44 protein-coding genes (1 of these 44 cut by a window edge) are annotated in these 57,671 nt (G+C 68.4%); 14 read left to right on the forward strand and 30 right to left on the reverse strand.

Annotated elements, in window-relative coordinates; translation table 11 throughout:
- The 3 genes in view from HGB51_RS06110 to mtgA are tightly spaced (at most 6 nt apart) and all read right to left on the reverse strand, a layout consistent with a single transcriptional unit that may run on beyond the window.
- Positions 1-245, reverse strand: partial view of a CBS domain-containing protein gene (locus tag HGB51_RS06110; protein WP_070209209.1) — the 5' portion only. The gene continues 187 nt to the left of window position 1, outside the view; 245 of the gene's 432 nt are visible here — the first part of the coding sequence; its start codon is at positions 243-245; its stop codon lies beyond the left edge, outside the window.
- On the reverse strand, positions 205-1,224 hold the full coding sequence (locus HGB51_RS06115; protein ID WP_070209210.1) for a glycosyltransferase family 2 protein: 1,020 nt from the start codon (positions 1,222-1,224) through the stop codon (positions 205-207). Before HGB51_RS06115 ends, HGB51_RS06110 begins: the two co-directional genes overlap by 41 nt.
- A gap of 6 nt (positions 1,225-1,230) precedes the next feature.
- Positions 1,231-1,980 carry a monofunctional biosynthetic peptidoglycan transglycosylase gene (mtgA, locus tag HGB51_RS06120; protein WP_070209211.1) on the reverse strand — a complete coding sequence of 250 codons (750 nt, stop codon included), beginning with the start codon at positions 1,978-1,980 and terminating at the stop codon, positions 1,231-1,233.
- A gap of 83 nt (positions 1,981-2,063) precedes the next feature.
- On the opposite strand from mtgA, the gene hslO reads away from it, so the two are divergent.
- The 3 genes from hslO (at position 2,064) to HGB51_RS06135 (ending at position 7,073) form a co-directional block, all read left to right on the forward strand.
- Positions 2,064-2,957, forward strand: coding sequence for an Hsp33 family molecular chaperone HslO (gene hslO, locus HGB51_RS06125; protein WP_070209212.1), 894 nt, complete (start codon positions 2,064-2,066; stop codon positions 2,955-2,957).
- Between the two features lie 167 nt (positions 2,958-3,124).
- On the forward strand, positions 3,125-3,949 hold the full coding sequence (locus HGB51_RS06130; protein WP_171966817.1) for an XOO1806 family protein: 825 nt from the start codon (positions 3,125-3,127) through the stop codon (positions 3,947-3,949).
- 355 nt (positions 3,950-4,304) lie between these two features.
- Positions 4,305-7,073: a TonB-dependent receptor gene (locus HGB51_RS06135; RefSeq protein ID WP_171966758.1), complete on the forward strand. Its 2,769-nt coding sequence runs from the start codon at positions 4,305-4,307 to the stop codon at positions 7,071-7,073.
- A gap of 137 nt (positions 7,074-7,210) precedes the next feature.
- Here HGB51_RS06135 and HGB51_RS06140 read toward each other — a convergent pair whose 3' ends face one another.
- On the reverse strand, positions 7,211-7,813 hold the full coding sequence (locus HGB51_RS06140; protein ID WP_070209681.1) for a TetR/AcrR family transcriptional regulator: 603 nt from the start codon (positions 7,811-7,813) through the stop codon (positions 7,211-7,213).
- Positions 7,814-7,916: 103 nt separating this feature from the next.
- Here HGB51_RS06140 and HGB51_RS06145 point away from each other — a divergent pair, with 103 nt between their 5' ends.
- The 3 genes from HGB51_RS06145 to HGB51_RS06155 all read left to right on the forward strand — a co-directional run bounded on the left by HGB51_RS06145 (position 7,917) and on the right by HGB51_RS06155 (position 11,823).
- Complete coding sequence (locus HGB51_RS06145; protein WP_171966759.1) at positions 7,917-8,813, forward strand: alpha/beta fold hydrolase; 897 nt, start codon at positions 7,917-7,919, stop codon at positions 8,811-8,813.
- Entirely contained in the window at positions 8,810-11,287 is a 2,478-nt protein-coding gene (locus HGB51_RS06150; RefSeq protein ID WP_070209453.1) for an acyl-CoA dehydrogenase, read from the forward strand. Before HGB51_RS06145 ends, HGB51_RS06150 begins: the two co-directional genes overlap by 4 nt.
- 62 nt (positions 11,288-11,349) lie before the next feature.
- Positions 11,350-11,823: a hotdog fold domain-containing protein gene (locus HGB51_RS06155; RefSeq protein WP_070209452.1), complete on the forward strand. Its 474-nt coding sequence runs from the start codon at positions 11,350-11,352 to the stop codon at positions 11,821-11,823.
- A 257-nt stretch (positions 11,824-12,080) separates the two neighbouring features.
- Here the strand turns inward: HGB51_RS06155 and HGB51_RS06160 are convergent, their stop codons facing one another.
- Both HGB51_RS06160 and HGB51_RS06165 read right to left on the reverse strand, forming a co-directional pair.
- Entirely contained in the window at positions 12,081-12,437 is a 357-nt protein-coding gene (locus HGB51_RS06160) for a DUF1304 domain-containing protein (RefSeq protein WP_070209451.1), read from the reverse strand.
- A gap of 29 nt (positions 12,438-12,466) precedes the next feature.
- Complete coding sequence (locus HGB51_RS06165; protein WP_070209450.1) at positions 12,467-13,798, reverse strand: NTP/NDP exchange transporter; 1,332 nt, start codon at positions 13,796-13,798, stop codon at positions 12,467-12,469.
- Positions 13,799-13,900: 102 nt separating this feature from the next.
- Between HGB51_RS06165 and HGB51_RS06170 the strand changes: the two genes are divergently transcribed.
- A complete protein-coding gene (locus HGB51_RS06170; RefSeq protein WP_070209449.1) occupies positions 13,901-15,481 on the forward strand; it encodes a GMC family oxidoreductase in 1,581 nt (526 codons plus the stop codon).
- Between the two features lie 141 nt (positions 15,482-15,622).
- Complete coding sequence (locus HGB51_RS06175; RefSeq protein WP_070209448.1) at positions 15,623-17,026, forward strand: serine hydrolase domain-containing protein; 1,404 nt, start codon at positions 15,623-15,625, stop codon at positions 17,024-17,026.
- Between the two features lie 248 nt (positions 17,027-17,274).
- Here the strand turns inward: HGB51_RS06175 and HGB51_RS06180 are convergent, their stop codons facing one another.
- The 9 genes from HGB51_RS06180 to nudE form a co-directional block, all read right to left on the reverse strand.
- Positions 17,275-17,826, reverse strand: a complete 552-nt coding sequence (locus HGB51_RS06180) for a histone (protein ID WP_171966760.1) — start codon at positions 17,824-17,826, stop codon at positions 17,275-17,277.
- Positions 17,827-18,557: 731 nt separating this feature from the next.
- Entirely contained in the window at positions 18,558-18,953 is a 396-nt protein-coding gene (gene gcvH, locus HGB51_RS06185) for a glycine cleavage system protein GcvH (RefSeq protein WP_070208779.1), read from the reverse strand.
- A 66-nt stretch (positions 18,954-19,019) separates the two neighbouring features.
- On the reverse strand, positions 19,020-20,132 hold the full coding sequence (gcvT, locus tag HGB51_RS06190) for a glycine cleavage system aminomethyltransferase GcvT (protein WP_070208780.1): 1,113 nt from the start codon (positions 20,130-20,132) through the stop codon (positions 19,020-19,022).
- 134 nt (positions 20,133-20,266) lie between these two features.
- A complete protein-coding gene (locus HGB51_RS06195) occupies positions 20,267-20,698 on the reverse strand; it encodes an NfeD family protein (RefSeq protein ID WP_070208781.1) in 432 nt (143 codons plus the stop codon).
- Position 20,699: 1 nt separating this feature from the next.
- A complete protein-coding gene (locus HGB51_RS06200; RefSeq protein WP_070208782.1) occupies positions 20,700-21,662 on the reverse strand; it encodes an SPFH domain-containing protein in 963 nt (320 codons plus the stop codon).
- A 60-nt stretch (positions 21,663-21,722) separates the two neighbouring features.
- Positions 21,723-22,046, reverse strand: a complete 324-nt coding sequence (locus HGB51_RS06205) for a YnfA family protein (RefSeq protein WP_070208783.1) — start codon at positions 22,044-22,046, stop codon at positions 21,723-21,725.
- Entirely contained in the window at positions 22,043-22,855 is an 813-nt protein-coding gene (mazG, locus tag HGB51_RS06210) for a nucleoside triphosphate pyrophosphohydrolase (protein ID WP_070208784.1), read from the reverse strand. The genes HGB51_RS06205 and mazG overlap by 4 nt, the downstream gene beginning before the upstream one ends.
- An 11-nt stretch (positions 22,856-22,866) precedes the next feature.
- Positions 22,867-23,670, reverse strand: coding sequence for a 3'(2'),5'-bisphosphate nucleotidase CysQ (cysQ, locus tag HGB51_RS06215; RefSeq protein ID WP_070208785.1), 804 nt, complete (start codon positions 23,668-23,670; stop codon positions 22,867-22,869).
- On the reverse strand, positions 23,667-24,215 hold the full coding sequence (gene nudE, locus HGB51_RS06220) for an ADP compounds hydrolase NudE (RefSeq protein ID WP_070208786.1): 549 nt from the start codon (positions 24,213-24,215) through the stop codon (positions 23,667-23,669). The genes cysQ and nudE overlap by 4 nt, the downstream gene beginning before the upstream one ends.
- Positions 24,216-24,277: 62 nt before the next feature.
- Here nudE and bioA point away from each other — a divergent pair, with 62 nt between their 5' ends.
- Together bioA and HGB51_RS06230 are read left to right on the forward strand one after the other, a co-directional pair.
- On the forward strand, positions 24,278-25,669 hold the full coding sequence (gene bioA, locus HGB51_RS06225; RefSeq protein WP_070208787.1) for an adenosylmethionine--8-amino-7-oxononanoate transaminase: 1,392 nt from the start codon (positions 24,278-24,280) through the stop codon (positions 25,667-25,669).
- On the forward strand, positions 25,660-26,394 hold the full coding sequence (locus HGB51_RS06230; protein WP_070208788.1) for a 16S rRNA (uracil(1498)-N(3))-methyltransferase: 735 nt from the start codon (positions 25,660-25,662) through the stop codon (positions 26,392-26,394). Before bioA ends, HGB51_RS06230 begins: the two co-directional genes overlap by 10 nt.
- A 32-nt stretch (positions 26,395-26,426) precedes the next feature.
- Here the strand turns inward: HGB51_RS06230 and HGB51_RS06235 are convergent, their stop codons facing one another.
- From HGB51_RS06235 to pilG, 7 genes are all read right to left on the reverse strand, one after another.
- Positions 26,427-26,894, reverse strand: coding sequence for a chemotaxis protein CheW (locus HGB51_RS06235; RefSeq protein ID WP_070208789.1), 468 nt, complete (start codon positions 26,892-26,894; stop codon positions 26,427-26,429).
- A gap of 33 nt (positions 26,895-26,927) precedes the next feature.
- Entirely contained in the window at positions 26,928-28,250 is a 1,323-nt protein-coding gene (locus HGB51_RS06240; RefSeq protein ID WP_425505360.1) for a chemotaxis protein CheB, read from the reverse strand.
- Positions 28,237-34,641 carry a hybrid sensor histidine kinase/response regulator gene (locus HGB51_RS06245; RefSeq protein ID WP_070208791.1) on the reverse strand — a complete coding sequence of 2,135 codons (6,405 nt, stop codon included), beginning with the start codon at positions 34,639-34,641 and terminating at the stop codon, positions 28,237-28,239. The genes HGB51_RS06240 and HGB51_RS06245 overlap by 14 nt, the downstream gene beginning before the upstream one ends.
- Before the next feature lie 94 nt (positions 34,642-34,735).
- A complete protein-coding gene (locus HGB51_RS06250) occupies positions 34,736-36,772 on the reverse strand; it encodes a methyl-accepting chemotaxis protein (RefSeq protein WP_070208792.1) in 2,037 nt (678 codons plus the stop codon).
- 43 nt (positions 36,773-36,815) lie between these two features.
- Positions 36,816-37,346, reverse strand: coding sequence for a chemotaxis protein CheW (locus HGB51_RS06255; protein WP_070208793.1), 531 nt, complete (start codon positions 37,344-37,346; stop codon positions 36,816-36,818).
- Positions 37,346-37,708, reverse strand: a complete 363-nt coding sequence (locus HGB51_RS06260) for a response regulator (protein ID WP_070208794.1) — start codon at positions 37,706-37,708, stop codon at positions 37,346-37,348. The genes HGB51_RS06255 and HGB51_RS06260 overlap by 1 nt, the downstream gene beginning before the upstream one ends.
- Before the next feature lie 18 nt (positions 37,709-37,726).
- Positions 37,727-38,128, reverse strand: a complete 402-nt coding sequence (pilG, locus tag HGB51_RS06265) for a twitching motility response regulator PilG (protein ID WP_070208795.1) — start codon at positions 38,126-38,128, stop codon at positions 37,727-37,729.
- 249 nt (positions 38,129-38,377) lie between these two features.
- Here pilG and gshB point away from each other — a divergent pair, with 249 nt between their 5' ends.
- Together gshB and HGB51_RS06275 are read left to right on the forward strand one after the other, a co-directional pair.
- Positions 38,378-39,328 carry a glutathione synthase gene (gshB, locus tag HGB51_RS06270; protein ID WP_070208796.1) on the forward strand — a complete coding sequence of 317 codons (951 nt, stop codon included), beginning with the start codon at positions 38,378-38,380 and terminating at the stop codon, positions 39,326-39,328.
- Between the two features lie 17 nt (positions 39,329-39,345).
- Positions 39,346-40,212, forward strand: a complete 867-nt coding sequence (locus tag HGB51_RS06275; RefSeq protein ID WP_102945464.1) for an energy transducer TonB family protein — start codon at positions 39,346-39,348, stop codon at positions 40,210-40,212.
- Between the two features lie 63 nt (positions 40,213-40,275).
- Here the strand turns inward: HGB51_RS06275 and tsaB are convergent, their stop codons facing one another.
- Genes tsaB through mrcB form a run of 4 tightly spaced genes read right to left on the reverse strand, consistent with a single transcriptional unit; the run spans position 40,276 to position 46,019 of the window.
- Entirely contained in the window at positions 40,276-40,980 is a 705-nt protein-coding gene (gene tsaB, locus HGB51_RS06280) for a tRNA (adenosine(37)-N6)-threonylcarbamoyltransferase complex dimerization subunit type 1 TsaB (RefSeq protein ID WP_070206962.1), read from the reverse strand.
- A gap of 6 nt (positions 40,981-40,986) precedes the next feature.
- Complete coding sequence (gene yoaA, locus HGB51_RS06285; protein ID WP_070206963.1) at positions 40,987-43,005, reverse strand: DNA repair helicase YoaA; 2,019 nt, start codon at positions 43,003-43,005, stop codon at positions 40,987-40,989.
- A 21-nt stretch (positions 43,006-43,026) separates the two neighbouring features.
- Positions 43,027-43,557 (reverse strand): hypothetical protein, encoded by a 531-nt coding sequence (locus HGB51_RS06290; RefSeq protein ID WP_141739057.1) that lies wholly within the window; start codon positions 43,555-43,557, stop codon positions 43,027-43,029.
- Between the two features lie 23 nt (positions 43,558-43,580).
- On the reverse strand, positions 43,581-46,019 hold the full coding sequence (gene mrcB / locus HGB51_RS06295; RefSeq protein WP_070207008.1) for a penicillin-binding protein 1B: 2,439 nt from the start codon (positions 46,017-46,019) through the stop codon (positions 43,581-43,583).
- A gap of 95 nt (positions 46,020-46,114) precedes the next feature.
- Here mrcB and HGB51_RS06300 point away from each other — a divergent pair, with 95 nt between their 5' ends.
- On the forward strand, positions 46,115-48,211 hold the full coding sequence (locus tag HGB51_RS06300) for a glycosyltransferase (protein WP_070206965.1): 2,097 nt from the start codon (positions 46,115-46,117) through the stop codon (positions 48,209-48,211).
- On the opposite strand, the gene HGB51_RS06305 is transcribed toward HGB51_RS06300, so the two are convergent.
- The 3 genes from HGB51_RS06305 to HGB51_RS06315 are packed head-to-tail and all read right to left on the reverse strand — an operon-like array spanning position 48,204 to position 52,819.
- On the reverse strand, positions 48,204-49,040 hold the full coding sequence (locus HGB51_RS06305; RefSeq protein ID WP_070207009.1) for an SDR family oxidoreductase: 837 nt from the start codon (positions 49,038-49,040) through the stop codon (positions 48,204-48,206). The two genes, HGB51_RS06300 and HGB51_RS06305, sit on opposite strands and share 8 nt — an antisense overlap.
- 36 nt (positions 49,041-49,076) lie before the next feature.
- A complete protein-coding gene (locus HGB51_RS06310) occupies positions 49,077-50,636 on the reverse strand; it encodes a hypothetical protein (RefSeq protein ID WP_070206966.1) in 1,560 nt (519 codons plus the stop codon).
- A gap of 29 nt (positions 50,637-50,665) precedes the next feature.
- Entirely contained in the window at positions 50,666-52,819 is a 2,154-nt protein-coding gene (locus HGB51_RS06315) for a RelA/SpoT family protein (protein ID WP_070206967.1), read from the reverse strand.
- A gap of 107 nt (positions 52,820-52,926) precedes the next feature.
- On the opposite strand from HGB51_RS06315, the gene HGB51_RS06320 reads away from it, so the two are divergent.
- Positions 52,927-53,463 carry a hypothetical protein gene (locus HGB51_RS06320; protein WP_070206968.1) on the forward strand — a complete coding sequence of 179 codons (537 nt, stop codon included), beginning with the start codon at positions 52,927-52,929 and terminating at the stop codon, positions 53,461-53,463.
- Between the two features lie 42 nt (positions 53,464-53,505).
- Here the strand turns inward: HGB51_RS06320 and hrpA are convergent, their stop codons facing one another.
- Positions 53,506-57,606 (reverse strand): ATP-dependent RNA helicase HrpA, encoded by a 4,101-nt coding sequence (gene hrpA, locus HGB51_RS06325; protein WP_070206969.1) that lies wholly within the window; start codon positions 57,604-57,606, stop codon positions 53,506-53,508.
- Positions 57,607-57,671: the final 65 nt, after the last annotated feature.

The following is a 57,671-nucleotide window of genomic DNA, read 5'->3' on the forward strand; positions in this document are numbered from 1 at the left end:
GTGACTACCTTCGCCGTCATGATCTCACTGACCTTCGTCGACTTCGACGAACGATCATGCAGCACGATCTTCCGCGCGTAATCGCGCTCGGAAAGGATGCCGACCAGCTGGCGGCCGTCCATCACCACGACCGCGCCGATTCCTTTTTCGGCCATCAGCCGGATCGCGTCGATTACCGCCGACTCCGGACCTACCGCGAATACCTCAGGGGACTTGCCTTCCAACAGCTGTCGTACCGTGGTCATCTCGCTGCCCTCCACCGATGGGATGCACCGCCGAGTCTGCCACGAACGGTGCATGCCAGGTGTCAACCAGGTACAGCGGCCGCTGCTTGGATTCCTCATACAGCCGGCCCAGGTATTCACCGATCAGGCCCAGCGCGATCAGCTGTACCCCGCCCAGGAACAGGATCACCGCCATCATCGTCGGATAGCCCGCCACGCGGTCGCCATACAGCGCCGCCTTCACCACCACCCACGCGCCGAACACGAACGCCGCGCTCGCCGTCAGCAGGCCCAGATAGGTCGCCGCCCGCAGCGGCGCGGTCGAAAAGCTGGTGATGCCCTCCAGCGCGAAATTCCACAGCTTCCAGAACCCGAACTTGGTGTCGCCCACCATCCGCGCGTGCCGGTGGTACGGCAGTGCCTTGCGCCGGAACCCGACCCAGCCGAACAGGCCCTTCATGAACCGGTGGCGTTCACGCAGCTGACCCAGCGCCTGCAGCGCGCGCGGCGACAGCAGCCGGAAATCGCCCGTGTCGGCCGGAATCGGCGTTTTCGACAAACGCCCGATCACCCGGTAGAACGCCGACGACGTGCCCCGCTTGAGCCAGGTCTCGCCATCGCGTTCCTGCCGCGTGCCGTAGATGTTGTCGTAGCCCTGCCGCCACAGCGCCACGAACTGCGGAATCAGTTCCGGCGGATCCTGGCCGTCGGCATCCAGGATCATCGCCGCGCCGCCATCGACGAAATCCAGCCCCGCGGTAAGCGCTGCCTCCTTGCCGAAATTGCGCGACAACCGCAGCAGCCCCACGCTGTCGTCGGCCGCTGCCAGCGCCTGCATTACCTGCCAGGTCGCATCGGTGCTGCCGTCGTCCACGTACACGATGCGGCATTCGATACCGTCCAGCCCATCCAGCACCGCGCGCAGCCGCGGGTGCAGCAGCGGCAGCGCCATCGCCTCGTTGTGCGCGGCAATCACCAGGGTCAGGCGTTCGTTGCACATGGCCGCTCAGTCCTCCTGCAGGTAGGCATCGCCGCCCAGCTGCCGTGCCTGGCGCTGGATCCAGTTCGCCCGGCGCTGCACGTAGGGCCCCGGTCGCGCCGCATTGTAGCGGCGCGGCGCCGGCAGTACCGCCGCCAGCTTCGCGCTTTCGGCCGGGGTCAGCTTGGCGGCGTCCTTGTTCCAGAACTGCCGCGACGCCGCCTGCGCACCGTAGATGCCATCGCCGAACTCGGCGATGTTGGCGTACATCTCCAGGATCCGCGACTTCGGCCACAGCGCCTCGATCAGCACCGTGTACCAGACCTCCAGCCCCTTGCGCACCCAGCTGCGGCCCTGCCAGAGGAACAGGTTCTTGGCCACCTGCTGGCTGATCGTGCTGGCCCCGCGCAGGCGCCCGCCGCGCGCGTTATGGTCGCGCGCCTTCTCGATCGCCTTCAGGTCGAAACCATTGTGCTCCGGGAAACGCTGGTCCTCGGCCGCCACCAGCGAAATCGGCAGGCTCGGTGCCATCTGGTCCAGGTCGCGCCATTGGTAATGCAGGCGGAAGCCCCAGTCGCGCTGGCCCAGCGCCTCCCCATAGCGCCACAGCATCACCGTCGACAGCGGCGGGTCGATGAAGCGCAGCACGGCCACCTGCAGCACGCTCCCGGCCACGAACAGCACCGGCAGCCACAACAGGTACTTCCAGCGCCAGCGGCGCCGACGCGACGGTTCCAGGCCCGGTTCGGCCTTGTGGTTGCTGCGCTCTGCCCCCATTACTGGTGCATCCTCTGCTTGCACGGTTGTCGGCGCATTATCCGGCAACACGCCCCCATTACTTAAGCGCAGCCACCGACCCGATGACCGCCCAGACCGATTCCCTGCTCCGATTCCTGCTCCCCGCTGCCGGTGTGCGCGGCGTGCACGTCCATCTTGACGCCAGCTGGCAGGAGATCCTGTCGCACGGCAGCTACCCGCCGGCCGCCGCCGAACTGCTGGGCGAGGCCTGCGTGGCCTCGGCGCTGTTCACCGGCCACACCAAGGTCGACGGCCGCCTCTCGATCCAGCTGCGCAGCAGCTCCCCCCTGCGCGCCCTGTTCGCCGAATGCACCGCCGCCGGCACCCTGCGCGGGATCGTCCAGCTCGCCGACGAAGGCGACGCCCCGCGCGACCTGACCACGCTGGGCGACGACGCCGTGCTGGCCGTCACCATCGAGAACCCGGGCCTGGACCCGCGCGAACCGCAGCGCTACCAGAGCCTGGTCGGGCTGGGTGCGGCCGCCCTGGACGAAGCCTTCGAGGACTACTTCCGCCAGTCCGAGCAGCTGCCGACCCGGCTGCTGCTGGCCAGCGACGGCACCCGCGCGGCCGGCCTGCTGCTGCAGAAGCTGCCCGGCGACGAAGGCGACAGCGACGGTTGGACCCGCGCCAGCGCCCTGTTCGAAACCCTGGGCAAGCAGGAACTGCTCGACGTGGCCGGGGACACCCTGCTGCTCCGTCTGTTCCATGAGGAGCAGGTGGAACTGCTGGGCGAGCGCGAGCTGCGTTTCGCCTGCTCCTGCTCGCGCGAGCGGGTCGAGGCCATGCTGCAGTCGCTGGGCGAGGAAGAAGCCCGTGCCGCCGCCGAGCCCACCGGCGCGGTTGAAATCCGTTGCGAATTTTGCGGACGGGAGTATCACTTTCCGTTGACGGAATTCGACATACTGTTCCACGACGCCGCCGTCTCCGTACCGGCTCCTGAACGGCTTCAGTAATCGTCACGCGAGTTTTGTTCTGGGGAGAACCAAGACTTGTTAAGCCACTACTTGTTAAGAAATCATAAACGCCCTAGGATCAGTGTCCCGCTTCGGCGGGAACTTGTGCTCATCGCTGCTGTCTGAGAGTTCCCATGCGTTCCCTTCTGCGTCTACCGCTGGCCCTGATGATCGCCCTCGCCGCGATCCCGGGCGCGCATGCGCAGTCCAAGGCCCGCCAGGACAGCACCGTGATTCCGGTCTGGAACAAGGGCAGCGGCAAGGTCGAAGCACTGCTCTACCTGGAGCCCACCGGCGAACAGGCGGCTGGCGCACGTTGGCATTTCGGGCGCAGCTCGCTGGACGCGGCCTTTGGCCTGTCCTCGGGCGACTCGCTTGGCCTGCTCTGCAACAGCAGCCGGGGCACCAGCATCAGCGGCCTGGCCAGTCATTGCATGCTGGCCAGCCTAGGCGACGATGACGACAACGGCCTGAGCCGTCGGGTCACCGGCACCGCCGCGTTCAACCGTCCCGGCGGTCGCCTCGGCATCACCGCGGGGACCGGCAAGGACACCCTTCCGGCCTGGCTGGCCGGCCCGAACAAGTCGCCGGCGCTGCGCGCCGAACAGAACGACCTCACCGTGTTCGGCCAGAAGAACATCGGCCGCGAAGGGTTCGTCTCCATCGGCGGTACCTACGCCAAGGCGCGCCTGGTGCCACTGTCGGACATGTCGCCCGCGCTGGTCGACCGCTGGGACAGCAAGAGCCTCACCCTGGGCGCCGGCTACGGCAACTTCAGCGGCAACATCATCGGCCGCGTGGTCGATGTGCCCGGACAGCCCGGCAAGTGGGAAGGCCTCGGCGTCGGCCTGACCTGGCGTACCCCCTGGAGCGGCCAGCTCACGGTGGGCGCGGAAAATGTGATCACCCGCGGCAAGAACCCGTTCGCGCCGCGAAACGAGAGCACCGACGAGGGCACCGTGCCCTACGTCCGCTACGAACAGGACCTTTAACCGCCTGCGCATGTCGCAGGTCGGACCCGAAAAGGCGCGCCCATGGCGCGCCTTTGTCGTTGTGGGGAACGCTGAACACGCCAACCTGATACAGAGCGTGACAAATCAACTGCAACTATTTTGCTAACATTTTATTAACAATTGGCCGACCTGACGCTTGCGACCTCTCCAGGCTGTTGATCCACAAGGACTTTGCCGAATTTCACACAGATCACAGACTTCATTAACGCTACTTTAATTCTTTCGAAGTGGCAGTTACTATCGAGTCAGCCTTGTGGTCTTTGGTGCTCTTCTTGGCACCGCCCCGGGCAAACACCCCAGTGAATACCCAAGATTCCCTTGGAGAGAGAGAGCAATGAACGTTAAGTCCAACAAGCTGCGTGATGCAGTGGTCGTTGCACTGGTCGTCGCGGCGGCCGGCAGTGCCACCGCGCAGGCGCAGGAAGCCGCCAATACGACCAACCTGGACCGTATCTCGGTCACCGGTTCGCGCATCAAGAGCACCGACATCGAAACCTCGCAGCCGGTGCTGAGCCTGAGCCGCGCGGACATCGACAAGCAGGGCGTGACCTCGGTCGCCGACGTGCTGCAGCGCGTTGCCGCCAACGGCGCTGCTCTGAACCGCACCTTCAACAACGGTGGCGACGGTTCGGCCGGCATCAGCCTGCGTAACCTCGGCAGCCAGCGCACCCTGGTGCTGGTCAACGGCCGCCGCTGGACCACCGGTCTGGACGGCAGCGTCGACCTGAACACCATCCCGGTGGCCATGGTCGAGCGCATCGACGTCCTGAAGGACGGCGCTTCCACCATCTACGGCTCGGATGCCATCGCCGGCGTGGTCAACATCGTGACCAAGCGCGACTTCGACGGCGCCGAGGCCAACTTCTACAAGGGCCAGTACAGTGCGGGCGACGGCGAGCGTGAAGCCGCCGACTTCGTGCTGGGCACCACCACCGACCGCGCGTCGGTGACCATTGGCGCCTCCTACGTCGACGAACGCGAAGTCATGGCCGGTGATCGCAAGATCTCCGCCGGTGGCCCGCCGTTCTTCAGCGGCCAGAGCGGCACCGGTATCCCGGGTTCGTACCTGCGCAACGGCACCCGCTACATCCTGCTCAACGGCGTTGAAACCCGTTTCAACACCAACCTGCACGGTTACAACACCGCGCCGGACAACTACCTGCTGACCCCGAACGAGCGTACCTCGCTGTTCGCCACCGGCTCGTTCAACATCACCGACAACGTCACCTTCCGCACGGAAGCGATGTACAACGAGCGCAAGTCCGAGCAGCTGCTGGCGGCCATGCCGGTCACCGGCCAGCGCCTCAGCGCGGACAGCATGTACAACCCGTTCGGCGTCGACCTGACCGGCGTGAATCGTCGTTTCAATGAAACCGGCGGCCGCTCGTTCAACCAGAACGTCAAGAACTGGCACTTCTACGGTGGCTTCGAAGGCTTCTTCGAATTCGCCGACCGTACCTTCGACTGGGACGTCGGCTACCGCTACGACAAGACCGACCAGAACGACCTGACCTACGGTCTGTTCAACGTCCAGAACCTGGCTGCGGCCTACGGCCCGTCGCGGATCGACCCGGTCACCGGCAACCCGGTCTGCGTCACCAGCCTGGGTGCCACCGGCACGATCATCCCGGGCTGCGCCCCGGTCAACCCGCTCGGCCCGGAAGGCTCGATCTCGCAGGCGGCGCTGGATTACACCTCGTTCACCGCGCATGACTCGTCCTCGCAGGTCTCGAAGGGCTACTACGCCAACATCTCCGGCACGATCGTTCCGCTGCCGGCCGGTGACCTGGCCTTCGCAGCCGGTTACGAGTACCGCAAGGAAAGCGGCCAGTTCGATCCGGACGCCTTCATCGCGGCCGGCCTGAGCACCGGCAACGGCGCCAGCCCGACCAAGGGTGGCTACGATCTGGACGAAGTGTTCCTGGAATTGTCGATCCCGGTCCTGGCTGACCTGCCGGGCGCCCAGCTGCTGGACTTCAGCGTGGCTACGCGCTACTCGAAGTACAGCAACTTCGGCAACACCACCAACAACAAGTTCGGGTTCCGCTGGAAGCCGATCGACGACCTGATGATCCGCGGTAACTACTCGGAAGGCTTCCGCGCGCCGAGCATCAACGATCTGTACCGCGGCGACACCGATTCGTTCGAAACCTACGCCGATCCCTGCGCCGCGGCCAACAACCCGACCGGCCAGGTCCTGGCGATCTGCCAGGCCCAGGGCGTTCCGGCTGGCCTGGTCCAGCCGAACACCGACGGCGAGCCGGGTCCGCTGCAGACTGCCGAGCCGTTCACCTGGCAGTCCAACCCGAACCTGAAGCCGGAAACCTCGACCAGCAAGACGCTGGGCCTGGTGTGGAGCCCGAGCTTCGTGACCGGCCTGAACGTCACGCTGGACTGGTGGCAGATCGAAATCGAAGACTCGATCACCCGTCCGTCGATCGACGACATCATGCAGCGCTGCTACAGCGGCACCGCGCAGGAACAGGCACAGTACTGCGGCCTGATCTTCCGTGATCCGAACTACGGTGCGACCAACGAGCATTACGCGATCACCAACGTCAACATGCCGCTGCTGAACCTGTCCTCGTACAACGTGGAAGGTTGGGATCTGGGCCTGGCGTACCGCATGCCGGAAACCTCGTTCGGTCAGTTCGCCATCACCTGGGACAGCACCTACCTGAGCAAGTGGGAAACCAAGGCAACGGCAGACTCGCTGGTTGATGGCCGTCAGGGTCGTTACCTGAACCAGGATCCGTACTGGCGCATCCGTTCCAACCTGTATGTCGACTGGTCCTTCAGCGACTTCGGTGTCAACTACGGCCTGCGTTACAAGTCCGGCATGACCGAAGACTGCTTCCTGGGCGGTGCTCTGAGCGGTTACTGCTCGGATCCGGAAGGCCAGAAGAACCACATCGGCGCGACCACCTACCACGACGTCCAGTTCCGCTACAACACCCCGTGGAACGGCACCATCATGGTGGGTCTGAACAACGTGTGGGACAAGCAGCCGCCGACCTCCTACTCGGTGTCGTACAACATGTTCGACCCGCAGTACGACCTGCCGGGCCGCTACTACTACATGCAGTACAAGCAGAAGTTCTGATCGATCCACTGATCGGTACGTAATGCAGCAACGGCCCCGCAAGGGGCCGTTGTTTTTTGTGCAGCGTTGCCGACGCAGCCAGTGCGCAGACACAAAAAAAGCCGCTTTCGCGGCTTTTTTCGCATATGCACCGTGCTTCACCCGATCGGGATCAGCGTCTCGATCACATGCTCCACGTACGCTTCGAAATCCTCGCGCGCCGGCTTGGGCTGCTGCAGCTGCAGCGACAGCTGCAGGAAGCCGACGTAAGCCGCATAGGCCAGGCGTGCACGGTGCTGCGCATCAGTGCGGCTCAACCCGGCCTGGCGGAACGAAGCGACCAGATATTCCAGGCGACGGTGCGATACGCGGTCGATCACCGGGCGCACCATCGGGTGGTCCAGTGCCTTGAGCAGTTCGCTGTAGATGATGTGCGGCTGCACTTCGTGCGCCACCACCTGGAACAGCTGGCGCAGGCGTGCGCGCGGATCGGGCACGTCTTCCAGGCTGCCGAACACCTGTTCCTGCTCGAACAGCTCCCAGCGCTCGAGCGCGGCCTGCAGCAGCGCATCACGCGAAGGGAAATGCCAGTAGAAACTGCCCTTGGTCACCCCGAGGCGACGCGCCAGCGGCTCCACCGCTACGGCGCCGACACCTTGTTCAGCGATGAGGTCAAGGGCGGCCTGCGCCCAGTCTTCCGCGCTCAGGCGGCTGTTGCGTCCGGCACGGGGCTCGCCGGCGGTAGCTTCAGGTTCATTCATGCTGATGATTTAACCATACGCCGGGGTCGGTTTGTGTGGAATTCACACTTCAACCATACCCACCGGTATTGACAGGCCCGAAGGCAGGTCCATACTAGCCGGTATGGTAACGCCCACCCTCCGCCTGACTGCCGCCCACGACACCGTGCTGGCCGCCACCCGCAGCGCCCCCGGGCGTCGCGGCACCGTGCTGTTCGCGCATGGCTTCGGCCAGACCCGGCACGCCTGGACCGCCACTGCGCAATCGCTGGAAGTCGCCGGCTACCAGACCCTGGCCTACGACGCGCGCGGCCACGGCGATTCGGACTGGAACCCGGCCGAGCTGCCCTATCACGGCGAACAGTTCGCCGATGACCTGATCGTGCTGGCCGGCGAACAGCCGCAGCCGCCGGTGCTGGTGGCCGCCTCGATGGGCGGCCTGTTCGGCCTGCTCGCCGAAGCGCGCTGGCCGGGCCTGTTCTCGGCGATGGTGCTGGTCGACATCACCCCGCGCTGGGATACCGCCGGGGTCGAAAAGATCCTGATGTTCATGACCGCGCACCCGGACGGGTTCGCGTCACTGGAACAGGCCGCCGACGTGATCTCGGCCTACATGCCGCACCGCCCGCGCAAGTCGGAAGACTCGCTGCGAGCGCTGCTGCGCGCGGACGGCCATGGCCGCTGGCGCTGGCATTGGGACCCGCGCCTGGTCGCCGAACTGGCGCGCGACAGCGAACAGCACCAGGACGCGCTCGCCGAGGCGGCGCGCCAGGTGAAATGCCCGGTGCTGCTGGTCAGCGGCGGGCGCAGCACCCTGGTCACCCCGCAAACGGTGGCCGAATTCCTGGCGTTGGTACCGCACGCCCGCCACGTGCAGTTGCCGGAGGCCACCCACATGGTCGCCGGTGACGACAACAACGCCTTTACCGCTACTGTGTTGGACTATCTGGACGTGTTGCCCTCGGCCTCCGCCGTGGCACTGTCCGCCACAACCGAGCACGTCACCGGAGCACGCTCATGAGCTATGTCGTCCCCTTCCTTGCCATCCTGCTGGCAGGCGCCGTCGTCGCCTACCATCGCGGCCGGCTGATCACCTGGACGCTGGCCAGCCTGGCGCTGCTGGCGGCCTGCTGGTTCATTCCCTGGGTCAACCAGACCGCCACGATCGTGGCCGCGGCCATCGTCGCCGTCATCGCCGTGCCGCTGCTGCTGCCGTTCATCCGCAAGCCGCTGCTGACCGCGCCGATGATGAAGGTGTTCCGCAAGGTGCTGCCGCCGCTGTCGCAGACCGAGCGCATCGCCCTGGAAACCGGTTCGGTCGGTTTCGAAGGCGAGCTGTTCACCGGCGACCCGGACTGGAACAAGCTGCTCAACTACCCCAAGCCGCAGCTCACCGCTGAAGAACAGGCCTTCCTGGACGGCCCGGTGGAAGAACTGTGCGCGATGGTCAACGACTGGGAAATCACCCACGTCTACGCCGACCTGCCGCCGGAACTGTGGGCCTTCATCAAGAAGAACAAGTTCTTCGGCATGATCATTCCGAAGGAATACGGCGGCCTCGGCTTCAGCGCGCTGGCCCACCACAAGGTGATCCAGAAGCTGGCCTCGGTGTCGAGCGTGGTCAGCTCCACCGTCGGCGTGCCGAACTCGCTGGGCCCGGGCGAACTGCTGGTGCATTACGGCACCCAGGCGCAGAAGGACCAGTACCTGCCGCGCCTGGCCGACGGCCGCGAAGTGCCCTGCTTCGGCCTGACCGGCCCGTTCGCCGGTTCGGACGCCACCTCGATTCCCGACTACGGCATCGTCTGCCGTGGCGAGTGGAACGGCGAGCAGGTGCTCGGCGTCAAGCTGACCTTCGACAAGCGCTACATCACCCTGGCCCCGGTCGCGACCCTGATCGGCATGGCCTTCCGCATGTACGACCCGGACGGCCTGATCGGCCCGACCCGCGACATCGGCATCACCCTCGGCCTGCTGCCGCGCGACACCGCCGGCGTTGAAATCGGCCGCCGCCACTTCCCGCTGAACTCGACCTTCCAGAACGGTCCGATCCGCGGCAAGGAGGTCTTCATTCCGCTGACCCAGCTGATCGGTGGCGCGGAAATGGCCGGCAAGGGCTGGAACATGCTCAACGAGTGCCTGGCCGTTGGCCGCTCGATCACCCTGCCCTCCACCGCCAGCGGCGGTGCCAAGGCCGGCGCGGTGGTCACCGGCGCCTATGCACGCATCCGCAAGCAGTTCGGCCTTTCGGTCGGCCGTTTCGAAGGCGTGGAAGAAGCGCTCGCGCGCATCGGCGGCAAGGCCTACGCGATCAGCGCCCTGTGCCAGGCCACCGCGGCCGCGGTAGATCGCGGCGACGTACCCTCGGTGCCGTCGGCCATCGCCAAGTACCACTGCACCACCATGAGCCGTGAAGTGATCTCCGACGTCATGGACGTGATCGGCGGCAAGGGCATCATCCTCGGGCCGCGCAACTTCGCCGGCCGCAGCTGGCAGGCCGCGCCGATCGCGATCACCGTGGAAGGCGCCAACATCATGACCCGCAGCCTGCTGATCTTCGGCCAGGGTGCGATCCTCTGCCACCCGTGGGTGCTGAAGGAAATGAAGGCAGCGCAGGATCCGGACACCCGCGCCGGCGTGGAAGCGTTCGACCACAGCCTGTTCGGCCACATCCGCTTCGGCATTTCCAACGCCGTCCGCTCGTTCTGGCTCGGCCTGACCGGTGCCCGCTTCGGCGCGGCCCCGGGCGACGCCTACACCCGCCGTTACTTCCGCAAGCTGGACCGCTACTCGGCCAACCTCGCGCTGATGGCCGACATCTCGATGATGACCCTGGGCGGCAAGCTCAAGTTCAAGGAATCGCTGTCCGGCCGCCTGGGCGACGTGCTGAGCCACGTGTACATGACCAGCGCCATGCTCAAGCGTTACCACGACGAAGGCGCACCGGCGGCCGACCAGCCGCTGCTGGCCTGGGCGTTCCATGACAGCGTGCACAAGATCGAAGAGTCGCTGTCGGCTGCCCTGCGTAACTTCCCGATCCGTCCGATCGGCTGGCTGATGTGGCTGCTGATCTTCCCGTTCGGCCGTCGTGCAGAGGCTCCGGGCGACCGCCTGGGCCACCGCGTCGCTGCCCTGCTGATGGCCCCCAACGAAGCCCGCGACCGCCTCGCCAGCGGCGTGTTCCTGACCCCGTGCGAGAACAACCCGGGTGGCCGCATCAACAGCTACCTGTCCAAGGCGATCATGGCTGAGCCGGTCGAGCGCAAGTTCATCAAGGCGCTGAAGACCAAGGGCATCGAAGCCCTCGACTTCACCGCCCAGCTGGACGAAGCCGTGGCCGAAGGTGTGATCACCCAGGACGAGCGCACCCTGCTCGAAGAGCTGCGCACGCTGACCATGGACACCATCACCGTGGACGACTTCGAACCGCACGAACTGCGTTCGGCCAGCTACTACGACCGCGAACGCAAGGACGCCCAGTCGCAGGCGGCATAACCGCCATCAAGCTGCACCCCAACGGCGGACCTCGGTCCGCCGTTTTTTTTGAGGACGAATCCATGGCCGCACCCCTGTTGACCCTCTACCACCGCATGCAACGCTGGCCGGCCGGCCAGTGGCTGTTCTCCCGCGCGGTCTGCTTCAAGGCGCCCTACTTCGCCAGCATCGCCCCACGCATCACCCGGCTCGAGCCCGGCCGCTGCGAAGGCCGCATCGCCCACCGGCGAAAGGTCACCAACCACATCGGCACCGTGCACGCGATCGCCCTGTGCAACCTGGCCGAACTCACCGCTGGCCTGATGGTCGACGCCTCGCTGCCGCGCGGCATGCGCTGGATTCCGAAGGGGATGGAAGTGAAGTACCTGGCCAAGGCCACCGGCACGCAGCATGCGGTGGCGGTACCGGAGGTGCCGATTGTCGCGGCGGAGGCGGGGTATGGGTTGCCGGTGAAGGTTGTCGTCAGCGATGACGGCGGCACCGCCGTGTTTGAAGCCAGGATCGAAATGTGGGTTTCGCCGGTCAAGCGCAGCTGACCCCGCGTTTCCCGTGGCCACCTGCCAACTATCGGAGGGTCGACCGGGGTCGGTTTGCGGGGGAATCGGCGCCATGGATGGCGACCGCTTAGCCCCCATGGACGGGTTTACGGCGACCCCGCAAACCGGCACCGGGCGGCCCAAACCAGGGAAACCGCGCACCCCACGGCTGTTCGCCTGAATCCAACAGCAGCCGGGCAGAGCCCGGCGCTACGGACGGTGTGCAATCCGGGACGGTGTGCACGTACGGCCTGCAATCAAGCCGGCACGAACTGCCAGGCGATCACGGCGAGGATCGCAGGCACTGCCTGGATGAAGAAGATCCGCCGGTTGACGCTGTACGCCCCGTAGCAGCCCGCCACGATCACGCAGCCCAGCATGAAGTTCACCAGCATCGGCAGGTGATCGAACAACCCCCAGAACAGGCCTGCCGCCAGGAAGCCGTTGTACAGCCCTTGGTTGGCCGCCAGCACCCGCGTCAGCTCCGCCTTCTCCGGCGTGTTGCGGAACGTCTTCAGCCCCAGCGGGCGCGTCCACAGGAACATCTCCAGCACCAGGAAGTACACGTGCAACAGCGCGACCACCAGGGTCAGGATTACTGCGGTCCAGTACATGCGCACACCTCGAACAAGTTGGAAACAGCTTACTCCGGCCGCTCCGCCGGCAGCTTCTTTTCTTCGCGCAGCAGCCCGAATGCCGCCGTCGTCATGATGCCTGCCACCACCAGCCCGCCCGCGAACACCGCGCTCGAACCGAACACCGACAGCCCCTTGTGCACCCACGCGAACGTCAGATCACCCGCCCGGTACACTACCGTGTCGATCGCCGCGCCCGCCTTGTAGCGCCACTGCCGGTCCACCCGCGTGAAGATCGTCTCCCGCGCCGGCTTCGCCAGCGAAAACTCACTCGCCCGCGTCAGCACCTGCACGATCGCCACCATCACCGGCAGCGGCGACGCCGCCAGCACCGAAAACCCCGCGATGATCGCAAAGCCCGGAATCAGCAGCGCCGGCGCGATCCCGAACCGCGACAACAGCCAGCGCGTCACCCCCAACTGCAGCACCAGCGTCAGCGCATTGATCGCCAGATCGATCCGCGAATAGAACGCCGTGCTCGCCGCCGCGTCCGTATACAACCGCCGCACGATCGACGCCTGCTCGTTGTACAGCAGCGTCCCGATTCCCACCCCGAACACCACCATCACCGCCAGCCAGCGCAGCAGCGGCTCGCGCGCGATCAGCCTCAGCCCGTCCAGCACGCCCCCGCCCATCGGCGTCTCCCCCGACACCAGCTGCTGCTCCCGCTCGCGCGCCACCGCCCACAGGCGCAGCCGCCAGATGCAGAACAGACAGATGCACAGGAACCCCGCCGACACCAGCATCAGGTTCGCGATCCCCACCCGCTGCACCAGCGTCGAGGTCAGCGTCGGCCCCAGGAACGCGCCGATCGTCCCCGCCGCCCCGATGTACCCGTAGAACGCCCGCGCCTGCACGTTCGAGAACACATCCGCCATGAAGCTCCAGAACACCGCCACCGCGAACAGGTTGAACACCGCCGCCCAGAAGAAGAACAGCATCCCCCGCCCCGGCACCCCGCTGTCGAACAGCACGTAGAAACCCAGCAGCGTCGCAATGAAGAACCCGTACACCAGCGGCAGGAACACCCGCCGCGGATAACGGCTCACCAGCGCCCCGTACAGCGGCTGCAACACCACCATGATCACGAACACCCCCGTGAACAGCACCTGCAGCACGAAGTCCTGCAGCGCGATCCCGCGCCCCGCGAACCACCCGATCAACGCCGGCGGGAACACCGCCTGCAGGTCCGCCGACGCCGCCATCGCCTCGCGTACCGGGCGCAGCACGTAATAGCCGCTGAGCAGGCAGAAGAAGTACACGCACGCCCACAGCAGCGGTGGCGACTGGCGCAGCGCCGCGCGCAGCCCCGTCGGCGCGGTCGAAGGTACGGCGGTCATGGCGCGTGCGCATTCCAGGCGATAAAGCGCGCACGGTAAACGATGCACCGCAACATCGCCAGTGGTGCCTTATGCTGGCCCGATCACCGTTGGGGAGCGGGCATGTACGACTACATCATCGTCGGAGCCGGATCGGCCGGCTGCGTCCTGGCCAACCGGCTCAGCGCCGACCCGCACTGCCGCGTGCTGCTGCTCGAAGCCGGCCCGCGCGACCGCAACCCCTTCATCCACATGCCTGCCGGCCTCGCCCGCCTGGTCAACAACCGCCGCATCAACTGGAACCTGTACACCGAACCGCAACCCGCCCTCGACGGGCGCCGCCTGTGGTGGCCGCGCGGCAAGGTGCTCGGCGGCTCCAGCGCCATCAACGCCATGTGCTACGTGCGCGGCGTGCCCGCCGACTACGACCGCTGGGCCGCCGCCGGCGCCACCGGCTGGGACTGGGACCAGGTGCTGCCCTGGTTCCTGCACAGCGAAACCAACAGCCGCGGCGCCAGCGAATGGCATGGCGACGCCGGCCCGCTCTCCGTCGCCGACCTGCGCCACCACAATCCCCTCTCCGACGCCTTCATCGACGCCGCCGTCCAGGCCGGCCACGCCCGCAACCCCGACTTCAACGGCGCACGCCAAGCCGGTGTCGGCCTCTACCAGGTTACCCAGCGCGACGGTGCACGCTGCTCCAGCGCCACCGCCTACCTGCGCCCCGCGCGCGGTCGCCGCAACCTCACCGTGCTGACCGGTGCCCGTGCGCGCGCCCTGAGCTTCCAGTGCGACACCGCCACCGGCGTCTACTTCCACCAGCATGGCGAGCACCGGCACGCCCTCGCCGCGCGCGAGGTCATCCTCAGCGCCGGTGCGATCCACTCCCCGCACCTGCTGATGCTGTCCGGCATCGGCCCGCATCGCCAGCTGCGCGCCCACGGCATCAGCACCCGCGTCGACCTGCCCGGCGTCGGCGGCAACCTGCAGGACCACCTCGACATCTGCACCCTCGTGCACACCCACCCCGGGGTCAGCTACGACCGCAGCAACCAGGCCCGCATCGCCTTCGACTATTTCCTGCGCGGCCATCGCGGGGCCGGCACCAGCAACATCGCCGAAGCCGGCGGCTTCGCCCGCTCCCCGCTCGCCCCCGATGCCGGTGCCGACGTGCAGTTCCACTTCGTGCCGGCCATGCTCGACGACCACGGCCGCCACCGCCTGCCCGGCGACGGCTACACCCTGCACGCCTGCGCGCTGCACCCGCGCAGCCGCGGCCGCATCCACCTGCGCGACGCCGACCCTGCTTCGCCGCCGCGTATCGAACCCAACTACCTGGGCGATGCCGACGGCCACGACCTCGCGATGATGCGGCACTGCGTGCGCATGTCGCAGCAGATCCTCGCCCAGCCCGCCTTCGACCGCTGGCGCGGCGCGCCGATCTTTCCCGCGCGCACCGAGCTGGACGACGCCGCGCTGGATGCCTTCATCCGCGCCAAGGCCGAAACGATCTACCACCCGGTCGGTACCTGCGCGATGGGCCAGTACGCCGATGCCGTGGTCGGCCCCCAGCTGCGCGTGCACGGCGTGCGCGGGCTGCGAGTGGTCGACGCCTCGGTCATGCCCAGCCTGGTCAGCGGCAACACCAACGCGCCCACGATCATGATTGCCGAGCGCGCTGCCGCCTGGCTGCGCGGCACCTGAACAGGCCCTCACATGCGGCCCTCCGTCCCCTGCAAAAACCGGGCCTTTTCAATGCGATACGCATTCATCTTCGCTCAATTTGTGCAATCACGAAAAGCGGCGCTAGAATCGGCCCAAGCAGCTGCGCACAGGCCTTACACGATGAAAGAAAACAGCAGGCGCCGACCGATCCGTTCGGCGGCCACCGGTTTGCTGGGCATGCTCATGCCCATCGCCATGTCCTCCACCGCCCAGACCCCGAGTGCGGCCCCGGCGGCGCTTTCGGCGGCACTCCCGGTCAACATTGAAAACAGCGCCGCGCCTGCCATCGCGCATACCCAGCCCGCCGCCTACCGGGCCACCTCGACCACGCCGACCGTGCTGCCGCCGGCTGCCGGTTTCAACGTGGCCAACATCGAATCGATGGCCCAGCAGCTCACCTATGGCGAGCGCGTGCCGGGCATGGCCGTGGCGATCGTGCAGGGCGGCCGCGTGCTCAGCGCGCGCGGCTATGGCGTCACCGACGTCAACAACCCGCAGATGGTCGACGCGCACACCGTGTTCCGCCTGGCGTCGCTGTCCAAGGCCTTCGCCGGCACCATGGCCGGCCTGCTGGTCAACGACGGCACCCTGCGCTGGGACAGCAAGGTCACCGACTACGTGCCCGGCTTCCAGCTGAGCACGCCCGAAGCGACCGACCGGCTCACCGTTGCCGACCTGCTCAGCCATCGCGTCGGCCTGCCCTACAACGCCTACGACCGCGACGTGGAAGCCAACGCCGAGTACTACACGCTCACCCACAAGCTCGCCTCGACCTCGCTCAAGTGCCAGCCGGGCGACTGCTACGCGTACCAGAACGTGGCCTTCAGCCTGATCGGCGACGTCGTGTACGCCGCCTCCGGCAGCTTCTACGAGCAGTCGGTGGAACGCCGCCTGTTCAAGCCGCTGGGCATGGACGATGCCAGCCTCGGCCTGGCCGGCATCCAGGCCAGCTCGCGCTGGGCGCGTCCGCACGTGCGCAGCCGCAATGGCTGGGTGTCGCTGACCCCCAAACCCACCTACTACCGCCTGGCGCCTGCCGCGGGCGTCAACGCCAGCGCCAGCGACATGGCGCAGTGGCTGCTCGCCCACACCGGTCACCGCCCCGACGTGCTGCCGGCGCCGTTGCTGGCCACCCTGCATTCGACCCTGATCAACACCCCCGGCGAAATGCGTTCGGGCTGGCGCCGCGAGCGCCTGCACTCGGCCGGTTACGCGCTGGGCTGGCGCAACTTCGATTACGCCGGGCATGAGGTGATCTTCCATGCCGGTGCCGTGCAGGGCTATCGCGGCCTGGTCGCGCTGGTCCCCGAGCGCGACCTCGGCATCGCCATCATGTGGAACGGCGAAAGCAGCCTGCCCAGCGGCCTGCTGCCGACCGTGCTCGATGCGGCCATAGGCCTGCCCGCGCAGCGCTGGCTGGACGTGGACACCGACTTCGGCAGCGACAACCTGATGACCGAAGACAGCAGCCCGGCAAAGCGCAAGGGTGTGTCGTCGGATCGGGCGGTGGCTTCGCCGCGGTAAGGCGATCTGGATCCTGGATGCTGAAAAGCGGCCTACGGGCCGCTTTTTTGTTTGTGCACGCATCATTGCCGGTAGTGCCGGCCGCTGGCCGGCTCTCGACACCACCTGGGCCGGCCAGCGGCCGGCGCTACATATCGGAATCAACGTTCGTTGATCCCTCGCGGGAGGGATTTTTTTTCGGCGCAAAAAACAACTCCCTCCCGCTGGGCTGCCGGGAAGGAGTTTCAGGTACGGCTATCGGGAATCGATCAGATCAGCGGTGCCGGGGTTGCCGGCAGGGCGACCGGTGCAGCCTTCTTCTTGCGGACCGCCGGCTTGCGCTTGGCGACCTTCTTCACTGCCTTCTTGGCCGAGGCCTTCTTGGCGGCCGGCTTGCGCGCGGTGGCCTTCTTGGCGGTGGCCTTCTTGGCGACCTTGCGGACTGCCTTTTTCGCAGTCTTCTTGGCGGTCTTCTTGGCAGCTGCCTTCTTGGCTACCTTGCGGACGGCCTTCTTGGCGGTCTTCTTGGCAGCCGCCTTCTTGGCTACCTTGCGGACGGCCTTCTTGGCGGTCTTCTTCACTGCCTTCTTGGCGGTCTTCTTGGCGGCGGCCTTCTTGGCGACCTTGCGGACCGCCTTCTTTGCCGTCTTCTTCACTGCCTTGCGGGCAGTCGCCTTCTTGGCTGCCTTCTTCACCGTCTTCTTGGCAGCCGCCTTCTTGGCTACCTTCTTCACGGCCTTCTTGGCAGCCGCCTTCTTGGCGACCTTCTTTACGGCCTTTTTGGCGGCCGGCTTTTTCTTCGCAGCTTTCTTGGTTGCCATGGGATGGCTCCTCGTCAGTGATCTATGGAGTTGAAACGCCCAGGTAAAGCAAACCCGCCATTACAGCGTTGCGGGGACCGCCGTCGCGTCATGCGCGTCGTGACGGATACGGAGATACCGACCAGGAACTGCCAGGCGGGTATCGAAGGTGGGGTGACCTTGCATTTCACCGGAGGAAGCGAACCCGACTCCACCGTCCTCGGACGCGCGGTGGATGTTCTGGTTGTGCTTCGCGACTGGATGTCGATTCGGTTGGCTCGTTTCGCAGGCAAGGTCTGCTGAGGCGAAACCTAATCACGCTTTTTTTCACTGTCAACAACCCCCGCGAAAAAATTTCACATAGCGGGGGGCCGACGCGCCCGTGCCACACCCTCTGCAGGCGCCTGTCGGGACCGTGTCGAACCGACTCGAACCGACGCGCGCGCCACGGTCGTCGTCGATGCGTTGAAAGAAAAACACTTAAAAGAAGCACTTTCGCTTCAACGACCTGCATGCAGCACGCGCCAACGCCACGCCGCGACGCGGATGCCATCGAACGTGCAGGCGCTTCCCGCACGGCGCCAAAACGGGGGCGAAAACTTTTCACATCCGGCAACGCTTTTTGCGTCCGGATTCGCGCAACTGCGCAAACTTTTGGCGGCCGCCGGGCGCCGCCTTCTTGCCGGTTACGTGCATCGGCCAAAAAAAAACGGCCGCACCAGGCGGCCGTTTCTGTTCCGGGAAGAGGAGGATCAGTTGTCCTCGTCGTCCAGGCCTTCGGCGTAGTCGTCCGGTTCCAGCAGGTCGTTCAACTCGTCCTTGTTGGACAGCTCGACCACGAACATCCAGCCGTCGCCATAGGCGTCTTCGTTGATGGTTTCCGGCTTGTCGGCCAGGGCGCTGTTGACCTCGACCACCTTGCCGGAGACCGGGCTGTACACGTCCGAGGCGGCCTTGACCGACTCGACCACGGCGATCTGCTCGCCGGCCTTGGCATCGGCGCCGACTTCCGGAAGCTCGACATAGACCAGGTCGCCGAGCAGGCCCTGGGCGTGGTCGGAAATGCCGACGGTGACGCGGTTGCTGTCGTCAACGCGCGCCCACTCGTGGGACTTGAGGAATTTGAGGTCGCCGGGGATCTCGCTCATGGGACTGCTCCGAAGATTTACAGGGGGTCAGGAAAACGCGGGTAGTGTAACCGGATGGAACGCAGCTCAGCCTTCGCCGAGAACGCCGGGCTGGGCCTGGCCTTCGCGCACGAACGGGAACTTGACCACGCGCACCGGCACCTGCCGGCCGCGGATGTCCACATGCACCTGGCCGAGTTCGCCGGCCGGCACGCGTGCGAAGGCGATGCCCTTGCCCAGGGTCGGCGAGAACGTACCGGACAGGATCTCGCCACTGCCGCTGGCGGTGTTCACTGTCTGGCCGTGGCGCAACACGCCCTTCTCGTCCATCACCAGGCCGATCATCTGGCGCGCGTCGCCGGCGGCCTTCTGCGCTTCCAGCACGTCGCGGCCGATGAAGTCGCGGCCTTCGTCCAGCGCCACGGTCCAGGCCAGCGCGGCTTCGTACGGGCTGATCGCCTCGTCCATGTCCTGGCCATACAGATTCATGCCGGCTTCCAGGCGCAGCGTGTCGCGCGCGCCCAGACCGGCCGGACGCACGCCGGCACCGGCCAGTGCATTCCAGAACGCGACCACCTGTTCCTGTGCGACCAGGATCTCAAAACCGTCCTCGCCGGTGTAACCGGTGCGGGCGACGAACAGCGGCGCGCCGCTGGTCGCGGTGGCCTCGAGCGCGGCGAAGCGGCCCAGCTTCTGCAGCGCGGCGCGGTCGCCTTCGGCAACCAGGCCGATCACCTTCTCGCGCGCGGTCGGGCCCTGCACGGCGATGATCGCCAGGTCTTCGCGCTCGGTGACCGCCACGTCGAAGGACGCAGCCTGCTCGCGGATCCAGGCCAGGTCCTTCTCGCGGGTGGAGGCATTGACCACCATGCGGAAGAAGTCCTCACCCAGGTAATAGACGATCAGGTCGTCGATCACCCCGCCCTGCTTATTGAGCATGCACGAGTACAGCGCCTTGCCCGGGACCTTGAGCTTGTCCACCGAGTTGGCCAGCAGGCGGCGCAGGAACGCACGCACCTTCTCGCCGCGCAGGTCGACCACGGTCATGTGGCTGACGTCGAACATGCCGGCGTCGGCACGCACCAGGTGGTGTTCGTCCAGCTGCGAGCCGTAGTGGATGGGCATGTCCCAACCGCCGAAATCGACCATCTTGGCGCCGAGCGCGCGGTGGGTATCGTTGAGAAGCGTCTTCTGGGTCATGACCACAATCCGGGAAATAAATGGTGCTGCCGGGCGCTTCCCGGCAGGCCTCCATTATCCCAGAACCGCCCCGTCAACGCCTGCGGCGGTGCGCAATGCTGACGCGCAGCCACGCAGGGCGTGGCTCTACCGGATCAGACCGGCTGCACTTTGAGCGTCATGCCGTCCACGGCTACCACGCGCACCGGGGTGCCGGCGGGCAGGTCGGGACCGGCCACCACCCAGAACGCATCATCGACCTTGGCGCGGCCAACTCCGGCCACGATCGGCTGGTCCAGTGCCACCACCCGCCCGATCAGCTGCTCGGCACGCCGGTTCAACAACGGCGCGTCGGTCTCACGCGCACGCTTGCGTCCCCACTGCCGGTAGCACTGGATCGAGACCACGCTGAGCAGCACGAACGCCACCACCTGCCACAGCAGCGGGATGTCGGCGAATACGGCCACCAGCACGAACACGGCCGCCGCGCCGATCCCGATCCAGAGCATGAACGCGCCCGGCGCCAGCGCCTCGGCGGCGAACAACACCAGCGCCAGTGCCCCCCACCCGACCACTTCCCAGCGCATCTCAGCCTCCGATGCGCGGCGGCACCGCGCGGGTGGTCTTCTTTTCTTCCTGCTTCGCGAACGCTTCCTTGGCCAGTTCGGCCACGCCGGCGATGGAGCCGATCACACCGCTGGCTTCCATCGGCATCAGCACCAGCTTCTGGTTCGGCGAGGTCGCCAGTTCCTTGAACGCTTCCACGTACTTCTGCGCAATGAAGTAGTTGATGGCCTGCACGTCGCCGCTGGCGATCGCTTCGGACACCACCTGGGTGGCCTTGGCTTCGGCTTCGGCCAGGCGCTCGCGCGCTTCGGCGTCGCGGAACGCGGCTTCCTTGCGCCCTTCGGCCTCCAGCACGGCGGCCTGCTTCTCGCCGTCGGCGCGCAGGATCTCGGACTGGCGCGAGCCTTCGGCTTCGAGGATCTGCGCGCGCTTTTCGCGCTCGGCCTTCATCTGCCGGGCCATCGCATCGAGCAGGTCGCGCGGCGGCTGGATGTCGCGGATCTCGATGCGGTTGACCTTCACCCCCCACGGGTTGGTGGCGTGGTCGACCACGCTCAGCAGCTGGGCGTTGATCACCTCACGCTGGCTCAGCGATTCGTCCAGGTCCATCGAGCCGATCACGGTACGGATGTTGGTCTGCACCAGCGCGATCATCGCCACTTCGAGGTTGGCGACCTCGTAGGCGGCCTTGGACGCGTCCAGCACCTGGAAGAACACCACGCCGTCCACGCGCACCGCGGCGTTGTCCTTGGTGATGACCTCCTGGCTCGGCACGTCCAGCACCTGCTCCATCATGTTCACCTTGCGGCCGACCCCGTACACGATCGGGATGAGGAAATGCAGGCCGGGGGTCATGGTGTGGGTGTAGCGGCCGAAGCGCTCGACCGTCCACTCGTAACCCTGCGGCACCATGCGCACGGCCTTGAACAGGATCACCACGGCCACGAAGGCCAGGATCAGCGAGAACAGCACGGTTGGAAACATGGGGGTACTCCTTTCCCGAACGTAACCCCGAATATACCGCCGATCGCGGCGGCCGCCCGCCTAGGTTGCGCGCGGCGCGAACATGATCACCGCCATGCCGGCCAGGCACAGCCCGACCCCCAGCAGATCCCAGCGGCTGGGCCGGATCCCGTCCACCACCCACAACCAGGCCAGCGCGGTACCGATGTAGACACCGCCATAGGCGGCGTACACGCGCCCGCTGGCGGCCGGGTGCAGGGTCAGCAGCCAGGCGAACAGGGCCAGGCTGGCGGCGGCCGGCAGCAGCAGCCACGCGCTGCCATCGCGGCGCAGCCACAGCCAGGGCAGGTAGCAGCCGACGATCTCGGCCACGGCGGTCAGCACGAACAGCAGGAACGTGTTCACGAGCTCACTTCGCCGGCCTTGGCCTGCTCCCACAGCCGTTCCTGCGCCTGCAGGTCGAGCTCGGCCATGGACTGGCCATTGGCGGTCGCCTGCGCTTCCATCGCGCGGAAGCGGCGTTCGAACTTGTGGTTGGCGTGGCGCAGCGCCGCGCCGACGTCCACCTTCGCGTGTCGGGCCAGGTTGGCGCAGACGAACAGCAGGTCGCCCAGTTCCTCCTGCAGCCGGGCCTGGTTGTCCTGGACCGGGCCGCGCGCGAACTCGGCGGCCACTTCATCCAGTTCCTCGCGCACCTTGTCCAGCACCGGCGCCGGACCCGGCCAGTCGAAACCGACCCGCGCCGCGCGCGCCTGCAGCTTCACCGCACGCTGCCATTCGGGCAGCCCGCGCGAGATCCCGGCCAGCGCGGAGTGGTCGGCGTCGCCCTTGGCGGCACGTTCGGCGCGCTTGATCGCTTCCCAGTTGCTGTTGACGTCTTCGGCACCATCGACCTGCACCTGCGCAAACACGTGCGGGTGCCGGCGGGTCATCTTGTCGCTGATCGCGCGCGCCACCTCGGCGAACCCGAACGCGCCCTGCTCGCTGGCCATCTGCGCATGGAACACCACCTGCAGCAGCAGGTCGCCGAGTTCGTCGCAGAGATCGTCCATGTCGCCCCGGTCGATCGCGTCGGCCACTTCGTAGGCTTCTTCGATGGTGTATGGGGCAATGCTGGCGAAATCCTGCTGCAGGTCCCACGGGCAGCCGTCGCGCGGATCGCGCAGGCGCGCCATGATGCCCAGCAGGCGGTCCAGTTCGGCAGGTGCGGACATCGGTGCTCCGGTCAGTCGGGTAGCCAGGTGCGCCACGGCAGGCGGGTGTCGCCCAGGGCGATGAAGTCGCCGTTCAACAGGGTTTCGCGGCGGTTGTAGCGGAACGGCTTGCCGGTGGCGGCCGAGAGCACCGCGCCGCCGGCGGCATGCAGCACGCACTGGCCGGCGGCGGTGTCCCATTCGGCGGTGGGGCCCAGCCGCGGGTAGACATCCAGGGTGCCTTCGGCGAGCCGGCAGAATTTCAGCGATGAGCCCTGCGCGACCACCTCGATCTCGCCCATGCGGTCCAGCAGCGCCTGGGTCTGCACGCTGCGGTGCGAGCGGCTGGCGGCGACCTGCAGCGGCGGCAGCGCCGGGGTGCGGGTGCGCAGCACCGTGTCGTGAATACCGTCGCGGCGGTACGCCAGTTCACCGCGCATGGCGTGCCACGCGACACCGCTGACCGGGGCCAGGACCACGCCGAATGCGGGCGCGCCCTGGTAGATCAGTGCGATGTTGACGCTGAACTCGTCGTTGCGCTTGACGAACTCGCGGGTGCCGTCGAGTGGATCGACCAGCCAGTAGGCGCCCCAGTGGCGGCGCACTTCCCACGGCACCTGCGCCGATTCCTCGGAGAGGATCGGCAGGTCCGGGGTCAGCTGGCCCAGGCCACGCAGGATCACCTGGTTGGCGGCCAGGTCGGCCGCGGTGACCGGGCTGCGGTCGGACTTGATCTCCACGTCGAACGGACTGGCATACACCTCGCGGATCGCCTCTGCGGCATCCTGGGCGATGGCGATCACCGTTTCGCGCAGCGCGGTGGTGAGCTTGATCATTCCCCGCGTTCCAGCCACTGCCGGGCGATGAACAGCGCGGCCAGCGAGCGGCCTTCGGAGAAGTCCTCGCGCAGCATCAGCTGGTCCAGATCGGCCAGCTTCCACGGCACCACTTCCAGCTCTTCGGGTTCGTCGCCGACCAGCCGCTCCGGATACAGGTCGCGCGCCACCACCAGATACGACAGGTGGCTCATGTAGGTCGGGGCCAGGGTCATCGCGCGCAGCACGTCGACCCGCCGCGCGCCGTAGCCGGCTTCTTCCTTCAGTTCGCGGTCGGCGGCCTGCTCCGGGGTTTCGCCGGCGTCGATGCGGCCCTTGACCAGGCCCAGCTCGTAGCGGTGGACGCCCGCAGCGTATTCACGCACCAGCAGCACGGTCTCGTCGTCCAGCATCGGCACCACCACCACCGCGCCATGGCCGCGGCTGACCAGGCGCTCGAAACGGCGGCGTTCGCCGTTGGAGAACTCCAGGTCCAGGTGCTGGCGCTGGAACGGGCCGCTTTCCTCGTCCGTGATCTGGTGGATGGTGGGCAGCGGACGGGTCATGCGAACTGGCTCTTGGAGATCGATAGAATGCAGGCAGGTGAAAACGTGTCCATGAGCCCGAAATGCTAGCAGACCCAGCCCCCTTCACGCTGGCCGACCAGTGGCGGCAACGCGACCTGGCCGTGTTGTGGCACCCGTGCACGCAGATGCGCGAACACCCCGACACCTTGCCGCTGGTGCCGATTGCACGGGGTGAAGGCCCGTGGTTGATCGATCACGACGGGCATCGTTACCTGGACGCGGTGAGCAGCTGGTGGACCAACCTGTTCGGCCATGCAGAACCGCGCATCGGCGCGGCCATCGCACGCCAGGCGACCCAGCTGGAACAGGTGATGCTGGCCGGCTTCAGCCATGAACCGGCGGTGCAGCTGGCCGAACGGCTGCTGGCGATCGCGCCGCGCCAGGCCGGACGCGCGCCGTTGTCCAAGGTGTTCTACGCCGACAACGGCTCGGCCGGGGTCGAGGTCGCGCTGAAGATGGCCTTCCACTACTTCCGCAACCGTGGCGAACTGCACCGTACCCGCTTCGTGGCGCTGGAGAACGGCTACCACGGCGAAACCCTGGGCGCGCTCTCGGTGGGCGACATCCCACTGTACCGCCGCGTGTATGCGCCGTTGTTGACCGAGGCGCTGTTCGCACCCTCGCCGGACGCGTACCTGGCCGAACCCGGGCAGAGCGCGGCGCAGCGTGCGCACGAGGCCGCCGACCGCCTGGCCGACCTGTTCGACCAGCACCCCGGGGAGATCTGCGCGGTGATCCTGGAGCCGCGCCTGCAGTGCGCCGGCGGCATGCGCATGCACGACCCGGTATACCTGAAGCGTGCCCGGGAACTGTGCGACGCCAACGGTGCGTTCCTGATCGCCGACGAGATCGCCACCGGGTTCGGCCGCACCGGCACCCTGTTCGCGTGCGAACAGGCCGGGGTGATGCCGGACCTGCTGTGCCTGTCCAAGGGGCTCACCGGCGGCTTCCTGCCGCTGGCCGCGGTGCTGGCCACCCAGGCGCTGTACGACGCGTTCCTGGACGACAGCCGCGAGCGCGCGTTCCTGCATTCGCACAGCTACACCGGCAACCCGCTGGCCTGCGCCGCCGCGCTGGCGACGCTGGACATCTTCGCCAGCGAGGACGTGATCGCGCGCAACCGCAGCACCGCCGAGGTGATGCGCCGGCTGGCCGCGCCGTTCACCGATCACCCGCAGGTGGCCGACGTGCGCCAGGCCGGGATGGTGGTGGCGTTCGAGCTGACCCGCAACGGCGACAGACGCACGCCCTTCCCTGCCGAAGCGCGGGTCGGGCTGCGCGCCTACAACGCGGCGTTGCGGCGCGGCGTGGTGCTGCGCCCGCTCGGCAACGTGCTGTACTGGATGCCTCCCTACTGCGTGGAGGACGAACACCTGGACCTGCTGGCCCAGACCACCCTGGCTGCCATCGAGGAAGCTGTTGCATGCGCGTGACCCGTTCCTACGTCGATCTCCCGCTGGCCGTGGGCCAGACCGTGTCGTTGCCCGAAGAGGTGGCCAACCACCTGGTGCGGGTGATGCGCCTGCGCGAAGGCGAAGGCTGCGTGCTGTTCAACGGCGACGGCCACGACTACAACGCCACGTTGGTGGAATCGGGCAAGCGCGAGGCGCGTGTGCAGATCGCCTCGGCACAGGTCATCGACAACGAGTCGGCGCTGTCGATCACGCTGCTGCAGGGCATCGCCCGTGGCGAGAAGATGGACCTGATCCTGCAGAAGGCGACCGAGCTGGGGGTGCAGGCGATCGTGCCGGTCAATGCGGAACGCACCGAAGTGAAGCTCGATGCCGCGCGGGCGGAGAAGCGCCTGGCGCACTGGCGCAGCGTGGTGGTCTCGGCCTGCGGCCAGTCCGGTCGCGCGCAGGTGCCGACGGTGGCGCCGCCGCAGAACCTGCAGGAGGCCGCGCTGGCGATGCCGGCAGCTGCGTTGAAGCTGACCCTGGATCCCGTGGGCGAACACCGGCTGTCGACGTTGTCGGCCGCGCCCGGTGGCGTGGTGATTGCGATTGGGCCGGAAGGCGGCTGGTCGCCGCGTGATCGGCTGGCGCTGCAGCAGGCCGGTTTCCAGGGCCTGCAGTTGGGGCCGCGGATCCTGCGTACGGAGACGGCGGGGTTGGCGGCGATTGCTGCGATCCAGGCGCGGCTGGGCGATCTGGGGTAGCAGCCACGCAGGGCGTGGCTCTACCGGTTTTTTTACGCCGGCAGGGCTTCGTCGAGCGCGCTTTCCAGTGCGTCCAGGTCCGGCAGCAGCGCGCTCAGCTCGCCCAGCAGCACGCGCATGTGCACGCCCGGCGGCAGCGCTTCTTCCGACGCGTCGGCGAGCAGGCCGTCGCGCGGGACCGAGATCAGCTGCGGGAAGTTCGGGGTCACCAGCGCGAAGTACGGGCGCTTCGCATTGCCGCCCAACGCCTTGAGTACCACCACCTTGTTCTTGACCACGCCCTGCTCTTCGCCCAGCCCGGCGTGGCGCGCGAACGACATCAGTGGGACGTCCCAGCCCTGCCACTGGATCTGGCCGAGCAGCCAGGCGGGCGTGTCGGCCACCGGGGTGACACTGGCGGCGGCCAGCATTTCGGCCACCGTCGCGTTCGGGACCAGGACCCGGTCGTGACCGGCCTGGATCAGTACTCCGCGGATTTCGTCGTTGCTGGCGTAGCTCATGGTGTGCTTCCTGAAAGTGACATGGCGCGGCGATTACTCGCTCACGCCCCAGCGTTCGGCGATGGCGGCAGCCAACTGCGGCGGATCGCCCGCAGCCATGCCGGCGGCGACCACGGCGTTGGCGGCGACCGGGTCGTAGCAGCCGTCACCGGTCTGCCCGGCCACCCAGGCGCCGGCCACGGCCAGCGACAGCACGTCGTCCAGCACGGCTACGTCGCTGCCGCTGAGCAGCACCACGGCGCTGTGCGCCGGCGGCAACGCGGCCACCTGGATGCCCTGCGCGTCGGCGGTGAAGTACAGGCCCCGGTTGCGTACCGCCACGCCCACGTCGTCGGACAGGATGTAGGCATTGCCGGCCAGCACCGGCTGGTCGGACTCGGCCAGCAGCACCGGCAGCGCCGATACCCGCGCCATCTGTTTGACCAGGTTGCCGTAACGGCCGCCGTCCAGGCGCATGTAGACCAGTACCGGCGTGGCCAGCCCGGCGGGCAGCGCGGCCAGCAGGCGGCGCAGCGCGTCGGGGCCGCCAATGCCGGCCAGGACCAGCACCGCACCCGGCGCGGAACCGTCCGCGGCGACTTCCGGTTCGAGTTCCACCAGCGACAGGCTCGGCGTATCGAACGCTTCACTCACCGGCGGCGCGCTGGCCGGTGCAGCCGGCACGGCGGGCGGCGCAACGGTGTCTTCGTCGACCAGCGACCAGCTGCTGTGATCGCCCAGCGGCGCGCGCGGCGCAGCAGGTGCGTCCACCGGCACTGGCGGCGGCACGTTGGCCGGTGCCGCGGCAGGCGCCGCCTGCATCGCGGCCAGCGCTTCTTCCAGCGACATCGGCTCGCTGTACGCCTCCGGCGGCGTGTACAGGCCGTCGGTGGGTACGTCGGCCGCAGCGTCGAACGCCTCGCGCACATGGAATTCCAGCGGCGCGTCGGCGTGCCGTTCGGCCGGGGTCTGCGGCAGGCCCGGTTCGGGCTGCAGCAGGCCTTCCTGCTCCGAGCCCGGCGGCAGCACGTCCTGGTGGCCGTGCAGCTTGGCCACCAGGTGGCGCGCCCAGCGCTGGGCTTCCCAGCCCTCGCGGCGCGCAGCCAGCTCGGCTTCGTCGAAGATCACGGTAAGTTCGGGCGAGGCCAGCACCGGGTCGAGGCGTTCCAGCGCATCCTCGACGGCCGGCTCCAGCGCGATCAGCACCGCGCCGGCGTCCACGCCGCCCAGGGTTTCAGCATCGACGCTGTTGGGGTCTTCTTCCAGCACCACGGTCGCACCGGCCTGGGCCAGCGCTTCGCGCAGGCGCTCGCGCGCCGGCCCGACCCGTGCCAGCAGTGCCACCAGCGGCAGCGGGTTCAGGTCATTCGCGGGCACGGGCGATCCCCAGCAGGTCATACACGTTTCGCATCAGGTCCAGCTCCTGGTACGGCTTGCCCAGGTAACGCTGGACACCGATTTCGAAGGCGCGTTGACGGTGCTTGTCGCCACTGCGCGAGGTGATCATCACGATCGGCACGCCCTTGTAGCGCGGATCGGCGCGCATCGCGGTGGCCAGTTCATAGCCATCCATGCGCGGCATTTCAATGTCCAGCAGCATCAGGTCGGGCACGCGCTCTTCCAGGCGCTCCAGCGCTTCGATGCCGTCGCGGGCGACGGTCACTTCGAAGTTGTGGCGCTCCAGGATGCGGCCGGTGACCTTGCGCATGGTCAGCGAGTCGTCGACCACCATCACCAGCGGCGCCTGGCGGTCGCTGGCCTGCGTGGCCGGGGCGACCGGCTTGAGCGGGTTGGCCTGGTAGCGACGCACCAGCGGCGCCACGTCCAGGATCACCACCACGCGGCCATCGCCAGTGATGGTGGCACCGTAGATGCCCGGGACCGACGCGATCTGCAGGCCGACCGGCTTGACCACGATTTCGCGGTTGCCCAGCACCTGGTCGATCGCCACGGCCGCGCGCAGTTCACCGGCACGCACCAGCAGCAACGGCACCTGGGCCTGGCCTTCGGCACGGGCCTGGCCTTGGCCGACCAGCGTGCCGAGGTCGTGCAGCACGAACTCTTCGCCGCCGTAGTGGTAACCGCCCTCGGCCGACTCGAAGCGCTCGCGCGAGATCCGGCCAATACCGCTGACCGAGGCCACCGGGACCGCGAAGGTGGTGTCGCCGATCTGCACGAACACCGCCTGGGTGACCGCCAGGGTCTGCGGCAGGCGCAGGGTGAAGGTGACGCCCTTGCCAGGCACCGAGTGGATGTCCACCGTGCCACCGAGCTGGCGCACTTCGTTGTGCACCACGTCCATGCCCACGCCACGGCCGGCCAGCTGGCTGACCTGGTCGGCGGTGCTGAAGCCGGCCGCGAAGATCATCGCGTCCAGTTCGGCGTCGGACAGGACCGCGTCGGCCTCGACCAGGCCGCGTTGTTCGGCGCGGCGACGGATCGCCTCGCGGTTCAGCCCGGCGCCGTCATCGGCGACTTCCAGCACGATTTCCGAGCCTTCGCGGCGCAGGCGGATGGCGATCTCGCCCTCCTCCGGCTTGCCGGCAGCACGACGCTGTTCCGGCGTTTCCAGGCCGTGTGCAACCGAGTTGCGCAGCATGTGTTCCAGCGGCGCGACCATGCGGTCGAGCACGTTGCGGTCCAGTTCGCCGTGAGTCCCGTCCAGGGTCACGTGGACCTGCTTGCCGGTGTCCTGGCCTGCCTGGCGCACCACGCGGCGCAGGCGTGGCACCAGGCCGTCGAACGGCACCATGCGCGCACGCATCAGGCCGTCCTGCAGTTCCGAGCTGACCCGCGACTGCTGTTGCAGCAGCACGTCGTACTGGCGCGACAGATCGTCCAGCACGCCCTGCAGGCCGCCAAGGTCGGCTGCGGACTCGTTCAGCGCACGGCTGAGCTGCTGCAGGGTGGAGAACCGGTCCAGTTCCAGCGGGTCGAAGCTGTGGTCCACCTGCTCCTGCTCGCGCTGGTAGCGGGCCACGATCTGGGCTTCGGTTTCCAGGTCCAGGCGGCGCAGCTGGTCGCGCAGACGCGCATTGGTACGGTCCAGTTCGCCCATGGCGCCGCGGAAGGCACCGAGCTGCTGTTCCAGGCGCGAGCGGTAGATCGCCACTTCACCGGCGTGGTTGACCAGGCGGTCGAGCAGGTCGGCGCGCACGCGCACCTGTTCCTGCTGCGGACGGGCCAGGCTGTCTTCGTCGTTGGACGCTTCCAGCGGCACCGGCGCCGACAGCGGCGCGGAGGCCACGGCGGTGTCGATCGCCACCGGCGCGGCGTCGGCCGGGACGGTGTCGGTCCCGGTGGCGTCGTCGCGGCCCAGGGTCCGCTGTTCGAACGCGGCGATCAGGTCGTCGGGCATCGCCACATCGCGATGGCGGCCGGTGCGGGTCAGCATCTGGTGCAGGCGGTCGAAGCCCCGCTCCAGCAGCTGCACGTCGCTGCGGTCGATATCGGTACGGTTGGCGGCGACCGCTTCCAGCAGCGACTCGATGCCGTGGCCGAGGTCGCCGATGGCGTTGATGCCGGCCATGCGTGCGCCACCCTTCAGGGTGTGCAGGTCGCGCTGCAGGCCGGCCAGGGCCTCGCGGTCCTCCGGTGCGGCGCGCAGCTCGCTGATCAGGCCATCGCAATGGTCGAGCAGGTCCTTGCCTTCTTCAACGAAGATGTCGACCAGCTCGCGGTCGAGCACGTTGAAGTCCAGCGAACCGGCGTCGTCGAGTTCCTCGGCGGCGGTTTCGGTTTCGGTTTCGGTTTCGACTTCGACTTCGGCTTCGGCTTCGACTTCGGCTTCCGCTTCGGCCTGGACTTCGACCTCGGCAACTGCCGAGGCGTCTTCCAGCTCGAACAGCGGCTGCGCGGTCGCGGGCTGCTCGACCTCCGCTTCGGCGAACGCGTCGGCTTCGTCCAGCGCCGGATGGGATGCATCCAGGCTGAGTACCGGTGCATCGTCGCTGGAAACCGCGGCGTCGGGGCCATCGACGATGGTCAGGCCATCGTCCAGCGCCTGCTGCAGTTCCACGGTGTCGCCGAAGGCCGGGGCCGGCGGCAGCACGTCTTCAAGCTCGTCGACGACGGCTTCGACTTCGATGTCTTCGACCGTGTCGGTGGCTTCGAGGATCTCGTGCAGCGCTTCAGACTCGGCCGCTTCCAGCTCGATGGCCTGGACCGCTTCTTCCGCGGCCGGCACGGGCTGTTCGTAGAAGCGCGACAGATCGTCGGCACCGGTCAGCTCCACGCTCTCCAGGCCGTGGTCGACGACCTCGGCGGTCGGCGCTTCCACGGCAACCACGTCTTCCACCGGGGCAACCACCGGCGCGTCGAACGAGGTGACCAGGCCGGCGTCGAAGTAGGCCGACAGGTCGTCGCTGCCGGTCAGTTCATCCACCACCAGTGCGTCGGTCTGTTCGGGCGCATCGACGATGGACAGGTCGTCGGCGTCCACGATGGCCTGCTGCAGGGTGCTGTCGGTGCTGTCGTCGGCGATCGCGTAGCCATCGCGTTCGTCGAACTGGGCGGAGAATGCGGCCAGCTCGTGCGCGGTGACGTCGTGCGCGTCGCGCGACGCGTCCGCTTCGGCATCGCGTTCGGCGTCGAGGTCAACCTCGAGCACCTCAACCTCATCGCCATCCAGGTCCGCACCGTCTTCGGCCACCAAGGCCGGCCAGCGTGCTTCGGGCAGGGTGGCGGCCAGCGCCTGCAGGCGCTGCGCCAGCTCGGCCTGCGACGGAATGCGCGGCGCTTCGGCCTGCAGCGCGGTCATCGTGGCGCGGATCGCAGCCGCGGTGGCCGTGAGCGCGTCGACGCCGTCGGCATCGGGCACCGCGTCGGCAGCCAACGAACGCTTGATGAAGGTTTCCGCTCCACCGGTGACGGCGGTGATCTCCGGCACGTCGGTCATTGCGAACGCACCGTTCATGGTGTGCACGGCGCGCAGCAGGCTGTCGGTGACCGGCTGCGGTGCCGCCTGGGCGTCCTGCAACCAGGCCTGCAACGTGGCGTGGTGGGCCTCGACCTCGGCCTCCAGGATCTCGCGCAACACTTCGTCGATGTTGGCCGGGGTGCCGCTCAGTTCCGGCTCGACCGCTTCAACGGCTTCGACGGTTTCAACGACGTCAGCGGCTTCCACGACCTCGACGGTTTCCACCGGCGCGGCCACCGGGACCGAACGCTGCAGCGGCACGTGGAAGGTTTCTTCGCCGGCACCCACGCGGTCGGCGATGGCCTGCATGGCCTGCAGGTCGGCGCTGACGCGGCTGCCGTCGCGCAGCGCGGCATTCAGCTGCGGCAGCACTTCGTAGGCCTGGGTGACCATGGCGACCACCGCCGGCGAGGCCGGACGGCTGCCATCCAGCACGCGGTTGAGCATGCCTTCGATCTTCCAGCTGAACTCGCCGAGCGTACGCGCGCCGACCAGGCGGCCACTGCCCTTCAGGGTGTGGAACACGCGGCGGATCGGACGCAGGCGGTCCATGTTGTCCGGCGCCATGCGCCAGACCGGCAACAGGTTGCCGAGGTTGACCAGTTCTTCGTCGAATTCTTCGATGAAGACGTCGCGGATGTCCTGGTCGATGTTCTCGCCATCGTCCTCGAAACCGGCGTCGATGGTGGTGTCCAGTTCGGCTTCAGCGGCGGCGGCCGCCTCCACGTCGCCCACGGCGGCGGCAGGCGCCACGTCCGGAGTGGTGGAGAACTGCGCAGCGGCGACGTCCAGCTCGGCCAGGAAGCGGGCCGACTCGTCGTCCAGCTCGATCGTGCTGATCACCGCTTCCTGCACGCCGCCGGTGGCGACAGGCGCAGCCACTTCAATCTGTTCGATGCCCTGCTCGTCTTCAACGGCAGCGAGCGGCTCGATGATCTCATCAGCAGGTGCGGCGACGTCCTCGAGCGGCGCGTCCACGGTCAGCGGGGTCTCTGCAGCGGATTCAACCTGCTCCTGCAGGAAGGTCGGCAGCGCCTCCACGTCCAGCGTGCCCTCGGCCTCGTGCGCGGCCACCGGTGCGTCATCGATCTCCAGCGAGAGCACGTCGCCTGCGTTGTGCAGCGGCTCGTCGAAGGTGAATTCGATCGGCTCGTCGCTCAGTTCCAGCGCATCGTGCTCGGCCGCCACCGGATCGAATCCGGTGCTCGCCGGTGCAACGCCCCATGCCTGGCCCGCCTCGGTGTCTTCGGCCTCGACCGGGTCGAAACTGGCGAAGGTCGGTGCAGCGCTTTCGGTGCGGGCAGCGTCGCTGTGCAGCGTCCACTGCGGCGCGTCGGCGGCGACCGGCGCGGTGGAGGCCTCGAACACCAGGGTCGGTGCCGGCTTGGCCACGCGTTCGACCGGCGCGGCGGCAGCGACCTCGGGCACGGGTTCGAAAGTGAAGTCCGGCAGCGGCGGCGACGGCACGTCACCCGGCGCAGGCGCGGCGGGGGTCACGGCAATCTCGACCGGCGCGGCCACGGGCGCGTCCCAACCGGCCAGCTCGACGTGTTCCGGCGCGACCGGCAGCGCTTCGGCGCTGACATCGGCCGGCGCGGCGTTCTCGTCCGGCAGCGGCCAGTAGCGCAGCGTTTCAAGGCTGGTACGGGTGATGTCGAGGATGTCCTCGCGTCCCTGGCGGCGTTCGCGCAGGGCTTCCAGGTAGTACTCCAGGCTGGCCATGGCGTCGGCCAGGGTGTCCAGCTGGCGCCCGCTGGGCACGCGCTGGCGGCCGATCAGCTCGACCGAGATGTACTGGCGCACGCCCTGCAGGTAATCGGCCGGGGTGGGCAGGTCGAGCATGCGCAGCGCGCCGGCGACCTCACCGAGCAGGCGCGGTACTTCGTGCAGCTGCTGGTGGTTCCAGTTGGTTTCGATGAAGGCGACGAAATGCTCGCGCGCCGCAGCGAAGTTGGCGATCGCTTCGTGCGCCAGGATCTCCACGGTGCGGCGGCCTTCTGCCGCGCTCGGGTCGTCCTCGCCACTGCCGCCGGCGCCCAGGTGCGCGACCTGGTCGTCCAGCGAGGCGTCCACGTACAGCAGCGCACCGGCGATATCCAGCAGCAGGGTCTCGTCGATCTGCTGCTCGCCCTCGACCACGCCGCGCAGCGCGTCGCGCTGCTGCACGACCACGCCACGGGCCACGCCCAGGCCCATCATGCCCAGGGTGTCGGCCACGGCGCCCAGTTCGTCGACCTGGGTCTGCAGCTGTACCGGCTCACCGCCGGTGCGCAGGTGCAGGTCGAGCGCGTCCTTGATCCGCAGAAGCTCTTCCTTGACCGCATTGCCCACGGTGTCGAGCAGCTCGCGGTTGCGGCCGCTCAGGCTGCCGCGCGCATGGTCCAGCTCGGCTTCGGTGGCGCTGGCGCTGTCCGGGGCGAAGGCGAACAGCACGCTTTCATTGATGCCCGGCGCCGCACGCGCGGCACGGATGTCGTTGAGCAGCGGCAGCAGCACGATCGGAATGTCGCGGTGGCCGTTCTGCAGGCGCTCCAGGTAGTCGGGCAGCAGCACGCTGCCGCGCATCAGGGTGGCACAGGCTTCGTCGCGGTCGGGCACTTCGCCCGCCCCGATGGCGTTGGCCAGCTGCTCCATTTCTTCGGCCACCATGGCCGGCGCATACAGCTCGACCATGCGCAGGGTGCCCTGCACCTGGTGCAGGTAGCCGGCGCAGAAGCGCATGCGGCTGCCGTCGGCCGGGTCTTCGGCGTAATACTCGACCTCGTTGCGCACCTGGCGCAGGGTCTCATCCAGCTCCGGCTTTACCCAGCCCAGGGCGGCGTGGCTCATGGCATCGCGCAGCGTGCTCATGCCAGGTCTCCCGGCAGGGGCGCGCGCGTGTCGTGCTGTGATTTCTCGCGATGCATCATCTGCTGATTCCTTCCCTCTCCGCCCTGCCCGCGGCTCACGCCGGCAGCTTGAAGTCGGCAACCGAGCGGCGCAGGTCGGCCGCCAGCTGTGCCAAATGACCGATCGACTCGGCGGTCTGTCCCGCGCCCTGCGAGGTCTGGCCGGTAATCTGACGGATCACGCCCATGGTGCGGGTGATGTCGGATGCGGCCGAGGACTGCTGCTGGGCGGCGATCGAGATGTTCTTGATGAGGTTGTTCAGTGCGTTGGACACGCGCTCGATTTCGGTCAGCGCGGTACCGGCGTCTTCGGCCAGGCGTGCACCGGACACCACTTCGGCGGTGGTCTGCTCCATCGAGCTGACCGCTTCGTTGGTATCGGCCTGAATGGCCTGGACCAGGTTTTCGATGCGTCGGGTCGCGCCGGAGGTACGTTCTGCCAGGCGCTGCACTTCGTCGGCCACGACCGCGAAACCACGACCGGCCTCACCGGCCGACGCTGCCTGCACAGCCGCGTTCAACGCCAGGATGTTGGTCTGCTCGGAAATGTCGTTGATCAGTTCCACGATCGAGCCGATTTCCTGCGAGGACTCGCCCAGGCGCTTGATGCGCTTGGAGGTTTCCTGAATCTGGTCTCGGATCTGGTCCATGCCCTGGATGGTTTCGCGCACCACGCCAGCACCCTCGGCGGCGATCACCACCGAGCGCTGTGCCACGTCGGCCGACTCGGCCGAGTTGCGCGACACCTGTTCGATGCTCGACGCGATTTCGCCGATGCGGTCCGACGCCGAGGTGATCTGGTTGGCCTGGTGGCCGGCCGCTTCGGCCAGCTGCATCGCGGTGGCCTGGGTTTCCTGGGTGGACACGGCGACCTTGGCCGAGGTGTCGTTGATGGTGGTCACCAGGTGGCGCAGTTCGTCCACGGCGTAGTTGATTGCGTCGGCGATCGCGCCCGTCATGTCCTCGGTCACCGAGGCCTTCACGGTAAGGTCGCCTTCACCCAGCGAGCTGATTTCGTCCAGCAGCCGCATGATCGCCTGCTGGTTGCGGCTGTTGAACTCCACCTGGGTCTGGTAACGCAGTTCCTGTTCGCGCGAGCGGCTGCGCACGGTGCTGCTGACGAAGCCGATGATGGCGATCAGCGACAGTGCGCCGGAGATCACGCCCAGCCAGAAGTTCGGGAACAGGCGCGAGTCGCGCACCGAACCGAACGAGGAGAACGCTTCGAACAGCCGCTTGCTGTCGTCCAGCATCTTGGTGGAGCCGGCGGTCAGCGCGGCGGCCGAGGACTGCGCCGAGAACAGCTGGCGCGAGCTGGCCAGGATCGCGTCGGCGTCCTGCTTCATGGTGTCCCACTGCTTCTGCGACTGCTCCAGTGCAGCCAGCGCGCCGGCGTTGCGGACCGGGGCGATGCCCAGTTCGTCATTGCCGTTGCGCAGAGCGTCCAGCACCTGGGTGAACACCACCGAGTCGCGGGCCAGTGCGTCGCCCGCGGCAGCGGCGTTGCCGCCACCGGCGCGCATTTCGGTCACGCGGCGGGCCATCGAGCCCACCACCACGACCTGCTGCAGGGCGTTGTACACCTGCGACGCCGGGGCGCCGCCGGCCGACATGGCGCGGACCACTTCGTTCAGCTGGGCCTGCAGCGCCGGGACGCCGTTGACGAAGTTGTTGGCGTTGCCGGCCAGGGCCAGTACGGCCGGCTCGCTGGCGACCAGCTGGGCGGCGCTCTTGCCGAGCGGCTCCCAGGTCTGGGTCAGCTGGTTGAGCGGACCGGACACGTTGGTTTCGTTGCCGTAGCGCCCCTGCAGGCTGCTCACGGTGCTTTCGATGCGGGTCTTGGTGTCCTTGAAGGCGGTGAAGGCCTGGGCGTTGCCCGAGACCGCTTCACGACCCTGGTTGGCCAGCTGCTGGGACAGCACCTGCAGGTCGGCCGCGCCGGTGCTGGCGCCGGCCAGGCGACTGCCCTGCCAGGTGGCCACGCCGGTGTTGAGACCGAACACGATCAGCGACAGGGCCAGCAGGCCCAGCCAGAAATTGGTACCCACCGAGCCCAGCTTGCCGGCCTTGGCAGTTTCCGAAGAAGTACTCATCGTTCAACCTCGATCTTCAATACGGTAAGGAAGCCAGCAGCGTTCATGCCGCGGCCTGCCTGAATTCGGGGGTACGGGACAGCAGCGACAGCGAGAACACGCCCCAGTCGCGGCCTTCGCCGTGGAACGCGCGGTCCACGAAGTGCGCGTAACGGCCGCTGGCCAGCTCACCGGCGCCGGTGTCCTGGTCCAGGTCGAAGCTGCGCTGGCCGAACAGTTCGTCGATGGTCAGGGCCACGTCGCCGCCGGCCTGGCGCATGATCAACACGCGCTGGCCTTCCTGCTGCACGGTGCGCTCGCCTTCCATGAAGTACTTCAGGTCGACCACCGGGAACAGGTTGCCGCGCAGGTTGCCCACGCCGAGCAGCCACGGCTGTGCGCCGGGCACCGGGGTGATCGGCGGCATCGGGACGATTTCCACTACTTCGCGGAAGTCAGACACCAGGTGGCGCTTGCCGACCCGGTAGCCGACGCCGCGCCACAGGTCCCGGGCGAACTGCCGTTCGGGCAGCTGCACCGCATGGGCCAGGCTGCGCCGTTCGTAGGCTTCGAGGATGTCGAAAGGAGAACGCATCAGGACACCAGTTCGTTGATCCGGGCGATCAGGTCGTCCTTGACCGGCGGCTTGACCATGTAATCCCGCGCGCCCTGGCGCAGACCCCATTGCCGGTCGGTATCCATCCCCTTGGTGCTCACGATGATCACCGGGATGTCCTTGGTCGCCGAGTCACGCGCCAGCTGGCGGGTGGCCTGGAAGCCACTGATGCCCGGCAGGACCACGTCCATCAGCACCAGGTGCGGCGCATGTTCGCGCACCAGGGCAATGCCGTCCTCGGCGTTGCCGGCCTCGAGCACTTCGTGCCCGGCCTCGGCCAACCATTGCTTGAACACCGCCCGGTCGGTCGGTGAGTCCTCGATCAGAACGATTCGAGCCATTGTGCCTTTCCCCCCTGGTCAGGCGTTTACGTATGTGCGGATGGCACCCAGCAGTTCTTCACGCGTGAAAGGCTTGGTCAGGTACTGCTCCGAGCCCACGATGCGCCCACGCGCCTTGTCGAACAGGCCGTCCTTGGAGGACAGCATGATCACCGGTGTCTTCTTGAACAGCTGGTTGTTCTTGATCAGCGCGCAGGTCTGATAGCCGTCCAGCCGCGGCATCATGATGTCCACGAAGATGATCTGCGGCTGCTGGTCGGCGATCTTGGCCAGGGCCTCGAAACCATCGGTCGCGGTCACCACCTCGCAGCCTTCGCGCTTGAGCAGTGTTTCAGCGGTGCGTCGAATGGTCTTCGAATCATCGATGACCATGACTCTCATTCCTGCGAGTTCCCCACCCGCAGCCATGTTTTCAGTCATTACCTTTTCCCCGAGCGCGCGACGCTTCTGCGTAGGTACAGCGCCGCTGCGAAAGCGTATCTATATCCCACCACGCGGCCGTCATCAAGGGTGTGCTGCCCAAGCCACGCCACGCGCACGTCTCTGCGGGCGCCCGGGGCCGGAACTGCGCAAAGCGTGAAGACCGCCGGATGCTGCGTTCCGCCCTCTGGGGCAGGCAGCGCGGGCGCATTGCCGCTACCATCAGCGCCTGCCCGCCAGGTTGCGACCATGCCGTTGAACGTCATCGTGGTGATGGACCCCATCGCCCACATCAAGATCGCCAAGGACACCACCTTCGCCATGCTGCTGGAAGCCCAGCGCCGTGGCCATGCCCTGCACTACGTCAGCCCCGGTGGGCTGGCCCTGCGCGACGGCGTGGCGGTGGCCCGGACCGCGCCGCTGCAGGTGCGCGACGACAAGCATGACTGGTTCACGTTGGGCGAATTCAGCCAGACCACGTTCGGCCCCGGCCAGGTCGTGCTGATGCGCAAGGATCCGCCGGTGGATGCCGAATTCATCTACGACACGCAGGTACTGGGCGTGGCCCAGCAGGCCGGCGCGATGGTGGTCAACGACCCGCAGGGGCTGCGCGATTTCAACGAGAAGCTGGCCGCGCTGCTGTTCCCGCAGTGCTGCCCGCCGACCCTGGTGAGCCGCCGCCACGCCGACCTGAAGGCGTTCGTGCTCGAGCACGGCCAGGCCGTGCTGAAGCCGCTGGACGGCATGGGCGGGCGTTCGATCTTCCGCAGCGGCACCGGTGACGCCAACCTCAACGTGATCCTGGAAACGCTCACCGACGGCGAGCGCAAGCTGGCCCTGGCGCAGAAATTCATTCCCGACATCACCGCCGGCGACAAGCGCATCCTGCTGGTCGATGGCGAGCCGGTGGACTACTGCCTGGCCCGGATTCCGCAGGGCGACGAGTTCCGCGGCAACCTGGCCGCCGGCGGTCGCGGCGAGGGCCGCCCGCTGAGCGAGCGCGACCGCTGGATCGCCGCCCAGGTCGGCCCGGAGATGAAGCGGCGCGGCATGCGCTTCGTCGGCCTGGACGTGATCGGCGATTACCTGACCGAGGTCAACGTCACCAGCCCGACCTGCGTGCGCGAGCTGGATGCGCAGTTCGGGCTGAACATCGCCGGCACCCTGTTCGACGCGATCGAGGCCAGCCTGCCGCGATGAGCACGGTGGTCGATCCGATGGTGCCGCTGCAGGCCCGCGAGTCGCAGCGCCTGGGTGCGACCCTGGCGCTGTCGGTGCTGGTGCACGCGCTGCTGATCCTGGGCGTGGGCTTCGCGGTGAGCGACAACGCCGCGCTGGTACCGACCCTGGACGTGATCTTCAGCCAGACCCAGACCCCGCTGACGCCGAAGCAGGCCGACTTCCTGGCCCAGGCCAACCAGCAGGGCGGCGGCGACCACGACAAGGCACAGCGCCCGCGCGACAACCAGACCGGGATCGTGCCGCAGCCGCAGGCCGGGCTGTCGCCGGTGCCGCAGCAGCGCCAGGACGCGGCGCGTCCGCCGCCGCCGCAGGCGCGGGTGGTGGCCAGCCGCAACAGCCCCGACCAGGTGGCCAAGGCCGAAACGCAACCGCTGCCGGAGAATCCGCAGCCGGACGCGGCGCCCACCGCGCGCGAACAGCGCGATGCGGAAATGGCCCGGCTGGCGGCCGAAGTGCACCTGCGCTCGGCGCAGTACGCCAAGCGCCCGAACCGCAAGTTCGTGTCGGCGAGTACGCGTGAATACGCCTATGCCAATTACCTGCGCGCCTGGGTCGACCGCGCCGAGCGCGTGGGCAACCTCAATTACCCCGACGAAGCGCGCCAGCGCCGGCTCGGCGGCCAGGTGGTGATCACCGTGGGCGTACGCCGCGACGGCAGCGTGGAAAGCAGCCGGATCCTGCGCAGCAGCGGCACCCCGCTGCTGGACGAAACCGCGCTGCGCGTGATCCGTCTCGCCCAGCCGTTCCCGCCGCTGCCGAAGACCGATGATGGCGTGGACATCCTGCAGGTGACGCGGACGTGGGTGTTCCTGCCGGGCGGGGAATTGCGGGACGACCGGTGACGTGACACGCATGGCGTGCCACTACGCGTAGCGACACGCCGTGCGTGTCCCGCGGAACAATGATTACCCCTGTTTCGCCGCCCGCGCAGCCTGCTGTTCCACCAGGGTCAACGCGACGTTGTTGCGCAGGTAGGCCGGTTCCACCAGCTCCGGCGCCACGCCCTCGCCGCGCTCGAACATCGGCACCGCCAGCGCCAGCAGGTCCGACGCGCGCGGCAAGGCCTGCGCGTCCACGCCGTCCAGCTGGCCAGCCAACCGCGTAGCCAGCACGCCCTCAGCCGCACCAAATCCGGTGCCCACGCCATACCAGCGCGTGCCGTCCGGCAATGTCACCGCCTCCGGGGCGCACACCAGCTCTTCGCCCTGCAGCTGCCACTGCCCGTCCACGCGCACCTGCCGCGCCACGTACACCTCGCCCATGCGCGCGTCGATGCTGCTCAGCACGTGGGTCGCCTCAACCGGCGCCCGCAGCGCCAGCACCTGCAGGGTGGAGACCGGCAACAGCGGGCGGTCCAGCGCCAGCGCGATGCCCTGCGCGATCGCGATCGCCAGGCGCACGCCGGTAAAGGCGCCCGGGCCGCGGCCCAGCGCGATCGCGTCCAGCTGCGAACGGGCCACGCCCGCCTCGGCCAGCAGGGCTTCGGCCCACGGCAGGCTCAGCTCGGCGTGCCGCCGCGGCGCGACCTCGAAGCGTTCGCGGACCTGCCCATCCACGTACAGGGCAACGGAACAGGCTTCGGTGGCGGTTTCAAAGGCGAGCAGTTTCATGGCAGGTCAGAACAGGGAAGTAGGAAAGTCGTCGCTGGCAGGCGCGGCCGCGGGCGCGACGGCCCATTGTGGCGCAAAGAAGGCCTGCACATCGCCCAGCACGCGGGTGCGGCGGAACGGCGGCAGCGAATCCAGGAAGGTACGGCCATAGCTCCGCGTGACCAGGCGCGGGTCGCACAGGACCAGCACGCCACGGTCGGTTTCGCTGCGGATCAGGCGCCCCACCCCCTGCTTGAGCGCGATCACCGCCTGCGGCAGCTGCTCGTCGCGGAACGGGTTGCCGCCGTCGCGGCGGATCGCGTCCAGCCGCGCTTCGAACACCGGGTCGTCGGGGGCGGCGAACGGCAGCTTGTCGATCACCACCACGCTGAGCGCGTCGCCGACCACGTCCACGCCTTCGCGGAAACTGGCCGAGCCCAGCAGCACGCCGTTGCCGGATTCGCGGAACCGCTGCAGCAGCGTGGCACGCGGCGCTTCGCCCTGCACGAACAGCGGCCACGGCGCATCGCGCAGCGCCTCGGCCGCTTCGCGCAGCGCGCGGTGTGAGGCGAACAGCAGGAACGCCCGGCCCGCGGACGCCTCCAGCACCGGCGTCAAGGCTCGGATAAGCGCGGTACCGAAGCCACGCGCGGCCGGATCCGGCAGGTCGGTCGGCAGGTAACACAGCGCCTGCCGGGCCCAATCGAACGGACTGGGCTGCAGCAGCGTGATCGGATCGTCCAGTCCCAGCCGCTGCGCGATATGGTCGAACTGCCCGTCCACGGTCAGCGTCGCCGAGGTGAACACCCAGGCCGCCATCGAGCGCTGGCGATGCTCGCGCAGCGGTCCGGACACATCCATCGGCGTGCGCTGGCAGCGGAAACCGCGCGGGGTAAGTTCGTACCACAGCACTTCGGCCGGCGCCGGCGCGTGCTCGGGGTCGGCTTCGAAATCGAGCATCGGCGCATCCTCGCCCAGCCAGCGCGACAGCCGCGAGACCGCTTCCACCGCGCGCGCATGGCAGGCATCCAGGCCCGGCGAGGCCTCGCGCACGCCGTCCAGCGCATCGCGCAGCCCGACCAGCGCGCTCATCGCCGCGTCGAAACCGTCGCGCACCTGCGGCACCGCCAGGGCGCGCCATTGGGTACCGCGCGACGGCAACCCGTCCATCGCCACGCGCAGGTCGCGCAGCAGCTGTTCCAGGCTGGCGGCCTGCGCCTGCAGCGTGGCCTGCGCACCGGCCACGCTGCGGCTCTCGGCCAGGCAGTCGCGCGCCAGTTCCTGCCATGGACGCATGCCGAAACCTTCGCCGAAGAAGTTGGCGGCCAGCTCGGGCAGCTGGTGCGCTTCGTCGATCACGAACGCCTGCGCACCCGGCAGGATCTCGCCGAACCCTTCCTGCTTCAATGCGAGGTCGGCCAGCAACAGGTGGTGGTTGACCACCACCACGTCGGCTGCCTGCGCCCGCTGGCGCGCCTGCACCACGAAGCAGTCCTGCCAGAACGGGCATTCGGTGCCCAGGCAGTTGTCGACCGTGGAGGTGACCATCGGGTACAGCGGCGAATCGTCCGGCAGCGCTTCCAGTTCGGCCATGTCGCCGTACTGGGTGCGCCCGGACCAGGCCAGGATGCGCTGGAACTGCGCCACTTCCTGTGGCGAGGTGAAACGCGGCTCGCCGCGCGCCTGCTGCAGGCGGTAACGGCACAGGTAGTTGGAACGGCCCTTGAGCAGCGCGCTGCTGTGCCCGACCCCGAGCGCGGCGCGCACGCGCGGCAGGTCGCGGTGATAAAGCTGGTCCTGCAGCGCGCGGGTACCGGTGGAGATGATGGTCTTCAGGCCGGACAGCAGCGCCGGCACCAGGTAGGCAAAGGTCTTGCCGGTGCCGGTGCCGGCCTCGGCCAGCAGCACCTCGCGCTGGTCGAAGGCTTCGGCGATCGCGGTAGTCAGGCGCAGCTGGGCCGGGCGCGCAACGAAGGCATCGAGTTGGCTGGCGAGCGTGCCGCCCTCGCTGAGGGCTTCACTGCTGGCATGGGCAAGACGGGACATGGGCACATGATACGGGGTTGCTCAGTACCGCTTGATGCCAGGTACCGTGCAACCTTCCAATTGCGCGTGCGCCGACGCTGCGTTTTCCTTCTGGCCGCGCGCCAGCTGCGACTGTTCGATGGTGGCCCAGTGCCGGCGGCACAGCGGCCCGGTCTTCGAGCCCAGCGCCACCGACTTGCGGGCCAGCGTTTCGGCGTTTGCCCAGTCGCCCTGCAGCAGGGCGATTTCCGCACGTTCCTGCAGGATCGAAGGGTCGCCTTCGGAAATCTTCAACGCTTCATCCAGGTCCGCGGCGGCGCCCGCAAGATCGCCTGCCTGGCGCTTGGCCTTGGCCGCCACGCGCAGGTCTTCCACCCCGGCGTCGCGCAGCGGCTGCACGTCCAGTTCCTTCGCGTCATTGCCGGCGGTAGCGTCCACCGCGGCCATGCGCTGCGCCGGCGTGGTGGTATCCACCGGCGGTTTCACCGGCGGCGTGGTCGAGACACAGGCGCCCAGCGCCAAGCCGAGCGCAAGCACGGAAGCGGTACGGATCACGGTACGGGTCGTTGTCATCGGAGCCTGCCTTGTCATGCGCGTCATCGAGCGGGGGGAGTGGTCGCGGGTGCGGCCGGGGCCGGTTCGGCCGGGGGGTCGGGCTTCTTGTCCAGCCCGAACCAGCTGCGCCAGCCACCGCCTTCGCTGCCCTCGCCGCCCTCGCCTTCCGGCAACGCGGTCGGGGCCACGCAGGGCGTGTACGCCGGCGCGTAGCCGACCACGAACGGCAACCGGCGTGCGCCGGGGCAGGATTCATCGGTCGCGGCAATGCTGCCGGCTTCCACCGGCTGCCAGTCCAGGCCCTTGTTGCTGACCTTCAAGGGCGCGCTGGGCAGGCGGCTGAAGATGCCCGACCACACCCGCATCGCGCCGGTGGCGCCGAACAGCCCGGTCTGCGCGTTCTGGTCGTTGCCCATCCAGACCACCGCCAGGTGGTCGCCGGTGTAGCCGGCATACCAGCTGTCGCGGCCGTCATTGGAGGTACCGGTCTTGCCGGCCGCCTGCAGGCGCGACAACCCGTCGGCATTGAGCCGCTGCGCGGTGCCGCTGGACACCACCTGCTGCAGCCCGATGCTGATCAGGTTGGCGGCGATCGAGTCGCCTTCCTGTGCCGGCGCCGGGGTCTTGTCGTAGCGCTTGAGCAGCTTGCCCTGCGGGTCGAGCACGCCACGCACCGCATGCAGCGGCTGGATCTCGCCGCCCGATGCCAGGAACTGGTACAGCTGGGCCATCGCATACGGACTCTGGTCGGTCGAACCCAGGATCACCGCTGGATTGCTCTCGGCCTTCAGCCCGGCCAGCACGTGGATCAGCTGGGTGACCCGCTCCGGGCCGACCTGCATGCCCACGCGCACGGTGGCCTGGTTGTAGGAATGAGCGAGCGCGTCGATCAGGCGCACGGTACCGTGGCTGCGGTTGTCCGCGTTGCCCGGCGTCCACTGCTTGCCGCGGCTGAGCTGCACCGTAACCGGAGAGTCGTCGACGAAGCTGGCCAGCGAATACTTGTCCGGCTGCGCCAGGGCCAGCAGGTACACGAACGGCTTGAGCAGCGAACCGACCTGGCGCTGCGCCTCGATGGCGCGGTTGAAGCCCGGCTCGGACACATCGCGGCTGCCGACCACGGCCAGCACGTCGCCGTTGTGCACGTCGGTCAGCACCAGGCCGGCCTGCAGCTCGGGGCGACGCTTGTTTTCCAGCGACTTCAGGGTCTTGGTCACCGCGCCTTCGGCATAGGCCTGCGCCGACGGCGCCATGCCGGTCATCACGCTCAGCCCGGCCCCCTGCAGCACCGACTCCGGGTAATCGTGGCCGAGCTGGCGGCGCACCAGGTCGACATAGGCCGGGAAGCGGTTGGCTGCGATCAGGCCCGGGGTCTTTGGCACGCCCAGCGGCGCCTTGAGCGCCCGCTGCAGTTCGGCGTCGTCGATCAGACCGTTTTCATGCAGCTTGCCGAGCACGAAGTTGCGGCGGTCCAGCGCGCGTTCGGGATTGCGGCGCGGGTCGTAGTAGGACGGCCCCTTGACCAGCCCGATCAGCAGCGCAATGTGTTCGGTGTTGAGCGAGGACAGGTCGCGGCCAAACCAGAATTCGGCGCCGGACGACATGCCGTGGATCGCCTGGCTGCCGCGCTGGCCCAGGTAGACCTGGTTGAGGTAGGCCTCAAGGATGGTGCGCTTGTCGTAGCGCGCTTCCATGATCAGCGCGTACAGCACTTCATTGAACTTGCGGGTGACGGTCTGTTCCTTGCCGATCCCGAGCAGGCCGCTGCGCGCGAGCTGCTGGGTCAGGGTCGACGCGCCCTGCCGGCTCTGGCCGCCGGAGCGCACGGTGACCCACACCGCGCGGGCGATGCCGCTCAGGTCGATGCCGTGGTGGCGGTTGAAGTCCTTGTCTTCCACCGCCTGCAGGCCGGTGACCAGCAGCTCGGGAGTCTCTTCCAGCCGCACCAGTCGGCGTTCTTCCTGCTTCTGGCCGTACAGGGTGGCAATGCGCGCCGGATCCAGTCGCGCGGCCTTGATCGCCTTGCGGCTGTCGGCGTCGCGTAGCGAGGCGATCTGCCCGCCGGACAGGCTCAGTTCGATCCGGCGCGGCGCCACCTTGCCGTCCACGTCGTTGTAGCCGCGGCTGGAAACGACGAAGCGCCCGCCCTCCTGGCTGAACGTGGCCGGCGACTTGCCGGTGCCGTCGTCGCGGTAGGCCGAGGCCGCCAGTTCGGTCTTGAGCGTCTGCGCGTCCATCGCCAGGCCCGGCGCCAGCGCCAGCGGCCGCGCGTACACGCGGGTGGGAATCTGCCAGCGCAGCTCGCCGAATCGCTGGGTGACCTGGGTGTTCAGGTACACCGTGTACGGAATCAGGAAGCCCAGCCCCAGCGCCACGGCGGCCATGCCCCAGGTGATCAGGCGGCGGCGCCACAGCGGACCGTGGCTTTCGGTGTCGTCTTCGAACTCGTCGATGTCGTCGGAATCGTAGCGTCGGGGCACGGGCATGCAAGAATGTAAAAGTCCGGCGAGTCTAGCGCAGCCATGGTGGCGCGCGTGTCCCCCGGTTTTCCCCGCTTAGCTGGAGTTGTAACGGGATGTCGACCTCCCTGGCCGATGCACGCTATTTCCTGAACCGTATGATCGGCCTGTTCCGACGCAGCCTGGCCAGCCTGCGGACACGGGGATGGCAGGCCACCTGGCAGCGGATCCGGGTGCATACCCGTGCCCTGCCCCCGCTGCAGCGCGAGCCGCTGTACCTGCCTGCCGCCACGCCGTTCGCGCCGTTTGCGGTGCCGTACAGCGTTGAACCGCGGGTCAGCATTGTGATCCCGGTGTACAACCACGTCGCCCACACCCTGGCCTGCCTGCGCGCGTTGGCCGCGCACCCGCCGCAGGTTGCCTGCGAGATCCTGGTGGTGGATGACGGCAGCACCGATGAGACCTTGCAGTGGATGCCCCGGATCGAGGGCCTGCGCTACGAGGTACGGGCCCACAATGGCGGCTTCATCGAAGCCTGCAATGACGGCGTGGCCCGCTCGAAGGGCGACTTCGTGGTCCTGCTCAACAACGACACGGTGCCGCAGCCGGGCTGGCTGGATGCCCTGCTGGAGACCTTCCAGCGCGTGCCCGACGCGGGGCTGGTGGGCTCGCAGCTGCTGTATCCGGACGGCCGCCTGCAGGAATCGGGCGGCGTGGTGTTCAGCGACGGCAGCGCCTGGAGCTACGGACGCTTTGAGTCGCCGGAAGATCCGCGCTACACCGCGCTACGCGACGTGGACTACTGCTCCGGCGCCGCCGTGATGCTGCCACGCGCCCTGTGGGACGCCCTCGGCGGCCTGGACACGCGTTACCGCCCGGCCTATTACGAAGACACCGACCTGGCCTTCGCGGTGCGTGCCGCCGGCAAGCGCGTACTGGTGCAGCCGGCCAGCCGCGTGGTGCATGACGAAGGCACCAGCAACGGCACCGACACCAGCACCGGGATCAAGGCCTACCAGGTGCGCAACCGCAGCGTGTTCGCGGCCAAGTGGGAACAGGTGCTGGCCGGCCACCTGGCGCCGGGCAGCGTGCCCGGCCCGGCGCTGCTGCATCGCAACCAGCGCCAGGTGCTGATTCTGGACGAACGGGTCCCGCAGCCCGACCGCGATTCCGGTTCGCTGCGCCAGTACAACCTGATCCGCATGCTGCTGGCCGAAGGCCTGCACGTGGTATTCGTGCCGACCCTGCGCGAACACGCCGGCGCGGCCACCGAAGCGCTGCAGGAGATGGGCGTGGAAGTCTGGTACGCGCCGTTCCTGGAAGGCGTCGGCACCTGGCTGCGCGAACACGGCCCGCGATTTGCGGTGGTGATGATGGTCCGCCACCACGTGGCCAGCGAATGCCTGCCACTGCTGCGCCGTTACGCACCGCAGGCGCGGCGCGTGTTCGACACGGTCGACCTGCACTACCTGCGCGAACGCCGCGGCGCGGAACTGGCGGGCGACGCGGCGCTGCTGCGCAACGCCGAACGCACCCGCACGCGCGAGCTGGCGGTGATGGCCGGCAGCGATGTGACCGTACTGGTCAGCGAGGCCGAACGCGTGCAGCTGCAGGTGGATGCGCCCGATGTGCAGGTGGCGCTGGTCTCCAACCTGCATGAGGTGGCCGGTGGCGGTGCCCGCTGGGAACAGCGCCGCGACCTGGTGTTCGTCGGCGGGTTCCGCCATCCGCCGAACGTGGACGCCATGCACTGGTTCATCGGTGAGGTCTTCGCGCACATCCGCGCGCAGTTGCCGGACATCCAGTTCCACTGCATCGGCGCCGACGTGCCGCCGGCGCTGCACGCGCTGGCCGCGACCCAACCCGGCGTGCAGATCCATGGCTTCGTGCCGGTAGTTACCCCCTACATGGACGAGGTCCGCATCGCGGTGGCACCGCTGCGCTTCGGTGCCGGCGTCAAGGGCAAGGTCAACCTGAGCATGGCGCACGGCCAGCCGGTGGTGGCCACCACCTGCGCGGTCGAGGGCATGCACCTGCGCGATGGCGAGGACGTGCTGGTGGCCGACGACGCCGAAGCGTTCGCCGCCGCTGTCGTGCGCCTGTATCGCGATCAAGCGCTATGGCAGCAGTTGTCGTCTGCCGGCCTGCGCAATGTCGCCGACCACTTCTCGCTGGACGCCGCACGCGAAACCGTGCGGCAGGTCTTCACCTAGGCCGCCAGGTCCCGGCGGTGGGCGCAAATGGCCGTGGACGCACGCCCAGCAGCGCGGTCAACGCGGTGTTGTCGGCAACCAGGTCCTGCTCCAGCCGCGAGACCGGGCCGCGCGCGCGCGGCACCGTGGCCCCGAGCAGGCGCAACGCCATGCCCGGCAGGTACAGCGGCAGCGTGGCGGTGCCGATGCTGGCATGCACGCGCTGGAACATCTGCTGGTAGTCCAGGCGCTCGCCCCCGCCGATCTGCAGGGTCTGGCCCGCGGCGGCATCGCCCTGCACGGCCGCCAGCACCGCCTGCGCGATGTCATCGGCGTGCACCGGCTGGCGCAACCCGTGCGCCATTGGAATCGGGAACACCCGGGTGCGACGGGCCCGGGCCACGATCGGGGTCAGGCTGCGGTCGACGCCGGCGCCGTACACCAGGGTCGGGCGCAGGATCGTCCACTGCATGCCCAGGCGCTCGGCCTGCGTCGCCAGGTTCCGTTCGCCCCGCTGCAGCAGCGCCACCAGCGCCTGCTCATCGGCTTGTGCCGAGCCCTGCTTGGTCAGCACGCTCATCGAACTGGTCACGATGATCTTCGCCGCCGGGGCCACGCCCTGCGTCGCCAGCCAGTCGCCCCACGCATCCAGCGGCGCGAAACTGACGATGGCCTGCAGCGGCTGCTCTGGCACCGCCAGCGCGCGCATGTCGCCCACCTGCCAGTCCACGCCCGGCTGCGCCGGCTGTGCATGCCGGCTCAACGCGCGCACCGGCAGACCTGCCGCCACAAGGCGTGGCAACAGGAAGCGGCCGATCTGGCTGGTAGCGCCTGAAACAAGAACCGTCATGCCGTATCCACGTTCGAACAAGCGCGCACTATAGCCTCAACGCAGCGCATCGACGTCGCGCAGCCGCTGCTGCAGGGCCTGGTATTCGGCAGCCGACGAGGGAATGCCCCAGTGCGCGGCCTGCTGCAGCGCCTCCTGTGCGAACTGCACATCGCCGCGACCCAGCCGCTCGCTGCCGATCGCCAGCCAGCGCTGGCCCAGGCGTTGCCGCGCATCGGCCTGGGGTCCGCTGCGCGAAAGCGTCTCCCAGGCATCCAGGCAGGTCCCTGCCGCCTGCACCCGGTTTTCGCGCAGACCATCTTCAACGCACTGCCGGGCGGCCGGCATCAGGCGCACGGCCGCCGCCCGCACGCGCCGGTCCTGCGGCGCAAGCGCCTGCATCTCACGCAGCGCGTCGTAGGCGCTGCGCCCGGGTGGGGTGAGGATGTCGCCACGGGCCTGGGCGTCGTCGAAGCGCGCCAGCAGCTCCCCCAGGGCCGGCTCGACCGACCCCGCCGGCCCCGCAGGCGCGGTCAATGCGCGCTCGGCCACCCGCGCCTGCGCCATCGAGCGTTTCGCAGCGGCCAACTGGCGCTCGGTCGCCCCCAGCGCGCGTGCCGACTTCAGCGCCTGCCCGGCCAGGTCGAAGCGGAAATCGGCGGCCTCGCGTGCGGTGGTGACGAGCAGTCCTTCAATCGCCGCCTGCCGCCCCTGCTGCGCGCCGGCGTCGTCCGGACGCGCGGCAAGCACGGTCTGGAAGGCTTCGCCGGCGGCGTCCCAGCGCTTGCGGCGCAACAGGCGCCGGCCTTCATCCAGGCGCTTTTCAAGCGCGGCGTTGAGCGCCGCCTCGCTCGCCGGCAGGTCCACATGGCCCGGGTCGAAGCCGCGCGCGCTGCGCACGCGGGTGGCGGCGGCGACCACGTCGCCCTTCACGGCCGCGGCGCGCGCCTGCTGCAGCAGGTCCGACAACGCGTCCTCGCGCCCTTCCAGTGCCCGCAGGTTGTTGGGCGCGCGGTCGAGCACCTGCTGGTAAAGCGGCAGCGCACTGTCGTCGCTGCCGACCAGGCGTTGCGCCTGCAACGCCGATTCGGCGCGCCCGAGCAGCGCACCGACACCGGCACCGCTGTTTTCATGGTCGCGCAGCCGGCGCGCCACCGCGTCGGCATCGCGCTGCGGAACCTGCAGCTCGCGCGCCAGCGCAAGCGCCCGCTCCGCCGCGGCGGTGTCGCCGGCATCCAGCGCCGCGCCGGCCTGCTGCAACGCGGCCCGGCCGGTCCGGGCCAGGCCGGCACGCGCCTGCGGCCGGTCGGTGTCCAGCGCGAGTGCGGCCTGATACCACTCGCGCGCGCCGGTGCCATCAGGTGCGCTCAGGCGTCCTGCGGCGAGCGCCCGGTCGCCGCGGTCGAGCAGCTGCTCCACCTGCGGCTCGTTCCAGAACCAGTTGGCCAGCGGACGGCCAAATGCCACCAGCAGCACGAACACCGCCACCGCCACCAGCAGCGTCCAGCGCCAGATCCGGCGCGCATGCCGGGCCTGCAGCCACCACCAGCGGCCCTCACGGCGCACGCGGCGCAGGGCGGCATGCGCGGTGTCTTCCTGGTCGGGAGAGCGGCTCATTCCGTGAGCGTAGCGCGGGTCACGTGAGCTCAGCCCAGACGCCGCGCGTCACTGACCCCGGGCAAGGCATCCAGCTTTCCGAGCAGGTTCGACAGCTGCCCGTAATCGCTCACCTTGAGCCGCAGGCGCAGGTGCGCGCGGCCGCTGTTACGGACGTTGTCGCTGTGGATGTCCAGCACGTACGCATCTTCCTGCGCGATCAGGTTGGTGATGTCCTTGAGCAGCCAGCGCCGGTCGACCGCGTCGACCACCACGTCGACCTCGTAACCACTGCCCGCCTGGCCCCATTCCACCGGCAGGATGCGCTGCGGACTGGTCGCCGACAGGCGTGCCAGCGCGGCGCAGTCGGTGCGGTGCACGGTCACGCCACGGGTGCGGGTGAGGTAACCGACGATCGGTTCGCCGGCCACCGGCTGGCAGCAGCGGGCCAACTGCACCAGCAGGTTGCCCACGCCCTGCACGGTGAACTTGGACTTGCCCAGGCTGTCGCGGCGCGCGGTCGGCCGTGGCAGCACCGGTGCCGCCGGCTGGGTGGCGGCCCGTTCGGCCTCCAGCAGCGCACGGCTGACCTGGTGCGGACCGGTGTCGCCGAGCGCGACCTGGATGTACAGGTCGTCCACGCTGTCGGCGTGGAACTTGCGCGTGGCGATGGACAGGTCGGCCTGCTGCAGCCCGAGCCGCTTCAGCTCGCGGTCGAGCAGGTCACGCCCGGCCTGCACGTTGCGCGCGCGGTCGAGCTTGTGGAACCAGCCACGCACCTTTTCGCGCGAGCGGTTGCTGGCCAGGTAGCCGTTGGACGCCAGCAGCCAGTCGCGGCGCGGGTCGGCCTCCTTGCCGGTGAGGATTTCCACGCGGTCGCCACTGCGCAGCCGGTAGGTCAACGGCACGATGCGACCGTTGACCTTGGCGCCGCGGCAGCGGTGCCCGACCATGGTGTGCACGTGGTAGGCGAAATCCAGCGGCGTGGCGCCCTGCGGCAGGTCCATCACCTCGTCCTTGGGACTGAGCGCATAGACCCGGTCTTCGGTCAGCTCCGCATCCAGCGCGCCGGCCAGTTCGCCACTGCTGCCGTCCTGCGATTGCTCCAGCAACTGGCGCATCCAGGTGATCTTGCGGTCGAAGGCTTTCTCCGCGCCCTTGCTGCCTTCCTTGTAGCGCCAGTGCGCAGCCACGCCGAGCTCGGCCTGCGCATGCATGTCGTGGCTGCGGATCTGCACTTCGATGGTGCGCCCTTCCGGGCCGACCACGGCGGTGTGCAGCGAACGGTAGTCGTTGGCCTTGGGCCGGGCGATGTAATCGTCGAACTCGCTGGGCACCGGTGCCCACAGCGAATGCACCACGCCCAGCGCGGCGTAGCAGGCCGCCACGTCCTTGACCATCACCCGCACCGCGCGGATGTCGTACAGCTGTTCGTAGGCCAGCCGCTTCTTCTGCATCTTCCGCCAGATGCTGTAGATGTGCTTCGGACGCCCACTGACTTCGGCCTCGATGCCCTGCGCGAGCAGCTCGCGCGACAGCACCTTCTTGACGTGCTCGACGTAGCGCTCGCGTGCCAGCCGGGTTTCGTCGACTTCGCGCGCGATGCGCCGATAGGTCTCCGGCTCCAGGTGGCGGAACGCCAGGTCTTCCAGTTCCCACTTCAGCTGCCAGATGCCGAGCCGGTTGGCCAGCGGCGCATGGATGTCGCGGGTCAGCTGGGCCAGCGCACGGCGCTGTTCCTCGGGCAGGCGGTCGGCCGCGCGCATCCGCGCCAGCTGCCGGGCCAACAGGATCGGTACCACCCGCAGATCATGGATGATCGACAGCAGCAGCCGGCGCAGGCCTTCGCTGTTGCGCCCGGCGTCGCGTCCGGCATGCAGCGCCCAGACCTGGTCGGCCGCATCCAGGCCGTCCAGCAGCCCGACCACAGCGGTCTTGTGGCTGCCCAGCGGCAACCCCTCCAGCCCGGCGCGCAGCCACGGCAGGTCGAACAGGAGCGCTGCCAGCAGCGCGCTGTCGTCGGCCGACAACAGGGCCAGCGCGTCGAGGGTGTCGCCCAGCACCGGCCACGGTGCGGCCTGGGTGTGGTCGGCGTCGTCGGCCTGCCAGCGCTGCAGCAGCGCGTCGCGCAGCACGGGGGGCAGCGCGGCGGCCGAGGGTCGGTTCAGCAGGCCATCCAGGCCGGGGACGGAAGCGCGGTTCACAGCATCATGCAGGAAAGACAGAGAGCCCTACACTAGCGCTGCTATCGTTGGCGGACAATCACAAACGTCGCCCGTACCTGTCACCGTTCAATCCCTGGAGAGCTGCCATGCGTTTTACCCGTCTGAGGTTGTTGGCCTGTGCGGCCGTCCTGCTGGGCCTTTCCGGGCCCGCGCTCGCCCAGCGCATCGTCGGCGGCGACCTGCAGCAGCAGATGTCGCCGGCGGAGTTCAAGGCCGCTGGCCTGGACAAGCTCAGCCCGACCGAACTGGCCGCGCTCAACGGCTGGCTGCAGGGCAAGGTCGAGGCGGTCACGGCCGACGTGCGTGAGCAGGTCCGCGAGCAGGTCCGCGAAGAGGCCCGCGAGGAAGGCCGCCAGGAAGTCATCGTGAAGAACCGTGGGTTCTTCGACTTCGGCAGCAAGGAACCGATCGTCAGCACGCTCGAGGGCGAGTTCCGTGGCTTTGGCAAGGGCCGTCGCTACGTACTGGCCAACAAGCAGGAATGGGAGCAGAGCGACGACGTCACCCTGTCCGGCGTGCGCCGTACCAATCCCGAGGTGTCGATCACGCCGGGAATGGCGGGCGTATGGTACATGCAGGTCAAGGGCGCCAACACCCGCGCCAAGGTCCAGCGGGTCAAGTAAATCCGTGCGCCCCGTGCCGCATTGGCACGGGGCGACCGCACATCAGGCCTGGCGCAGCGCCGCCACGCGCTGGGCCAGTTTCTTGGCGGAAATGCCGGTTTTCGCGCCGAGCTCCTGCGCGAACAACGACACCCGCAGTTCTTCCAGGTCCCAACGCAGGGCCTGCCACTGCGGGCGCTCGCGCAGGCCACGGGCCTGCGCTTCATCCAGCGCATCCAGGAACGGCCGCAGCTCCAGCATCCGCGCCTGGTCGCGCGGCGGATCGCGCTTGGCGCGTTCGCTGCGCAGGATCATCGCGCGCAGGTAGCGCGGGTACTGCGCCAGCGCATCGGCTGGCGTTTCGCGCAGGAAGCCCGGGTGGACCAGCGACGCGAGCTGCTGCTCCAGGTCGTCCAGATTGCCACGCGCCCAGCCCATCAACGGCGCCTCCAGCAGCGGCTTGAGTTCGGCCACATGGCCCAGGATGTTCTCGGCCAGCTTCAGCCGCGCCATCGCCTCGCCGAACAGTTCGCGGCCGGCGGCGTCGCGCCGTTTGGCGAACGTGCCCGGATCGCGGATCTCGCCCAGGCCCTCGGCCAGCACGGCATTCATCGCCGCATCGACGAGGTCGCCGCGCAGGCGCTCCTGCGACTCGATCGCCGCATACAGCAGCCCGGTCTTGGGCGGCACCGGCAGCTGCTTGCGCGCCTGCTTGGCCTTGTCGGCCAGCGCGATCTCCAGCAGGCGGCGCACGCCGCGCGGATGCTGTTCCAGCGCTTCGTTGCGGTCGGCGAAGATCCGCAGCGAGGCGGTCTCGCCCGCATCGACCAGGGCCGGATAGGCCGGCACGCCGGCTTCGCCGGGCACCTGCAGCGGGATCGCGGCGGCCGGGAACTCGCGCAGCCCTTCGGCCGCGAGCGCGCGCCCGGCGCGCTGCGCGAACGCATCGCCGGCCTGCTCGCCGAAGCGCGCGCGCAGCGCGTCCAGGTCGCGGGAGGTGGCCAGCAGCTTGCCCTGCGCATCGTGCAGCCGCAGGTTCATGCGCAGGTGCGCGTCCAGCGCGGTTTCGTCGAAGTCCAGCGCACTCACCTGCGCACCGGTGGCACGCGACAGGAAACGCGCCAGCTCACCGCGCAGGTCGTCTGCGGTCGGCGCCGGGAACGCTTCGGCGAAGGCACGGCCGAAGTCTGGCGCCGGCACGTAGTTGCGGCGCATCGCCTTGGGCAGGCTGCGGATCAGCGCCGAGGCCTTGTCGGCCACGAAGCCCGGCGCCAGCCACGACAGCCGCGCCGGGTCCAGCGCGTTGAGCAGGTGCAGCGGCACGTCCAGGCTGACGCCGTCGTCCTCGCTGCCCGGCTCGAAGCGGTAGTGCAGCGCCAGCCGCGCGTCGCCCAGCGGCAGGTACTTGGGATACCGCTCGGCATCGCTGCCCTCGCCGGGCAGCAGATCGCCCAGCGACCACGCCAGCGCGCGCCGTTTTTCCGGGGCCAGGCCCTTCCACCACGCATCCAGGCCGGTGGCCGAGTGGATCTCGGCCGGAATCCGGTCCAGATACCAGCGGGCCTGCCAGTCCTCGTCGGCGACGATGCCGGCGCGGCGCAGCTTGGCTTCTTCCTCGCGCGCCTGCTCCAGCACCTTCAGGTTGTCGGCGATGACGCTGGCGCGGGTGTTGATCTCACCACTCACCAGTGCCTGGCGCACAAAGATGTCGTGCGCTTCGCCCGGCGCGATGCGACCGTAATGCACCGGCTTCTTCGGTGCCAGCACCAGCCCGAACAGGCTGATCTGCTCCGAGGCCAGCACCTGGCCCTGCGCGCGCGACCAGTGCGGGTCGAAGTGTTTGCGCAGCAGCAGGTGCGGCAGTTCGGCGATCACCCAGTCCGGCTCGATCGCGGCGTTGGTGAGGCCCCACACCTTCTGGGTGTCCAGCAGGGTGGCGGCCAGCAGCCACGGCGGCGGACGCTTGGCCATCACCGAGCCCGGGAACGGCAGGAAACGGCGCTGGCGCGGGGCCAGGAAGTCGCCCTTGTCGCTGCGGTGGCCGACCTGGGTGGGCAGGCCGGCGATCAACGCGCGGTGCAGGGTCTGGTAGGCGTTGGCGCGGACGCGTTCGCTGAAACCGGCGCGCGCATCCTCGGCGGGTGCAGGCGCAGCGGCGGGCGCGGCGGCGGCGGGCGTTTCGCTCTTGCCCTCACGGGCCAGCCGCGCGGCTCGGTGCTGCTGGCCACGGGTGGCCTTGGCCTTGGCCGCGTCATCGCGTGCCGGCGCCGGCGCCGACGAGCCGGCCAGCAGCGGCGCCATCGCGGTGTCCACCGGCTCCTCGTTCCAGCCCAGTTCCTCGCACAGCACGCGCAGCTGGCGGTGCAGCTCGCGCCACTCGCGCATGCGCAGGAAGCCGAGGAAGTGGCGTTCGCACCAGCCACGCAGCTTGGACTGGGTGAGGTCTTCGTGGGCTTGGCGATAGCCTTCCCACAGGCGCAGCACGCCAACGAACTCCGAACGCCCGTCGGCAAACAGTGCATGCGCGTTGTCGGCGGCGGCGCGGGCCTCGGGCGGGCGCTCACGCGGGTCCTGGATGCCCAGGAACGAGGCGATCACCAGCATCGGCCGCAGGCAGCCCTGCGCCTGCGCGGCCACCAGCATGCGCGCCAGCTTGACGTCCACCGGCAGCCGCGCCATCTGCCGCCCGATCGGGGTCAGGCGGCGCTCGGCATCCACCGCACCCAGTTCGCCCAGCTGCTGCCAGCCGTCGGCGATGGCGCGCTCATCCGGCGCTTCCAGGAACGGGAAATCCTCGATCCGGCCCAGGCCCAGCTGCAGCATCCGCAGGATCACCCCGGACAGGCTGGAGCGGCGGATTTCCGGGTCGGTGAATTCGGCGCGCGACTGGAAATCGGCCTCCGAATACAGGCGGTAGCAGATGCCTTCGGACACACGCCCGCAGCGACCCTTGCGCTGGTTGGCGCTGGCCTGCGAGATGTCCTCGATATGCAGCCGGTCCAGCTTCTGGCGCGGGCTGTAGCGCTTGACCCGGGCCAGGCCGGGGTCGATCACGTAGCGGATGCGCGGCACCGTGAGCGAGGTTTCGGCCACGTTGGTGGCCAGCACGATGCGGCGCTTGCTGCCCGGGTTGAACACCAGGTCCTGGTCCTTCACCGACAGTCGCGCATACAGCGGCAGCACGTCGGTTTCGCGGTACTTGCGCCGCTCCAGCGCCTGGTGCGCGTCGCGGATCTCGCGCTCGCCCGGGAAGAACAGCAGGATGTCGCCGCGCGGGTCGCTGCGGGTGATCTCGTCCACCGCGGCCACCACCGCATCGTTGACGGTGCGCTCGCCGTCGCGGCCGCCGTCCGCATCGCCGCCGCCCTCGCCTTCCAGCGGGCGGTAGCGCACTTCCACCGGGAAGGTGCGGCCTTCCACACTGATCACCGGCGCATCGTCGAAATGCTGGGCGAAACGCGAGGTGTCGATGGTCGCCGAGGTGACGATCAGCTTGAGGTCCGGACGCTTGCGCAGCAGCTGCTTGAGGTAGCCGAGCAGGAAGTCGATGTTGAGGCTGCGCTCGTGCGCTTCGTCGACGATCAGCGTGTCGTACTGCGACAACCAGCGGTCGCTGCTGATTTCCGCCAGCAGGATGCCGTCGGTCATGAACTTGATGCGGGTGTCATCGCCGACCCGGTCGGTGAAGCGCACCTGGTAGCCGACCGTAGCGCCGAGTTCGGAATGCAGTTCCTGCGCCACGCGCGTGGCCACCGCACGTGCGGCAATCCGTCGCGGCTGGGTGCAGCCGATCATGCCGGCCACGCCGCGCCCGGCGGCCAGGCACAGCTTGGGCAGCTGGGTGGTCTTGCCCGAGCCGGTTTCGCCGGCGATCACCACCACCTGGTGGTCGCGGATCAGCGCGGTGATGCGCTCGGCTTCACGCGCAATCGGCAGGCTGTCGTCCAGAGTAATCGATGGCAGGTTCTGCGCCCGCGCCTGGCGCCGCTGTACCGAGGCCTGCAGCGCCTGTTCGAAGGCCGCCGCAACGCCCGCATCGGCCGGCTTGGCACGCAGGCGCGAGAGCAGGCCGAGCAGACGACCGCGGTCCCGGCTCATGGCCCCGTCAATGGCGGCCTGCTGCGAAGAGAAGGACGAAGCGGCAGGTTGTTTGATAGCTGTCATCAATCGAATCGTTTAATACGTATGAGTACTACTGAAGGTTAGTCTGATCTATTGTGAAGACCATC

Source organism: Stenotrophomonas bentonitica (assembly GCF_013185915.1).
Lineage (GTDB): Bacteria > Pseudomonadota > Gammaproteobacteria > Xanthomonadales > Xanthomonadaceae > Stenotrophomonas > Stenotrophomonas bentonitica.

Coding starts and splice junctions, on each gene's coding strand:
- HGB51_RS06115 (WP_070209210.1), bottom strand. CDS start 1,224: ATGTGCAACGAACGCCTGACCCTGGTGATTGCCGCGCACAACGAGGCG.
- mtgA (WP_070209211.1), bottom strand. CDS start 1,980: ATGGGGGCAGAGCGCAGCAACCACAAGGCCGAACCGGGCCTGGAACCG.
- hslO (WP_070209212.1), top strand. CDS start 2,064: ATGACCGCCCAGACCGATTCCCTGCTCCGATTCCTGCTCCCCGCTGCC.
- HGB51_RS06130 (WP_171966817.1), top strand. CDS start 3,125: ATGATCGCCCTCGCCGCGATCCCGGGCGCGCATGCGCAGTCCAAGGCC.
- HGB51_RS06135 (WP_171966758.1), top strand. CDS start 4,305: ATGAACGTTAAGTCCAACAAGCTGCGTGATGCAGTGGTCGTTGCACTG.
- HGB51_RS06140 (WP_070209681.1), bottom strand. CDS start 7,813: ATGAATGAACCTGAAGCTACCGCCGGCGAGCCCCGTGCCGGACGCAAC.
- HGB51_RS06145 (WP_171966759.1), top strand. CDS start 7,917: ATGGTAACGCCCACCCTCCGCCTGACTGCCGCCCACGACACCGTGCTG.
- HGB51_RS06150 (WP_070209453.1), top strand. CDS start 8,810: ATGAGCTATGTCGTCCCCTTCCTTGCCATCCTGCTGGCAGGCGCCGTC.
- HGB51_RS06155 (WP_070209452.1), top strand. CDS start 11,350: ATGGCCGCACCCCTGTTGACCCTCTACCACCGCATGCAACGCTGGCCG.
- HGB51_RS06160 (WP_070209451.1), bottom strand. CDS start 12,437: ATGTACTGGACCGCAGTAATCCTGACCCTGGTGGTCGCGCTGTTGCAC.
- HGB51_RS06165 (WP_070209450.1), bottom strand. CDS start 13,798: ATGACCGCCGTACCTTCGACCGCGCCGACGGGGCTGCGCGCGGCGCTG.
- HGB51_RS06170 (WP_070209449.1), top strand. CDS start 13,901: ATGTACGACTACATCATCGTCGGAGCCGGATCGGCCGGCTGCGTCCTG.
- HGB51_RS06175 (WP_070209448.1), top strand. CDS start 15,623: ATGAAAGAAAACAGCAGGCGCCGACCGATCCGTTCGGCGGCCACCGGT.
- HGB51_RS06180 (WP_171966760.1), bottom strand. CDS start 17,826: ATGGCAACCAAGAAAGCTGCGAAGAAAAAGCCGGCCGCCAAAAAGGCC.
- gcvH (WP_070208779.1), bottom strand. CDS start 18,953: ATGAGCGAGATCCCCGGCGACCTCAAATTCCTCAAGTCCCACGAGTGG.
- gcvT (WP_070208780.1), bottom strand. CDS start 20,132: ATGACCCAGAAGACGCTTCTCAACGATACCCACCGCGCGCTCGGCGCC.
- HGB51_RS06195 (WP_070208781.1), bottom strand. CDS start 20,698: ATGCGCTGGGAAGTGGTCGGGTGGGGGGCACTGGCGCTGGTGTTGTTC.
- HGB51_RS06200 (WP_070208782.1), bottom strand. CDS start 21,662: ATGTTTCCAACCGTGCTGTTCTCGCTGATCCTGGCCTTCGTGGCCGTG.
- mazG (WP_070208784.1), bottom strand. CDS start 22,855: ATGTCCGCACCTGCCGAACTGGACCGCCTGCTGGGCATCATGGCGCGC.
- cysQ (WP_070208785.1), bottom strand. CDS start 23,670: ATGATCAAGCTCACCACCGCGCTGCGCGAAACGGTGATCGCCATCGCC.
- nudE (WP_070208786.1), bottom strand. CDS start 24,215: ATGACCCGTCCGCTGCCCACCATCCACCAGATCACGGACGAGGAAAGC.
- bioA (WP_070208787.1), top strand. CDS start 24,278: ATGCTAGCAGACCCAGCCCCCTTCACGCTGGCCGACCAGTGGCGGCAA.
- HGB51_RS06230 (WP_070208788.1), top strand. CDS start 25,660: ATGCGCGTGACCCGTTCCTACGTCGATCTCCCGCTGGCCGTGGGCCAG.
- HGB51_RS06235 (WP_070208789.1), bottom strand. CDS start 26,894: ATGAGCTACGCCAGCAACGACGAAATCCGCGGAGTACTGATCCAGGCC.
- HGB51_RS06245 (WP_070208791.1), bottom strand. CDS start 34,641: ATGAGCACGCTGCGCGATGCCATGAGCCACGCCGCCCTGGGCTGGGTA.
- HGB51_RS06250 (WP_070208792.1), bottom strand. CDS start 36,772: ATGAGTACTTCTTCGGAAACTGCCAAGGCCGGCAAGCTGGGCTCGGTG.
- HGB51_RS06255 (WP_070208793.1), bottom strand. CDS start 37,346: ATGCGTTCTCCTTTCGACATCCTCGAAGCCTACGAACGGCGCAGCCTG.
- HGB51_RS06260 (WP_070208794.1), bottom strand. CDS start 37,708: ATGGCTCGAATCGTTCTGATCGAGGACTCACCGACCGACCGGGCGGTG.
- pilG (WP_070208795.1), bottom strand. CDS start 38,128: ATGACTGAAAACATGGCTGCGGGTGGGGAACTCGCAGGAATGAGAGTC.
- gshB (WP_070208796.1), top strand. CDS start 38,378: ATGCCGTTGAACGTCATCGTGGTGATGGACCCCATCGCCCACATCAAG.
- HGB51_RS06275 (WP_102945464.1), top strand. CDS start 39,346: ATGGTGCCGCTGCAGGCCCGCGAGTCGCAGCGCCTGGGTGCGACCCTG.
- tsaB (WP_070206962.1), bottom strand. CDS start 40,980: ATGAAACTGCTCGCCTTTGAAACCGCCACCGAAGCCTGTTCCGTTGCC.
- yoaA (WP_070206963.1), bottom strand. CDS start 43,005: ATGTCCCGTCTTGCCCATGCCAGCAGTGAAGCCCTCAGCGAGGGCGGC.
- HGB51_RS06290 (WP_141739057.1), bottom strand. CDS start 43,557: ATGACAACGACCCGTACCGTGATCCGTACCGCTTCCGTGCTTGCGCTC.
- HGB51_RS06300 (WP_070206965.1), top strand. CDS start 46,115: ATGTCGACCTCCCTGGCCGATGCACGCTATTTCCTGAACCGTATGATC.
- HGB51_RS06305 (WP_070207009.1), bottom strand. CDS start 49,040: ATGACGGTTCTTGTTTCAGGCGCTACCAGCCAGATCGGCCGCTTCCTG.
- HGB51_RS06310 (WP_070206966.1), bottom strand. CDS start 50,636: ATGAGCCGCTCTCCCGACCAGGAAGACACCGCGCATGCCGCCCTGCGC.
- HGB51_RS06320 (WP_070206968.1), top strand. CDS start 52,927: ATGCGTTTTACCCGTCTGAGGTTGTTGGCCTGTGCGGCCGTCCTGCTG.
- hrpA (WP_070206969.1), bottom strand. CDS start 57,606: ATGACAGCTATCAAACAACCTGCCGCTTCGTCCTTCTCTTCGCAGCAG.